This window comes from Vibrio sp. J2-3(2022) (assembly GCF_021725735.1).
GTDB classification, from domain to species: Bacteria; Pseudomonadota; Gammaproteobacteria; order Enterobacterales; family Vibrionaceae; genus Vibrio; species Vibrio diabolicus.
The window spans coordinates 56,626-114,296 of sequence record NZ_JAKKCK010000005.1 but is presented as its reverse complement, the minus strand read 5'-3'; the positions used below and the strand labels follow the sequence as shown (position 1 = coordinate 114,296).

Sequence of the window (57,671 nt, the reverse complement as noted above, 5' to 3'; positions counted from 1 at the left end):
CAAGCAATGTGCAGAAACGCCCATTTTGTGAATAACTTCAAAAAATGGATGTGCATTGGGGTCTAGCTTGCCAGTGAAGAAGTCCTCTATATACGGCCCACCAAACTGCCCAGGAGGCAAACTGATGTTGTGTACCACTAGCAGAGAGATGTCGTTTATATCAGAGCGGGCATCAAAAAATGGTGACGGAACATGCTTTGCCTGTGTCAGCCAGCCATTCTCGATAATTGGGCGCATATCAACCTCTCTACTTTGCAAATTAACTGCTGAAATTATTGACACCGGAGAGTATCATTCGTTGCCATCTCCCTTTCAAGACAAGATTTGCGATGAAGAACACACACAACATTCAAGAACGCCTAGAATACCTTAAACAACAACTCCCTTTAGAGATCACTCGCTCTGTCGCTGATACCTTAAAAGAAGATCTAGGTGGCAATGTCGACGCAGATAACGACATTACTGCATCTTTGATCCCTGCCGAGGCGGTTAATACTGCAACGATTATTACTCGTGAGCATGGTGTATTCTGTGGTCAAGCATGGGCAGATGAAGTTTTTAAGCAGCTCGGTGGCGAGGTCAGCATTGAATGGCACGTAAAGGACGGCGATAAAGTCGAACCTAACCAAACCCTTTGCACGCTGACAGGCCCCGCTCGTGACTTGTTGACTGGTGAGCGTAACGCAATGAACTTCATCCAAACGCTGTCTGGCTGCGCAACAGTTACCGCAGAGTACGCTGAAAAAATCGCGCATACTGAGTGTCGTCTACTAGACACACGCAAAACCATTCCTGGCCTGCGTAGCGCACTAAAATACGCCGTGACATGTGGTGGTGGCTTTAATCATCGAATCGGCGTGTTCGATGCTTACCTCATTAAAGAAAACCATATTATTGCTTGTGGTGGCATCACCCAAGCCATCCAAAAAGCGAAAGAGCTTAACCCAGGCAAACCGGTAGAAGTAGAAACGGAAAGCTTAGAAGAGTTAAAACAAGCGATAAACGCCGGTGCCGACATCATCATGCTAGATAACTTCACAAAAGAAATGATGCGTGAAGCCGTCGCGATTAACGCAGGTCGTGCCGCTTTAGAAAACTCCGGCAACATTACGCTAGAGACCATCGCAGAATACGCAGAAACCGGTGTCGATTACATTTCGGTAGGCGCGTTGACTAAGCATCTAAAAGCGATGGATCTTTCGATGCGCTTCAAATAATAAAAGCAATAAATTTCAAATTACTTCAACTAACTCAGTGAGTTGTGAGTAACTCATCATTAAAAAGGGCCTATTGGCCCTTTCTTTTATCCACTAAAAAAATAGTGCTACTCGCAAAACTCTGCATACGATATGCAACTTTTCACCAAAGAGTTTTATCTCACTCGAGAGCCCATCTCTTCCCCATTTTCAACCCACTTTAACTCTCCATAATCTTTCGCTAATGCAAGAGCATTATTAATTTTTAGGAAAGGGTTAAAAATGAAAAACAGTAAACAAAAAAAACAACAGGGTTTTACTCTGATTGAATTAATGATTGTAGTGGCGGTAATTGGTGTGTTGGCAGCAATTGCAATGCCACAATACCAAAAATATGTTGCAAAGTCTGAGGTTGCATCAGTCTTAGCCACATTAACCGGCGCAAAAACCAATGTCGAAGCGTACACTGTAGAAAATGGAAAATTTCCAGATGGCTCAGTTTCAGATGCAACCCCCGCGGGTCTTGGGGTACCAAACATGCCATTGGGTAGCGTAGAGTTTACAAGTGCAGACGCTGACGGTGGAGAAATTAAATTTACTTTTACAACGGTCGCAAGCGGTGCTAGCTCTCTAGTAGCAGAACAAAATCTAACATTAACGCGAACAAAAGCATCTGGAGAATGGACCTGTAAATCAACTGATTTAGGAAACGAGCTTTTACCTAAAACCTGTAAAAAATGATAACAAACCTCTCAACCATTCTTCGCCAAAAAGGGTTACTGACCTTATCCCAAGAAGAATCGTTACTTGAGCAAGTCAAAGCTTCTGGCATTTCGATGCCAGAAGCTTTACTCAGTTCTGGATTTTTTACATCAAGTGAACTGGTAGAGCACTTAAGTTCTCTCTTTGGTTTAAATCAGCCCGAGTTATCTCAGTACGAGTATGCTTCGCTTTGTCAACAGCTCGGTCTACGTGAATTAATCACTCGACATAACGCACTCCCACTCCAGCGTACGTCTTCAACGTTATTACTCGCCGTTGTCGACCCCACCAACCAACAAGCAGAAGATGATTTCCGCTTTGCCACTGGGTTACAGATTGAACTGGTGCTGGCGGATTTTCGTCAACTCAGCGCGGCAATTCGACGCTTATATGGTCGTTCATTGAGTCATGAGAAGTCTGGATTAAAAGAGATCAACCAAGAAGAGTTAGCCAATCTGGTTGACGTGGGCGCAGATGAAATCGACAACATTGAAGACTTGAGCCAAGATGAGTCTCCTGTTAGCCGTTACATAAACCAAATTCTGTTGGACGCTGTGCGCAAAGGCGCATCCGATATCCACTTTGAACCTTATGAAAAGATGTACCGCGTTCGCCTACGCTGTGATGGCATCTTAATTGAAACACAGCAGCCACCAAGCCACTTAAGTCGCCGCTTATCCGCTCGTATCAAAATCCTCTCTAAGCTTGATATTGCAGAGCGACGTTTACCACAAGATGGGCGTATTAAGCTCAAGTTGAATCAAGACACCGCGATTGATATGCGTGTATCCACGCTACCGACTCTATTCGGAGAGAAAATTGTATTACGACTGCTCGACAGCAGCTCTGCGTCACTGGATATCGACAAGCTTGGTTATAGCGAACAACAAAAACAATTGTACTTGGATGCGCTGCGTCGCCCACAAGGCATGATTCTGATGACAGGCCCTACCGGGAGCGGAAAAACCGTTTCTCTGTACACTGGGCTGAGTATTCTCAATAAGCCAGAAATCAACATTTCCACAGCAGAAGATCCGGTAGAAATTAACTTATCGGGCATTAACCAAGTACAAGTACAACCCAAGATCGGCTTTGGCTTCGCAGAGGCATTGCGCTCTTTTCTTCGTCAAGACCCCGATGTGGTAATGGTCGGTGAGATTCGTGATTTAGATACCGCCGAAATCGCCATCAAAGCATCGCAAACTGGTCACTTAGTACTTTCAACCTTGCATACCAACTCTGCGGCTGAAACGGTGATTCGTTTATCAAACATGGGCGTAGAAAGCTTTAACTTGGCCTCATCTCTTAGTTTGATTATTGCCCAGCGCTTGGCCCGTAAACTGTGCTCGCACTGTAAACAATCACAAGAGCTTACCGTTCAGCTACAACATCTCGGAATTCAAACAAGCGACAACATTTTTAAAGCCAATCCCGATGGATGCAATGAGTGTACCCATGGTTATTCCGGCCGAACGGGGATTTATGAAGTGATGCGCTTTGATGAATTTCTTTCCGAAGCGCTTATTAAAGGCGCCTCGGTACATGAACTAGAAAAACTCGCCATCGCAAATGGTATGAGCACGTTACAAATGTCGGGCATAGAAAAACTCAAACAAGGGATCACAAGTTTTAGTGAACTACAGCGCGTACTTTATTTTTAATCCTTTAATCAGCAGTCACCTCTATGAAAAGCACTACACCACAACTTAAAAACTTCCGCTGGAAAGGCATCAACAGTTCAGGCAAAAAGACGTCTGGACAAACCCTCGCGATGACAGAAATTGAAGTACGCGAGCGTCTAGACGCACAGCACATCAAGATCAAGAAGTTAAAGAAAAGCAGTATCTCGTTTCTCACTAAACTCAGCCATCGCGTGAAAGGCAGAGACATCACGGTGTTTACCCGTCAGATTTCGACGATGTTGATAACTGGTGTCCCCTTAGTTCAGGCTTTAAAATTGGTCTCAGAAAACCATAAAAAAGCAGAGATGAAATCCATTTTGATGAGCGTAACACGCGCCGTTGAGGCAGGTACACCCATGTCAAAAGCCATGCGCACTGCAAGTGAACACTTTGACCCACTCTATACCGACCTTATCGCAACAGGTGAGCAATCCGGTAACTTAGCGGAAGTGTTCGAGCGCTTAGCCACCTACCGAGAAAAAAATGAGCAGCTTCGTGCGAAAGTGATCAAAGCCCTGATTTACCCAGCCATGGTAGTGCTAGTAGCGTTAGGCGTCTCGTTTATCATGCTCACCAAAGTCATTCCCGAGTTTGAAAAAATGTTTGTTGGTTTTGGTGCTGACTTACCTTGGTTTACCAGGCAAGTATTAGATCTTTCCGCCTGGACACAAAACTGGAGTCCGTTTATCGCACTAGGCTCCATTAGTTTATTCATCTCGGCGAGAATCCTCTCTAAGCGTTCAGATTCTTTTCGCTTAATGCTCAACCGCTCTGTGCTTAAATTTCCTGTTCTGGGCCCTGTATTATCAAAAGCTGCTATCGCCAAATTTAGTCGAACACTCGCCACAAGCTTTACAGCGGGTATTCCAATTCTAACCAGTTTAAAAACCACATCAAAAACCTCAGGAAACTTACACTATCAACTCGCCATAGAAGAAGTTTACCGTGATACCGCCGCAGGTATGCCAATGTATGTTGCCATGCGTAACTGTAATGTGTTCCCTGAATTAGTGTTACAAATGGTCATGATCGGTGAAGAGTCTGGTCGACTTGACGATATGCTCAATAAAGTTGCAACGATCTACGAGTTTGAAGTCGATAACACCGTCGACAACCTTAGTAAAATTCTAGAGCCGCTAATTATCGTTTTTTTAGGCATCGTTGTTGGCGGATTAGTGACAGCAATGTACTTGCCAATCTTTAACTTAATGAGTGTATTGGGCTAGAATGAGCTGTTAACTCCTTTAAAACAGCATCTTGCTGATTTCACTCATCGCTCAAGAGACAAATATGGAAGTATTCCAGTACTACCCTTGGCTATTCGTTGTGTTTGCCACCATCTTCGGTCTGATCGTGGGTAGCTTCCTCAATGTGGTTATTTATCGACTACCTAAAATCATGGAACTAGAATGGCGACGCGAATGTGCCGAGTCATTTCCTGAATACAAAATAGAACCTCCTAAAGAAGTGCTGACCTTGAGCGTCCCACGCTCCTCCTGTCAGAAGTGCGCAACGCCGATACGTATTCGAGACAACATCCCTGTGATTAGCTGGCTGCTTTTAAAAGGCAAATGCCACAACTGTCAGACAGCCATTAGCGCACGCTATCCACTGATTGAACTGCTCACTGCGTTCTGCTCAGGCTTTGTCGCTTACCACTTTGGTTTTAGTTACTTTACCGTTGCCCTACTCTTTTTCACTTTTATCTTAATCGCCGCAACATTTATCGATCTCGATACTATGTTGTTACCTGACCAATTAACATTACCATTAACTTGGGCTGGCATTGCCTTAGTATTAGTCGAAATAAGTCCTGTTACTCTACAAGATTCTGTCATTGGTGCTATTGCTGGTTACCTATGTCTCTGGTCCGTTTACTGGGGCTTTAAGTTACTTACCGGTAAAGAAGGAATGGGATATGGTGATTTTAAACTACTAGCAGCACTAGGGGCTTGGCTGGGCTGGCAGTCACTGCCGATGATCATTCTACTTTCTTCTGTGGTTGGCATCGTATTTGGCATCATTCAACTACGCTTGCAAAAACAGGGAATTGAAAAAGCTTTTCCTTTCGGTCCTTACTTAGCAATTGCTGGTTGGATAAGCTTAATTTGGGGCGACCAGATTTTAAACTGGTACTTTACTTCAGTTCTAGGAGTGTAAATGGCTTTGGTTATTGGTTTAACAGGTGGTATCGCTAGCGGTAAAACAACCGTCGCGAATCTGTTCAAACAACAATTTAAAATCGATATCGTCGATGCCGACATTGTAGCAAGAGAAGTTGTCGAGCCAGGCACTCCCGGCCTAAACGCGATTATTGAACATTTTGGTCACGATATCGTTCGTGAAGACCAAACTTTAGATCGCGCAAAGCTGAGAGAGAAAATCTTTTCAAACTCAGATGAAAAAGCATGGCTCAACGCACTGTTGCACCCGATAATTCGTGAAAAGATGATCGAAGATTTGCAGCAAGTCACCTCAGAGTATGCGTTACTTGTGGTGCCGTTGCTCGTAGAAAACAAGCTAGACAGTTTGTGTGATCGAGTTCTTGTCGTCGATGTAGAACCGAATACACAGATATCTCGCACGATGAAACGAGACAATGTGAGTGAAGAACAAGCTCGCGCTATCCTTGCCTCTCAAGCATCAAGAGAGCAAAGACTCGCGCTTGCAGACGATGTGGTTAAGAATAATCCAAGTGACCCAGATCTTTTGCTTCAAATCACAGATTTGCACGAAAAGTACCTAGCCATGTGTAAGAAAAATCTGCGAAAATAGGAACGAAACTCACAAAGGCTTATGTCGATGACCACGCACAAATTTGAACATCCGTTAAATGAGAAAACTCGTATTTATCTAAGAGTGGAGTCTCTGCTGCGTCAGGCTCACTTGGCCTCTGGGTTTAGCGAAAATCACCAGTACCAACTGTTTTTCCGTGCGTTATTCGATATGGTTGAAATCTTCGAACAGATCCAGCTGAAAAGTGAACTGGCCAAAGATTTAGAGAAACAACGATTGTCGTACCGCCATTGGCTAAATGTTGATGGCGTCGATCAAGACGCATTAAATACCCTACTACAAGAGATAGATGTCGTTCATAGCCAACTGATGGGTGCAGAGCGTTTTGGTCAAGCACTAAAAGAAGATCGCTTCTTAAGCTCTATCCGCCAACGCTTTAATCTACCGGGTGGTTCATGCTGTTTTGATTTGCCAGCGTTACATTACTGGCTTCACCTACCCATTGAACGCAAAAAGCATGATGCGCAGCAGTGGCAAGCAAGCTTAAGGCCCTTGTCTGATGCGCTTTCATTGTGGTTAAAGCTCACTAGAGAGACCGGACATTTTAAAGCTCAAATCGGTCGTGCGGGTTTCTTCCAAAGTGACGCTGATGAAGCTAATATTCTAAGACTTCACATCCCAATGGAATATGGCGTTTATCCTATGATTTCTGGCCATAAAAACCGCTTTGCGATCAAGTTTATGTCGTTTGAAAACGGTCAAGCGTGCACACAAGATATTGAGTTTGAACTTGCTGTGTGCAGCTAAGACGGTACTAAGCCTCACCCCCACAATCTAAAATTCAACGCTTTATTGCGCTTATATTGGATAAAATTTCGTAGCGGCAATAGCGCGTTGAATAAGCCATCTTGAATTCATTTAGGTATACTACCCTTTAACACCAATTAGTAATGGGACGCTCAACTATGTCTAAAATTACCATCGTTCAATGCCCACAATGTGGCGCCGACGTAGAATGGGGAGAACAAAGTCCTCATCGCCCTTTCTGCAGTAAACAATGCCAAATGATTGATTTTGGTGAATGGGCAGATGAAGAAAACACCATCCCAGGCGCCCCCGATATGTCCGACAGTGATGGCTGGTCTGAAGACCAGTATTAATTGAGGCACTAGGGTAAAGGAATATCCTAGGCTCCTTCTTGGGGAGTCTGAATCACGCTCTTTCGTCGCTGTCCAGAGTGACGAATTTTAACCGCGGAGCCCTGTAATCTTTGGTCATCATTTGCCGTCATTCCGAGGAGCCATAGCGACATCAGGAATCTACTCACAGCAAGGATGAAGCTAACAACTTAAACACTTGCATTTTCGACTAGTAGATTCTGAATCACGCTCCTTCGTCGCTGTTCAGAATGACGAATTTTAACCATTGCGGTCTGTAATCGGTATTCATTCATCCCTTTTCTACTCTGACTATTTTGTGATCTAGCAAAGCTATTTTTATTCGAGCAAGGCTGAGGCGCGGAGTGTACGTCAGTGCATGAGCATCGACAGTGCAGGTCGGGTGAAAAGAAACGAGCAAGCTAATTACAAAAATAAAAAAACGGAGTCCTAAAAGGACTCCGTTTAAGATGAGAACGCTAGTTATAGCATTACTTCTTAGCAAGTTTCTCTTTGATACGAGCAGACTTACCAGAACGCTCACGTAGGTAGTACAACTTGGCACGACGTACTGCACCACGGCGTTTAACTTCGATGCTATCAACGATTGGAGAGTGTGTTTGGAACGTACGCTCAACACCTTCACCGTTAGAGATTTTACGTACAGTGAAAGCAGAGTGTAGACCACGGTTACGGATTGCGATTACAACGCCTTCGAAAGCCTGTAGACGCTCACGGTCACCTTCTTTTACCTTAACTTGAACTACAACAGTGTCACCTGGTGCAAATTTAGGTAGGTCTGATTTCATTTGCTCTTCTTCAAGAGCTTTGATGATGTTACTCATTTTTTAAATTCCTAGAATAAACTGATACTAAATAAATTAGGTTACTTTGCGTTATGTTCACTAATGAACTCAGCAAGTAATTGTTCCTGTTCGTCAGTCAGAGCTAGGTTTTCCAGGAGCTCTGGTCTTCTAAGCCAAGTTCGGCCCAGCGACTGTTTTAGTCGCCATTGACGAATGTCCTTGTGATTGCCTGACATCAGTACCGCTGGCACTTCTTTGTCATCCAACACTTCAGGACGCGTATAGTGAGGGCAATCTAACAAGCCATTTGCAAAAGAGTCTTCTTCTGCTGACGCGAAATCCCCTAGTACACCCGGAACAAACCGAGAGACAGAGTCGATTAACGTCATGGCTGGTATCTCACCACCCGTCATCACAAAATCACCAATCGACCATTCTTCGTCAACTTCAGATTGAATGATGCGCTCATCTACCCCTTCATAACGACCACAAATCAGAAGCAAGTTCTCATTTGTTGCCAGTTCTTCTACTCCTTTCTGGTCGAGCTTGCGACCTTGAGGAGAAAGGTAGATGACTTTCGTCTTGCCCGGTGAGGCTGCTTTCGCGGTATGAATGGCATCGCGCAAAGGCTGAACCATCATTAACATACCAGGGCCACCACCGTAAGGTCGGTCATCGACAGTGCGATGTTTGTCATGAGTAAAATCTCTAGGATTCCAAGTCTCAATCGACAAAAGACCTTTTTTAACCGCTTGACCTGTTACTCCAAAATCAGTAACAGAACGGAACATTTCTGGAAAAAGGCTAATAACGCCAACCCACATGTTTATCTCGCTCTGTAATTTTGGAGATTAGAATCCAGGATCCCAGTCAACTTCGATCCGTTGAGCTTCGCGATCAACATTAATGATCACTTGCTCTTCAAGGAACGGGATTAATCGTTCCTTCTGCCCGAAAGCATCTTTAAGATTTGCTTTAACAACCAGAACATCGTTTGAGCCAGTTTCTAGCATGTCAGTAACGACACCTAGATCGTAACCTTTAGTGGTTACAACTTGCATCCCAAACAATTCGCGCCAGTAGAACTCATCTTCTGACAATTCAGGAAGTACCGCAGGGTCAATAGCAATTTCAAAGTTCGTCATTAGATGCGCGTCTTCACGAACATCCATGCCTTCCAGCTTAGCCACCATACCTTTGTTATGGCGCTTCCAGCTTTCTACTTTGTACTCAACCCACTTGCCCTTTTGGTTAATATACCAAGGGCTGTAATCGAAAATGCTTTCAGCATTGTCTGTGTAGGAAAAAACCTTAAGCCAACCTCGAATGCCGTAAGTAGCACCAAACTTGCCTACAACAATCTTTTCGTTGCTCATTGTTTCTTTACCTTTCATCGACATAAACTAGTTTCTACTTTTCAAGTAAAAAATTAAGCCGCTTTTTGAGCGTCTTTAACTAGCTTAGCAACGCGGTCAGATACAGACGCGCCTTGACCAACCCAGTGGTTAACGCGGTCTAGGTCTAGACGTAGACCTTCTTCTTGACCTTTAGCAGTTGGGTTGAAGAAACCAACTTTCTCGATGAAACGGCCAGTTGCAGCGTTGCGGCTGTCCGCTACTACGATTTGATAAAATGGACGCTTTTTAGCGCCGTGACGTGCCAAACGAATGGTTACCATGTCGTCCTCTTTGCTTTCTCAAAAATAAAATTAACCCCAAAAACCATTCAAGAAATTAAACAGTTTGGGGTCTCGTGCCAAAATAAAGCTCCGGAATTTTACTCTTCTCCCGGAGCAATGCAAGGAGTTTAGTTACTTTTTCACCAACATAAATTGAATTTAAAGTTTGTGACGTACCTAACACCCTGAATCTATGCGTGATCGATTAATTAACGACCAAATGGGTTGAAACCACCGCCTCCACCCATGCCGCCCATCATGCCTTGCATGTTGCGCATCATGCCTTTCATGCCACCTTTTTGCATCTTTTTCATCATCTTCTGCATTTGGGTGAACTGTTTTAGTAAGCGGTTTACGTCTTGAACCTGCACACCAGAACCAGCCGCAATACGCTTCTTGCGCGAGCCTTTGATAATCTCTGGGCGTTGACGTTCTTTCATTGTCATGGAGCTGATGATCGCTTCCATCTGTTTGAACATCTTGTCATCGACTTTGTCTTTCACATTGTCTGGTAGCTGAGACATGCCAGGAAGCTTATCCATCATGCCCATCATGCCGCCCATGTTTTGCATCTGGCCTAGCTGTTCACGGAAATCTTCAAGGTCGAAACCTTTCTTCTCTTTGAACTTCTTCGCCAGCTTTTCTGCTTTTTCTTGGTCAACGTTGCGTTGTAGGTCTTCAATTAAAGACAGAACGTCACCCATACCAAGAATACGTGAAGCAACACGATCTGGATGGAACGGTTCTAGCGCGTCAGTTTTTTCACCGACACCCAAGAATTTGATTGGTTTGCCCGTTACATGGCGTACTGACAGTGCCGCACCACCACGAGCATCACCATCAACTTTAGTTAGAACCACACCGGTAAGAGGTAGCGCATCGCCAAAGGCTTTTGCTGTATTTGCTGCGTCTTGACCCGTCATAGCGTCAACAACAAATAGCGTTTCTACTGGGTTGATAGCTGCGTGAAGATCTTTGATCTCCCCCATCATCTCTTCATCAATCGCCAAGCGACCTGCGGTATCGACAATCAATACGTCGTAGAATTTTTTCTTCGCATGGTCAATCGCTGCATTGGCGATATCAATAGGCTTCTGGTCTGGTGATGATGGGAAGAAGTCAACACCGATGTCTGATGCCAGCGTTTCAAGCTGCTTGATTGCCGCAGGGCGGTAAACGTCGGCAGACACAACCAAGACTTTCTTCTTGTCACGTTCTTTTAAAAGCTTAGATAGCTTACCTACCGATGTGGTTTTACCCGCACCTTGTAGACCCGCCATAAGAAGCACAGCAGGTGGTTGAGCGGCAAGGTTTAGCGCCTCATTCGACTCACCCATTACGGCTTCAAGTTCTGTTTGAACGATCTTGATAAATTCCTGACCTGGAGTCAGAGATTTAGAAACTTCTACACCTACCGCTTTTTCTTTAACGCGGTTAACAAATTCACGAACAACCGGAAGCGCAACGTCAGCTTCAAGTAAGGCCATTCGTACTTCACGTAGGGTCTCTTTAATGTTGTCTTCGGTCAGACGACCTTTGCCACTGATATTTTTCAGCGTTTTGGATAATCGATCCGTTAAATTCTCAAACATCTTTGTCTCTTCGCTAAAATGGCGATTAATTAGTGTGAGTATACATTAGCCAAGGTCTGAGTCATACCCGTACCGCTGCTCTATTCTTGTCTCTATTTCTATATGGTGCGGTAACTTATTAATTTCAATATCTCATCTCTCACGATTGATGTCGGATATAACGTAGCCCCAAAGTGTAATGCAAGGTATAATTTCCTCATTGTGCACAATAATATTTAGGATTCATGGATAGCTTAATAGCCATCGCGGCCGCCATACTTTATGTTTTGGCGATTGCGACCATCATACCCGGACTCTCACAGCAGTCAGGAATCAAAGCAAAAACAGTGTTTGCTAGTGCTGCCTGTGCGCTTGTTTTTCATGCGTGGATTTTGAGTGATCTGATTTTTGATGGTGCAGGTCAAAACCTTAGTATTCTCAACGTAGCCTCCTTGATCAGTTTTATTATTTCTCTGGTCATGAGCCTTGCTATGTTGAAAAATCGGTTGTGGTTTTTATTACCTGTCGTTTATAGCTTTGCTGCCATCAATTTATCTGCTGCCACATTTTTGCCAAGCACGTTTATCAAGCACCTAGAGAATGACCCTAAGCTACTCATTCACATTTCTTTTGCGCTGTTCTCATACGCAACTTTAACTATCGGTGCACTCTACGCACTTCAGCTGGCTTGGTTAGATCACAAACTGAAAACAAAAAAATCTTTGGCGATTAACCCAAACCTGCCGCCTTTATTAATGGTAGAGCGTCAGCTATTCAAAATCATTTTGATCGGTAACTTATTGTTAACTGGCACGCTCATTACTGGCTTTGTCTTTGTGCAGGATATGTTTGCTCAAGGTAAAGCGCATAAAGGCATTCTTTCTTTCATCGCTTGGATTGTGTACTCAATACTGCTTTGGGGTCATTATCAAAAAGGTTGGCGTGGTAGAAAAGTTACTTGGTTCGCTGTCGCAGGGGCAACGCTGTTAACTCTGGCGTATTTTGGCAGTCGCTTTGTGAAAGAAATCATCTTGAATTAAGGAGCTCTAGGGCTCCTATCCTTTATATTTTAGGCTAGATAAAATACAGTACGCCTTAACCCTTTGACTTAACGGACTTACTCAACCGTTATATAACCCAATACTTACAAGGAACAGCAACGTTTTGGACGACATCTCTACGGGTATCTTGTTTGCGCTACTCGCGTGTCTTATCGTCATATCAGGTTACTTTTCCGGCTCAGAAACAGGGATGATGTCTCTGAACCGTTATCGCTTAAAGCACTTAGCCAAAAATGGGCATAAAGGCGCTAAGCGAGTCGAAAGGCTATTAGACCGTCCAGATCGTTTGATTGGTCTTATTCTTATCGGCAACAACCTCGTTAATATTCTCGCGTCCGCCATCGCGACCATTATTGGTATGCGTTTGTATGGTGATTTAGGTGTCGCTATCGCAACCGGTGCACTGACTATGGTTGTATTGGTTTTTGCTGAAGTTACCCCAAAAACAATTGCAGCGCTGTACCCTGAACGCGTGTCTTACGCGAGCAGTATCCTACTGACCATATTGATGAAGTTACTATCGCCTTTGGTGATGCTCGTTAACTTTATTACGAATGGCTTTATTCGTTTACTTGGCGTAAAAGCCGATCACTCAGTAGAAGACCATCTTAGTTCCGATGAGCTGCGTACCGTAGTAAACGAAGCTGGCGGATTGATCCCTCGCCGACACCAAGACATGTTGGTATCTATTTTGGATCTTGAGCACGTCACTGTGAACGACATCATGGTGCCACGCAATGAGATTACCGGTATCGATATTAATGATGACTGGAAATCCATCGTTCGTCAGCTTACCCACTCACCACATGGACGCATTGTTTTTTATCGTGACCAAATTGATGAAGTGGTTGGCATGCTGCGCCTGCGTGAAGCTTACCGCCTGATGCTGGAAAAAAACGAGTTCAATAAAGAGACGCTATTACGTGCTGCGGATGAAGTCTATTACATCCCGGAAGGTACGCCACTGAACGTGCAAATGTTAAAGTTCCAACGCAACAAACAGCGTATTGGTCTGATTGTTGATGAGTATGGCGACATTATTGGATTGGTGACATTGGAAGATATTCTGGAAGAGATCATTGGCGAATTCACGACCTCGATTTCTCCAAGCCTTTCTGATGAAATCAGTCCTCAAGGTGACGGAAGCTTCCTCATTGAAGGCAGCACCAATATCCGAGATATTAACAAAGGCCTGAAATGGGATTTACCAACGGATGGCCCAAGAACGTTAAACGGTCTTATTTTGGAGCACCTGGAAGATATTCCAGAGAGCCATTTAAGCGTGAGAGTGGCTGGTCATCCAATGGAGCTTGTTGAGATTGAAGAAAACCGCATCAAGCTCGTTCGTGTTTATCCGAAGAAGAAAAAATCGACATCCAAATAACCAAAAGAAAAGCCTGGCTCATGTCAGGCTTTTTTACTTATTGGGGCAATATGCTTCTTAATGAGCACCTAGTCGATGCGCAACTCTTTTAACATCGACTCAGGCAAAGCAAGTTCATCATTTTTGTTCACCGAAACACCAGCATCCAAAATGTTCTTTGCGATCTGTTGTGCTTCTTTTAAAGAGTGCATTGCTGCCGTGCCGCATTGGTATTCGTTAAGTTCAGGGATCTTATTCTGGCTTTCTACCTTTAGTACGTCTTCCATGGCCGCAATCCAAGCATCCGCTACTTGCTGCTCTGATGGAGTGCCAATCAGACTCATGTAAAAGCCCGTGCGGCAACCCATAGGCGAAATATCGATGATCTCAACAGAATCGCTGTTAAGATGATTGCGCATAAAGCCTGCATAAAGGTGCTCTAGCGTATGAATACCTTTTTCAGAAAGGATGTCTTTGTTTGGCGCGGTAAAGCGTAAATCGAAGACAGTAATCGTGTCCCCTTTTGGGGTCTGCATGGTCTTCGCCACTCGCACTGCCGGTGCATTCATGCGAGTGTGGTCCACGGTAAAACTATCGAGTAAAGGCATTACATCTCTCCTGATTGTAACTCCAATACCTCTCGGTACTGGATAAATGTCATTCATCCCTACAGCACATAAACAGGCTGTAGGTTAAAAGAACCAGCTGCTGTTGTCTTCCAATTCCTGACGACATTGCTTCAGCTGCCAGCCATAAGTTTTTGCAGTTTGTTCAACACGTCGAGCGACTTTGAGCAAGCTGGGCTTTCGCTTATAAGTACCTCGCTTGTACCCACCTCGACCTTCATGATAAGCCAGATATTGACTGTATGGGTCCCATAACGAAATCCCTAGTTGGCGCCTCGTTTCGTGAGTATACCAACCGACAAACATCATTGAATCATCAAAGTTGGTACGAGAACCGCCCTGACCCGTCGCATCTTGGAAGTCTTCCCAAGCAGGATCTTGAGCTTGAGCGTAACCATACGCACTGCTGACTCGTCCCCAAGGGATAAATCCCAATATATAGTCTTTGGGTGGTTTCGCATCGTGCCGAAAGCTGCTTTCTTGTTTAATGATAGCCATAGCGACATGAATGGGAGTTCCCCACTTTTCTTCCATATCTTTGGCATCATCATACCAGCCGGATTTCTCTCGAAATATCTCACATAAATTATTCTGCTGCTTTGGCGGTGCCGTGGCGCAACCTGCAAGTAACATGCTTCCGAGTACCGATACTACTAACGGTTTAATGTTCAATCCCACCCAACCTTTACCTATTCACTACTGCTTCAGATAAGCAAAGTAATCTTCCAAAAAATCATCAAAAGATAGCGTGTCACTTTGTTCCGCTTGCTTTTGCTTTTCTACTGACGACGCCACTTCCGTTTCCATCGTATCTTGCGAGTAGTACTGATAACCGTGAGCTAGATTTTCCTCGCGGTACTTCATGCCAAGCGCACAGCCGACTTTACCTAACCCACCAAGCTCTTTCGTCAGCTCTAATAGTTGACCTGAAATCGTTAGTTCTGGGTTATCAACCCATGTCTCGAGTTTATTACACACATCTTGGTATGCACTGCCACCAGCAGCCATATCCATTTGCTGTGCTATCTGACGCAGCTCGACAAACACTCGATGCGCCCAATCTTGCAGAGATAGACGTTCACCTTGGCAACCAATTTGCAGCATTAGCCCTTTTTCACGACCAGAAACAATGACTTTGTTCCAGTTGTCGCGCCAACACTCTAATTCACAGTTGTCCATTGGATCCGAGTCTGACAAGGCCGCCCAAGTCAGGAAGAGATCAAGGAATCGTACTTGCTCTTCATCCAAACCCACTGCGCTGAATGGGTTAACGTCTAGAGAGCGAACTTCAATGTACTCAACCCCACCGCGTCGTAACGCATCTGAAGGCTTTTCTCCACTTTTCGACACGCGCTTCGGACGAATTGGAGCATATAGCTCGTTCTCAATTTGTAAAATATTGGAATTAAGCTGGCGGTATTCACCGTCCACTTTTACGCCTATTTTCGCAAACTCTTCTGATGGGTGACGAATCGCATCGCTCAAACCATCCAGATACTGATCAATGCTGTTAAAGCCAATTTTCAGCACACTTTGCGCACTATTGGTGTAGCCCAGATCGCTCAAACGCAAAGACGTTGATTTCGGTAAATACAAAGTGCCGCCAATTTTCTCGAATGGCAGATCGGTTTCACGACCTTGAATAAAAGAGCCGCATAACGCTGGCGATGCGCCGAAGAAATACGGAATCATCCAACCAAAACGGTAATAGTTACGGATCAGCGCAAAGTAGGCATCAGACTTAGCATCTTGGCGGGATTGTTCATCTTGCTCGCCGTATAGCGCATCCCAAAATGTCTCAGGGAACGAGAAGTTAAAATGCACACCTGAGATGATTTGCATCAGGCTGCCATAGCGGCGTTTTAGGCCTTCTCTGTACAGGGTTTTCATTTTTGCTGCATTCGAAGAGCCGTACTGAGCAAGCTGAATATCCTCTTCCGAGCCAACATAACATGGCATAGAAAGAGGCCACATCTTTTCTTCACCCATTTTTGTCTGGGTGAAGTGATGGATATCTTTCAGTTGTGCCATCAGTTCTGGAATTTCATGTGACACAGGCGTAATGAATTCTAGCAATGATTCAGAAAAATCTGTCGTGATCCATTGGTTTGTGAACGCTGAGCCTAACCCCTCTGGATGAGGTGTTGTTGCTAGATGTCCATCCTGACGATAGCGCAAAGTTTCTCGCTCAACACCGCGTCCAAACTGCTTAAATACTTCGGGGTTTGATGCAACTTTTTTTAGTCGCGCAGCAAAATCAGTCAAAATGAGGTTCGCTTATATTGGGAGCAGGACACTTATCACAAAGGACAAGCGTAAGCTAAGTTATTGATATTTAATGCATCTAGATAAATAACCCACGAAAAGTCGCTTATCTAGATGAATAGCGGAGAAACGTTTCTCCGCTATTAAATGTGTACTCTATCGAATGATTTCAAGCTCTTCTACGTCTTTCCCCAACTTTTCTAATTGAGGACGCAGTGATTTAGCATCACCAACGACGATAATTTGATAGTCATTTGGATCAAACCACTTTTGAGCCAGTGCATTCAAAGTCTGCTTATCGACTTTTTCTACGATAGCGTTTCTTTGCTGCAAGTAATCTTGATCGAGGTTGTACTTAAGAATATCACTGATAAGTTCCGCTTTTTGTGTTGGCGTTTCATATTTCAGTGCATCTTTTTGACCGACCGCTTGACGCATAAATTTCATCTCTTCATCAGTAATTCCTGACTGCGAGTATTCATTTAGCTCATTTTCCATCTCAATGATAGAAGCAACCGTTGCATCCGCTCGTACTTGCGCGGTGAAAACAACCGAGCCAGTTTCTGGATTTCCAGAGAAGTAGCCGTAAGCGCCGTATGTGTAACCCTTGTCTTCACGTAGGTTTTGGTTAATGCGGCTATTGAAGTTTCCAGCTAAGTTGAAGTTTGCCAGTTGGCTTAGGTAAAAATCGCCCGTTGCATCGTAAGGCATACCCTGACGAACCATCATGACCACACTTTGTGGTGCACCTGGTTTATCAACAAGATGGATCTTTTGCTCACCTAATGCAGCGATGCTTTGCGGTGCATACAATGGTGCAGCTTCATCCTGCCAGTTTTTCCAGAACGTCAGTTGCTGTTCAATTTCCTGTTGATCAATGTCACCAACAACGACGATTTGCGCACTTTGTGGCGTGTAATGCTTCGAGTAGAATTCACGGACATCATCCAACGTTAGTGCACTGACACCTGCTTGCGTGCCGTCTTTTGGTCGAGCAAAGACAGAGTCCCCATAGAGCACCTGGCGAGTCGCTTGTGATGCCATCCAACTTGGGTTTTGATGCTCATACACAAGACCTTCTAGCGCTTGCATCTTCACACGCTCGAAGTCTGCTTGCTTAAATGCAGGAGACAGCAACATCTCTTCGACAATTTTCAACGTCGGCTCTAAGTTCTTTTCTAAAGCAGAAACGCTGATGTTTGTTGTGTAGCCCGTTGCATTCACGGAGATGACACTACCTAGTTTATCGAGCTCAGCTTGAATCTCTTCGACACTACGTTTCGTTGTGCCTTCTTGCAACATCGCGGCAGTCAATTGGGCAAGACCTTCTTTGCCCTTTTCAACAAAACGTGTTCCCGCAGGTAAACTAAACTGCATCATGACCGTTGGTGTTTCATCGCTAACCGCGCCAAGCAACTCCGAGCCATTATTAAAATGAAGCTCGTACAACTCAGGCATCGTCGCTTTCACTGGCTCCCCTACAGGCGGTTGCACAGAGCGATCGAAGTTATCGGTCGCACGACGATACGCCAATTGATCATCAGTGATCTTCTCGTATTCTGGTAGCGTGCGCTTTGGCGTCACAAAGGTCGCTGGTTTTACGACAAGGTCAGTTTTTCCTTTTGGTACCACGCTTAAGGTCACTTTGTTCTTGCCTTGGATAAAATCCGTATACGCTTTTTCTACCGATGCAGGTGTCACTGCGCGGATCTGCTCAAGTTGTTGCTCAAGACGGTCTGGATCGCCGAAGAATGTCTCGTTGGATGCCAACTGCGTTACTTTGCCTTTAACACTTTCTAATGCAAAGATAGCATCCGCTTCCGCCTTACCCTTCAATTGTTCAAGGCGATCTTCTGTCACGCCTTTTTCAGCAAACTGATTGAGTGACTGTAAAAGCTCGTCGTACAGTTTTGATAGATCGCCTTTGTCCCCTGAATCACCCATTGCATAAACGTAAAAGTTACACGCCAGTTCTGCACAGTCATGGAATGAGCCCGCATCGACGGCTTTTTGAGTCTTGACTAAGTCTTGGTAGAGCACGCTGTTTGTACCGCCACCTAGCACTTCAGATAGCGTATCGAGAGACGCTTGGCTTTCTTCGCCGTTGTAAGTTGTTGGCCACGCGATCATCACCATCGGTTGTTGAATCCGATCTTCTAGCGTGATGTATTTGTCTTCTTGCAGCTTTGCAGGTTGTTTCGGCGCATTTTCAACCTCTGGCCCACGAGGAATCGAACCGAAGTACTTATTTACCCACTCAAGAGTTTGTTCAACGTCTAAGTCACCACCGATCGTGATAGTCGCATTGTTTGGGCCATACCAACGCAAGAAAAACGCTTTGAGGTCGTTCACATCAACACGGTCAAGATCTTCAACATAACCAATGGTTTGCCACGAATACGGATGACCTTCAGGATATAGCGCTTCAGACATGCGCTCCCAAATTAAGCCATAAGGACGATTATCGTAACGCTGAGCTCGCTCATTTTTTACAGTAGAACGCTGAATTTCAAATTTGCGTTGAGAAACCGCATCCAGCAAAAAGCCCATACGGTCAGACTCTAACCACAGCATTTTCTCTAGCTGGTTAGCCGGGACAGTTTCAAAGTAGTTAGTACGATCACGGTTTGTCGTACCATTTAACGTACCGCCAGCCTCTGTAATGATTCTGAAGTGCTCTTGGTCACCAACGTTCTCTGAACCTTGGAACATCATGTGCTCAAAGAAATGCGCAAAACCAGACTTACCCACTTCTTCACGAGCCGAACCAACATGGTAAGTCACATCCACATGGACCAATGGGTCAGAATCTTCAGGAGCTAAGATCACCGTTAAGCCATTATCGAGTTTATACTTTTGGTACGGAATCTTAACTTTGCCTTCTTCCGCTTTCGATGACTCGACGAAAGTTACCCCTTTCGGCAGTGATGAAACTGGCGTATTTGATGCACAGCCCGTGATCACCAAAAGTGAACACGCGCCAACCCAAAACATCTTCATGTACTTTCCTTAAAATAATCCGAGATAGATGGCCGCAAGTAAGCTATACCTAGCAGCCTTTCCTAAAAAAATTAAAATCACGCAAGGCAGAAACTTCATTCTCAGCCACCCTGCGGCTAAACACAGCGGGTCTCCAATCACAGGTAACCAGCTAAAAAACAATCCCCAATAGCCATACTTTGACAGCCACTTTAATGCGGTATGACCGTGCTTTTCTTCTTGCGCTTTGTTGGGAATCCACAAGCCAAGCCAATAATTTGTTAAGCCACCAAGCGTATTGCCGATAGTGGCGACCATAATAATTGACGAAACGGAATATTGATTTAATGAGAGAGTGGCAACTAAGCCCGCCTCAGAACCACCAGGTAACAAAGTGGCACTGAGAAAACCGGTCATGAAAAGCACCCATAATGCTGAATCTGAAAACCAAAGCGCTAAACTTTCAAAGCTCGTATTAAATGCTTCTAGCATGTCATATCAAGCAACACCTTGCCTCTGGTTCTTCCTGATTCAACTTGCTGGTGAGCAGCAATCACATCACTCATCGGATAAACCTGTTGAATTTCAGTCTTCAGTAAACCAACGCCAACCATGTACAACAAGGTATCTAATTGCGCTGGATCTGGCTCAACCAACATGCCGTTAGCCTCAAAGCCTAGGAGTTTGGCTTTTTCACAAATCAGCTCAGCCGTGATGGTTGGAACGGTTATGACTCTCGCACCGTCTTTCAGGCATTTAAGCGCATCTAACGCGGCATCTCCACCTACTAAATCAATCAAAACATCAACGTCTTCAACACGTTCTGACACTGGTGCAAATTGATAGTTCACTGCGTGAGCGCCAAGGGTAGCCAGGTAGTCTAAATTTCGTTCACTGCAGGTTGTAAAGACTTCCGCTTTAGTCGCGACCGCGATTTGTACCGCTAGGTGTCCAACGCCACCGGCTCCTGCGAGGATAAGTACGCGATCGTTTTCTGTCACATTGGCTTTGCTGAGTGCTTGTGCCGCAGTTTGGCCAGCCAACGGTAATGCTGCGGCAGCCTCTAAAGTAACTGAACTGGGAACATGACTTAACTCAGCTTCTGGAACACATACGTACTGACTGTACCCACCGCCTCGGACTGGGAAACCGATAAATCCAGCCACCTCATCACCATCATTAAAACGCGACGCCCCCTCTCCACTGGACACGACTTTTCCTGATATGTCGTAACCTGGTACCCAAGGTAAATTATCCTTGTTCTGCGCAGCTGCCCAACCGAGTCCGGCTCGAGTTTTAACATCAATAGGATTTACGCCTGAAAAAGCGACTTTTACTAAGACTTCACCAGGCTGTGGTGATGGTGTAGAAGCATGTTGAATCGCGAGTACGTTGGCATCACCAAATTCAGTGATAACGATCTGTTTGTGTTCCATAAACCATTCCCTGCAAGAAAACAAAAAGGGATGCGAAAGCATCCCTTTGACTATAAACCATTTTGTTAACCGAAGTTAATCGTGATTTTGTAAATTGGTTGATCATTCCATTTTCGGTAATGACTAGCCGACAAGTGCTAGCAAGATACCAGCGGCCACTGCTGAGCCCAATACACCTGCAACGTTTGGTCCCATCGCATGCATCAACAAGAAGTTTTGCGGGTTAGCTTGTAAGCCGACCTTGTTCACCACACGCGCGGCCATTGGTACCGCAGAAACGCCAGCCGCACCGATAAGTGGGTTGATGTCTTCTTTTGAGAACTTGTTCAGCAACTTAGCCATTAGCACACCAGCACCCGTACCAATACTAAACGCAACCGCACCAAGACCTAGAATGCCTAATGTTTCTAAGTTTAGGAATTGATCCGCTTGCAGCTTCGAGCCAACCCCTAAGCCCAAGAAGATCGTCACGATGTTGATCAGCTCATTTTGTGCGGTTTTCGATAGACGATCGACCACACCCGCTTCACGCATTAAGTTACCAAGACAGAACATACCGACAAGAGGCGTTGCTGAAGGTAGGAAAAGAATCGTCATGAGTAATACTGCCATCGGGAACAATACCTTTTCCCATTTACCCACGTGACGCAGTTGCGCCATTTGAATCTCACGTTCTTCCTTAGTGGTTAGCGCCTTCATGATTGGCGGCTGAATGATTGGCACTAAAGCCATGTAGCTATACGCGGCTACAGCAATCGCACCAAGCAAATCTGGTGATAACTTACTTGCTAAGAAAATCGCCGTTGGGCCATCCGCACCACCGATGATAGCGATAGACGATGCATCCGCCATGGAGAACTCCATGCCAGGTACATAGTTGAGCAAAATAGCGCCAAACAGTGTCGCAAAAATACCAAACTGAGCTGCCGCACCTAGCCACAACGTTTTTGGGTTTGCGATCAAAGCACCAAAGTCGGTCATCGCACCCACACCCATGAAGATCAACAACGGGAACACACCCGATTCAATCCCAATGTAGTAAACGTAGTAGAGCAAGCCGCCAGGCTCAGTAAAGCCAGCATTTGGAATATTCGCCAAGATAGCACCAAAACCAATCGGCAATAACAGTAAAGGTTCAAAGCCTTTTTTGATTGCCAAAAACAGCAAGGTACAACCAACCAGCATCATACAGATTTGGCCGAACTCGAAGTTAGCGATCCCTGTTTCTGCCCAAAGGGTTAACAATCCGTCCATGATACTCCCTTACGCCAGGCTCAATAGAGGCGCACCTACTGTGACAGCATCGCCTTCTTTAACGTTCAACTCTTGAACCACACCACCACGCGCCGCACGCACTTCTGTTTCCATCTTCATTGCTTCAAGAATCAGTAGTACATCGCCTTCAGCCACTTCAGCGCCAGGCTGAACATTCACTTTAAAGATGTTACCGGCAAGAGGAGCAGGCACCGCTTCAGCAGAAGCGCTAGAAGGTGCGCTAGGTGCCGTCGGTTTTGCGGGCGCCGCAGAAGGAGCGACAGAGGTTAGCTCGCCTTGAGGACCAACTTCCACCTCATACACCTGTCCGTCAACACGTACGCTATAAATTTCTACGCCGCCAGTTGCTGGTTGCGCCGCAGGTACGGCAGGCTTCGCGGCTTCTAGCGTTGGTGCAGGTTCAAATGCTTCTGGGTTTTCACGATTCTTAAGGAACTTGAGACCAACTTGAGGGAAAAGCGCATAAGTAAGTACATCATCAACACGCTCACTTGCTAGCTTAATACCTTCTGATTTCGCTTTCTCCATCAGATCAACAGTAAGCGTCTCCATTTCAGGCTCAAGCAAATCGGCAGGACGACAAGTAATAGGCTCTTTGCCATCAAGTACTTTAGCTTGCAGCTCTGCATTTAACTCGGCTGGCGCTTGACCGTATTCGCCTTTCAATAGACCAGCGGTTTCCTTAGTTATGCTCTTATAGCGCTCGCCAGTAAGCACGTTAATCACGGCTTGCGTCCCGACGATCTGCGAAGTTGGAGTCACCAATGGAATGAAACCAAGATCTTCGCGTACACGAGGGATCTCTTCTAATACTTCATCAATGCGATCCGCCGCGCCCTGTTCTTTCAACTGGCCTTCCATGTTGGTCAGCATACCGCCAGGCACTTGAGCAATCAGGATGCGAGAGTCTACACCTTTCAACTGACCTTCCCACTTCGCGTACTTCTTGCGTACTTCACGGAAATATGCGGCGATAGGTTCTAGTTGCTCGAGCTTCAAATTCGTATCTCGCTCGGTTCCTTCTAGCATCGCGACTACCGTTTCCGTCGGTGTGTGACCATAGGTACAACTCATTGAAGAAATCGCTGTATCGAGAATATCAATACCAGCTTCAACTGCTTTTACCGCTGTCGCAGTAGACAAGCCTGTCGTCGCGTGACAATGAAGTGCTAATGGCACATCACAAGACGCTTTGATACGCGTGATAAGCTCTTCCGCTTCATAAGGCTTGAGTAAGCCAGACATATCTTTAATACACAGTGAATGACAACCTAAATCCTCTAGGCGTTTTGCCAAGTCAACCCAAGTGTCTGCGTTATGCACAGGGCTTGTTGTGTAAGACAGCGTACCTTGAGCATGTGCGCCAACATCGACCGTTGCTTTAACAGCCTTCTGGAAGTTTCGCACGTCATTCATTGCATCAAAGATACGGAATACGTCCATACCGTTAGCATGTGCGCGTTCAACGAACTTCTCTACTACGTCGTCGGCATAATGGCGGTATCCTAAAAGGTTTTGACCACGCAGTAGCATTTGCATTGGCGTATTAGGCATCGCTTTTTTTAACTCACGTAAACGCTCCCAAGGATCTTCCCCTAAGAATCGAATACAAGAATCAAACGTTGCGCCACCCCAAGTCTCTAGAGACCAGTAACCAACCTTATCCAACTCAGCTGCGATAGGCAGCATATCCTCAATACGCATACGCGTAGCAAATAGTGATTGATGGGCATCACGAAGGACCACATCTGTAATAGCTAGTGGTTTAGACATGCTCTTAAACTCCTTTTTAATCCTGGTTCGGCTACTTCGCGAATGAGGCGCGATGTTTATGAATCGCAGCCGAGATCGCCGCCACTACTTGTGGACTAACAGCTGAAGAGGTTGATTGAATATTAGTATTTGTTTTTGGTGCTGCGATCGGCTCTGGTACTTCTTCTGGTACCAATTTCGACATTAGCCGAACGAGATAAACAAGAATAGTGAGGAAAATAAATACGACCGCCATCCCCGTTAGCATCAGGGTGGCCGCATCTACTAGCAGGCTTCCTATATTAGTCATGTTGCTTCCTTTCTTTGTCATCCTGACAACGTGCAGGACTTTAATAGCGTCAAATCCCGACCAATGGATTATCTCGATTGGTTAAATTTTGTCAATTTTGTTTAAGGAAGGTTTGTAATAATCCTGATAAATGATTATTTATTCACTACCCAGATCACAGTTCATGACAAAATAATTACTGCGAATCTGCTATCTCCTTACGAACAGAGTAAAGGAGGACATAAATAAAAACTGCGATTTGGATTTCAAAACCAAATCGAGATTTACACATAAAAACTAATAAAAACAAAAGGATGTCATTTTGTAACAATTAACAAACAAATAAAAAACAAAGAAGTTACATGTAAACAATTGAAGTGAAAGAAACGGAAATTAATATACAGGAGAGATAGTAAGGATGGATTCACAAACTACAGCTGAAACTTTATTCCAAATTGCTTAGATAAGCACATCTTCGCTTTTGGAAAAGAAGGACCTCGCCTCTAACAACTCTAGGCTATAGTTCCTGATGTCCAGATACAAAAAAGCCTCGCAATTGCGAGGCTTTTTTTGTAAGTGGCGCGTCCTGGAGGATTCGAACCTCCGACCGCCTGGTTCGTAGCCAGGTACTCTATCCAGCTGAGCTAAGGACGCGCAGTTTTCGATATCAACTTTCGTCAACATCAGGGCATTACCCTTCAATAAGTGGCGCGTCCTGGAGGATTCGAACCTCCGACCGCCTGGTTCGTAGCCAGGTACTCTATCCAGCTGAGCTAAGGACGCGCGATTTTCGATATCAACTTTCGTCAAAATCAGGGCAATACCCTTGAATAAGTGGCGCGTCCTGGAGGATTCGAACCTCCGACCGCCTGGTTCGTAGCCAGGTACTCTATCCAGCTGAGCTAAGGACGCGCAATAATCTTATTTTACTTTGTATAACCCGTTTATCAAACGAATTATTAAATAGTGGCGCGTCCTGGAGGATTCGAACCTCCGACCGCCTGGTTCGTAGCCAGGTACTCTATCCAGCTGAGCTAAGGACGCGCAGATCTTCTTGCTAGGAAGTTGTGAAGCAAATCACATTCATTTCTTACGAAACAAAAAAAAGGCCATCGGGCCAGTCAATGAATGGCGGTGAAGGAGGGATTCGAACCCTCGATACGGGATAAACCGTATACTCCCTTAGCAGGGGAGCGCCTTCAGCCTCTCGGCCACCTCACCGTTTTCATTGTTATATCTCAAAAGAGATATGGCGCGTCCTGGAGGATTCGAACCTCCGACCGCCTGGTTCGTAGCCAGGTACTCTATCCAGCTGAGCTAAGGACGCATTTTTTTGTTGATTTTTCAACATTGCAAGAATGGCGGTGAGGGAGGGATTCGAACCCTCGATACGGGATAAACCGTATACTCCCTTAGCAGGGGAGCGCCTTCAGCCTCTCGGCCACCTCACCGTCTTGCGGAGGCACATATTACGTTTTACCGAAAATATGTCAAACACTTTCTTTGAAAAAATCCACGAAACTGACTTAACCGTTGCTGATTTAATCAAAGTGACTATTAAACGAACTTTACCACTCTATTATGATGAAAAAAAGAGAGTCTTCTCTGAAAAAAAGACATTTATTTTCAAACGACTTCCTGGTGTTCGATTCAACAATATTGACGGATTCACAGCCACACTCAACACAATGGTTTCCGCAAATCTTCAAAAACATTAAAGACTAAAAAGGCCAACCCTTCGGTTAGCCTTTTTCATTCAAACTAAGCTCTGTAAACAGGAGCGACTTAGTAGTTACCTGAAGCAACGTTGCCATTGCCTTTTTCAGCTTGAATGCGCATGTAGATTTCTTCACGGTGAACTGAAACCTCTTTCGGAGCGTTAACGCCGATACGTACTTGGTTACCTTTCACACCTAGTACAGTTACAGTCACTTCATCACCAATCATCAGTGTTTCGCCTACGCGGCGAGTCAAAATTAGCATTCTTTGCTCCTTGAGTAATCTCTAAATTTTCTTGCTACAAAGCTATTATCCAACAAAAGTTATATTTTCGTAAACTACCTTGTTAGCGAAAATCAGCCTAAAAAGGCATGTTTTTGTTGAATGTTTAATGCTTCACTAGACGTAATGTAAGCATCATGCAGAATGTTTGCTGCTGTATCCACACATTCGGGTGCTAAAACTAGCATCATAGTGAGTGCATTCGTTGCGCTGAAATTGATCTCAATATCTCGCTTTGCCAACAAATCGCATGCGTGCTCTACCATTCCATTGGCCTCAAGCCCCACTGCGGTCAACAGGCTTACCACTTCACTATTACGGATTTTGTCGCTGAACACCAGATCGAACTTGGCACATGCATCTTGTTTTATCATGATACCTGCCCGTTCTGCTTCCTCGATCACATTCCAAATGTCTATACCCAGCATCTGACATTGTTTTGTAGCACTAGATAAATGTTCTTTATCGACTTCGATAATGGCAAGGTCACGTTGAATGGCTATACCAGAGACGGCTTGATTGCCTGACTCCCCCTTTACCAAACTGCCTTCATTAACATCAAATGTCGAAAGCACGCGTAGTGGCACATTATTCTTCCATGCAAATTGCACTGAAGGTAAATGTAATACTTTTGCGCCTCGGCTTGCCATCGCTTCCATTGAAGGAAAATCGATAACCGCCAATTTGCGCGCATTTTTCACTACACGTGGGTCACAAGTATAAATACCATCAACGTCGGTAAAGATTTGACACTCGTCAGCACGCAATGCGCCCGCCAGTGCCACAGCGCTCGTATCTGAGCCACCTCGACCTAATGTGGTGATATCCCCATTCTCATTCACACCTTGAAAGCCCGCAACAATCACGATTTGGTCTTGCTCAAGCAATCCCATAATTGTCGTGGTATCAATGTGTTTAATCGTTGCGTCATTGTGTTGATTATCCGTCACAATATTCGCCTGTGCTCCGGTAAGCGAGCGCGCAGCATGACCCATTTTATTCAAAGTCATGGCTAACAGTGCCATTGACACTTGCTCACCAGCAGAGAGCAAAACATCAAGTTCTCGAGCTGTAGGTACGCTATCTATCTGTTTAGCGAGATCCATCAGTCTGTTTGTTTCGCCTGACATTGCAGACACGACAACAACAACTTGATTGCCATCATTTTTCGCCTTAATGATGTGTTCAGCGACTTGGTGGATTCTTTCAATTGAACCCACAGAGGTTCCGCCAAACTTTTGCACGATAAGGGGCTTTTTCACCAGTCTTCACCTTCCCAAGACCGAAGTCTCTTTAGATCTTTAGAACTGCTTACCTCTTAAATATTTCCTTTGAGAAAAATTATATAAGCAGTAGTTACAACAAAAACCAAGCAGCTTAAATGACTCGGTTAACTTTTGGTCAATTAAACCACTTGGTTGCTAAAAAAAATTACGCTCAATCAAAGAAACTTGATTGAGCGTAATTTTATTAGTTAAGAGCTTATAAACGCTCTTCTAGCCAAGGCTGAACTGTTTTGATTGCCTCTGGTAGTGCTGAAACATCAGTACCACCGGCTTGAGCCATGTCTGGACGACCACCGCCCTTACCACCGACTTGCTCTGCAACCATTTTAACCAGATCACCTGCTTTTACTTTACCAGTGAGATCTTTAGTCACACCAGCAATCAAGCCAACCTTGTCACCCGTTACGTTTGCAAGCAGTACAACACCAGAACCCATTTGATTCTTGATGTCATCAACCATGGTACGCAGGTTCTTGCTATCAGCACCTTCAAGGGCCGCAACTAGAACTTTTGTGCCATTTACTTCAACCGCTTTGCCCATGATGTTAGCGCTTTCTGCGGCTGCCATCTTATCTTTTAGCTTCTGCACTTCTTTTTCTAGTGCTTTTGCTTTCTGTGCAGACTCTGCCAGTTTCTCTTCGTACTTCGCGTTTTGAGCTTCAATAGCGTCTAATGCCGCCTCGCCTGTTACCGCTTCAATACGACGAATACCGGCTGCAATACCGCTTTCTGATGTGATTTTGAATAGACCAATATCACCCGTGCTTGATGCGTGAATACCACCACAAAGCTCAGTAGAGAAATCGCCCATAGATAGCACGCGAACTTCGTCATCGTACTTCTCACCAAACAATGCCATTGCGCCTTTCTTCTTAGCAGACTCAATATCCATCACGTTGGTTTCAATCGTGTGGTTACGACGGATTTGCGCGTTAACTAGGCGCTCAACTTCTTTCAACTCTGCTGCGGTTACGGCTTCTAGATGCGAGAAGTCGAAACGTAGGTTGTCTGCCTTCACCAATGAGCCTTTCTGCGTTACGTGCTCACCAAGAACTTGGCGTAGTGCTGCGTGTAGCAAGTGCGTCGCTGAGTGGTTAAGAGAGATAGCTGCGCGACGCTCTGCGTCAACGATAGTTGCTACTTCGTCGCCTTTCGCTAGAACGCCTTCTGCCATTACACCGTGGTGTGCAATTGCGTTACCGAGTTTTTGAGTGTCTTCAACGCGGAATACACCAGACTCAGTACGGATTTCACCAGCGTCACCACACTGACCGCCTGACTCTGCGTAGAATGGTGTTTCACCAAGCACGATGATGGCTTTGTCGCCTGCAGATAGTGAGTCTACTTCGTTGCCTTCAACAAACATCGCAGCGACTGAGCTAGAACCTTTAGTACCTGTGTAACCACAGAACTCTGTTTGCGTATCAACTTTGATTGCTGCGTTATAATCTGTACCGAATTGACCAGCTTCACGCGCACGTTGACGCTGCTCTTCCATCGCTTTTTCGAAACCCTCTTCGTCGATCGCGAACTCACGCTCACGTGCAACGTCGTTAGTGAGGTCTGCTGGGAAGCCGTAAGTATCGTAAAGCTTGAATACCGTTTCGCCGTCTAGCACTTTGCCATCTAGGTTATCTAATGCTTCGTTAAGAATTACCATACCGCGCTCAAGTGTACGACCGAAGTTTTCTTCTTCGATACGCAGTACTTTTTCAACCACTGCTTGTTGACGCTTCAGCTCTTCGCCTGCTGTACCCATTACTTCTGCTAATACGCCAACAAGCTTATAGAAGAATGCACCTTGTGCACCTAGCTTGTTACCATGACGTACGGCACGACGAATGATACGACGTAGTACGTAACCACGACCTTCGTTTGAAGGCATAACACCATCAACAATCAAGAATGAACATGAACGGATGTGGTCAGCAATAACGCGTAGCGATTGGTTCGATAGATCTTCATAACCAATGACTTCAGCCGCTGCTTTGATAAGAGTTTGGAATACATCGATTTCGTAGTTTGAGTGAACGCCTTGCATAATTGCAGAGATACGCTCGATACCCATACCAGTATCTACCGATGGTTTTGGTAGCGGTTCCATAGTGCCGTCTGCGTGACGGTTGAACTGCATGAATACGTTGTTCCAGATCTCGATGAAACGGTCACCATCTTCTTCAGGCGTGCCAGGACGACCACCCCAGATGTGTTCACCGTGATCGTAGAAGATTTCAGTACATGGACCACAAGGACCAGTGTCGCCCATTTGCCAGAAGTTATCAGACTCGTAAGGCTTGCCACCTTCTTTGTCACCAATGCGCACGATACGATCAGCAGGCACGCCAACTTTTTTGTTCCAGATGTCGAATGCTTCGTCATCGGTTTCGTAAACGGTTACCAATAGACGATCCGCAGGCAGTTTAAGTACTTCGGTTAGGAATTCCCAAGCAAATGAAATCGCATCTTCTTTGAAATAGTCGCCAAAGCTGAAGTTGCCTAGCATTTCAAAGAATGTGTGGTGACGAGCGGTAAAGCCAACATTTTCCAGGTCGTTGTGTTTACCACCAGCACGTACACAACGTTGAGCCGTAGTCGCTCGAGTATAGGCTCGTTTTTCTAAGCCTAAGAAACAATCTTTAAATTGGTTCATACCTGCGTTTGTGAACAGCAGGGTTGGGTCGTTATGTGGAACTAACGATGAACTTTCTACGATTTGGTGTCCTTTGCTTTCAAAGAACTTGAGGAACGCGTTACGAACCTCGTCAGTGCTCATGTACATGCAGCTCTTCCTGAAAATAGTCGAGTTAGAATTTTGCCGTATTGTAGATCATGCAAACAGCTGAGACTAGTTTTCTTGAGGAAAAGAGGGAGTAGAAGAAAAAATTTGAAGCAAAACAAAAATCAGCGCAATTAGATCAACGCTAATCTTGGTCTTCAAAGGCAAGCGCATAGCTAATTTGGTCGAAACTGTAGCCTCGGTATTGTAGAAAACGGACTTGTTTCGCGTATTCTTTTTGGTCCTTGGCTTTGACACCTTTGAATTTCTTTTCTGCCGCCTGCTTAGCAAGTTCAAACCAGTCTTGCGGTTCTTCAGCCATGGCTTGCTCAATCACCGATTCCGCAACACGTTTCTGGTTTAACTCTTGGCGAATTCGACGCTCTCCATGTCCTTTGTATACATGCTGCCGAATTTGGCTCTTCGCATAACGTAAATCATCTAAATAGTTATGGTCTAAGCAAAAATTAATCGCGATTTCGATGTCTGATGCTTCATAGCCTTTCATCGACAGTTTTTGGTACAGCTCATACTGACCATGATCGCGACGGCTAAGCAGTTGGATAGCCGCCTCTTTGCTCGATAATGTTGGTGTCTGGCGCTTTTGGTACATGGTGATCCTAAAGGTATTTTTGCTGTACAGACTCTCAATGGCCTTTGTGATGATTCGATTTTTGATGTCAATAGATACAACAAAGCCCCGCATTGCAGGGCTTTATCACTTTTTAATCTGTGAAGGGATTAAAACTCTTCAGCTTGCTCAGGCGCCTCGCCTGCTTCAGGAGCTTCCGCAAGGGCTGGCGCTAACAACATTTCACGCAATTTAGTATCGATAGTTTTAGCCACTTCAGGATGCTCACGTAGGTAGTTGCACGCGTTCGCTTTACCTTGACCAATCTTATCGCCTTGGTAGCTGTACCAAGCACCAGCCTTTTCAACCAGCTTGTGCTTCACACCTAGATCTACCAGCTCACCTTCGCGGTTAAAGCCTTGACCGTACATGATTTGCGTATTGGCTTCTTTAAACGGTGCAGCAATCTTGTTCTTAACCACTTTGATGCGAGTTTCGTTACCAACGACTTCGTCACCTTCTTTGATTGCGCCAGTACGACGAATATCAAGACGAACAGAAGCGTAGAATTTAAGTGCGTTACCACCCGTGGTCGTTTCTGGGTTACCGAACATCACACCAATCTTCATACGGATTTGGTTGATGAAGATACACATACAGTTAGACTGTTTTAGGTTACCTGTTAGCTTACGCATCGCTTGAGAAAGCATACGTGCTTGAAGACCCATGTGGCTGTCGCCCATTTCGCCTTCAATTTCTGCTTTTGGTGTTAGCGCCGCAACTGAGTCAACAACCATTACGTCGATAGCGCCAGAGCGAGCTAGTGCATCACAAATCTCTAGTGCTTGCTCACCAGTGTCTGGCTGAGAAACCAAGAGCGCATCGATATCAACACCAAGTTTCTTCGCGTAGACAGGATCCAGAGCGTGCTCTGCATCGATAAACGCACAAGTTTTACCTTCACGTTGCGCAGCAGCGATAAGCTCAAGCGTTAGTGTTGTTTTACCTGAAGATTCTGGACCGTAGACTTCTACGATACGACCCATTGGCAGACCACCTGCACCCAAAGCGATATCAAGAGAAAGAGAGCCTGTTGAGATGGTTTCTACGTCCATTGCTCGGTTATCACCAAGGCGCATGATAGAGCCTTTACCGAATTGCTTTTCAATTTGACCTAGCGCAGCGGCGAGCGCTTTCTGTTTGTTCTCGTCCATTACTTTCTCCGATTTATTCATCTTCTTTGGGCGACGAATAGTAATTCATTTTTCTTAAGCAGCTAACCTGCTCAGCAATGAAAGTTATTATACTGTTGATTCATACAGTGTCTATACCTGTATAGAAAAAATTTAGTTCACTGCTTCTAAGGATTTGCTCTAGCCCTTATCAATTCTGGGCTAAGACGGTGTAAGAAATTCTAAATTAAATGTTGATGCAATCGAGTCAATGCATGCATCACCGCTTGTTGACGAACTTCCGCCCTGTCACCAGAAAAATGCATGGTCTCAACAAAGAGCCAATCGTGCTTATCCGCAAAAGCAAAGCAGACGGTTCCAACCGGCTTTTCATCAGTGCCTCCCCCCGGTCCAGCAACACCACTGATGGAAACCCCAATAGTGGCATTCGAGTGTTGAAGCGCACCTTGCACCATTTCAAGCACAACAGGCTCACTCACGGCACCATGTTCCTCTAAGGTTTCCACTCTCACACCCAGCATTTCCATTTTGGCTTCGTTGCTGTAAGTGACAAAAGCTCTATCTAACCAACCTGAGCTGCCTGCAATATCAGTAATAGCGGTCGCAACACCGCCACCCGTGCACGATTCTGCCGTCGTTAAAACATGACCATACTTTGCCAATAATGCGCCTAAATCTGCGCTCAATTTTGTTGTTTTTTCCATAGCCAAAATGCCCTTTGTCTCTTTTTACTTGATAGGGATTCACGTATCCTAAGCCGCTACGGAAATAAACAAAAGAACTTACCTGTGAAAGCTGAACAAAAACACACTCCGATGATGCAGCAATACCTCAAGCTAAAAGCTGAGAACCCTGAGATTTTGCTGTTCTACCGCATGGGCGATTTCTACGAACTCTTTTACGATGATGCAAAGCGAGCGTCCCAACTGCTTGATATTTCGCTAACTAAGCGCGGTTCGTCAGCTGGAGAGCCTATTCCTATGGCGGGAGTGCCATTTCACGCAGTAGAAGGCTATCTAGCAAAACTTGTTCAGCTTGGTGAATCAGTCGCAATCTGCGAACAAATTGGCGATCCAGCCACCAGCAAAGGTCCGGTAGAACGTAAAGTTGTGCGTATCGTGACACCAGGTACTGTGACGGATGAAGCACTGCTTTCTGAGCGTGTCGATAACTTAATCGCAGCCATTTACCATCACAACGGTAAGTTCGGTTATGCTACGCTGGATGTCACTTCTGGTCGCTTCCAACTGACAGAACCAGAAACCGAAGAAGCGATGACAGCCGAGCTTCAGCGTACCGCACCACGTGAGCTACTATTCCCAGAAGACTTTGAACCTGTACATTTAATGGCAAGCCGCAACGGTAACCGTCGTCGTCCAGTATGGGAGTTTGAGCTTGATACGGCTAAGCAACAACTCAATCAACAGTTTGGTACTAAAGATCTGGTTGGTTTTGGCGTAGAACATGCGTCCTTAGGGTTATGTGCTGCTGGTTGTTTGATCCAGTATGTGAAAGATACGCAACGCACTGCTTTGCCTCATATTCGCTCTTTAACGTTTGATCATCAGGACCAATCCGTCATCCTTGATGCCGCTACCCGACGCAACCTGGAAATTACTCAAAATCTAGCAGGTGGAACCGATAACACACTCGCTGCGGTACTCGACCATTGTGCGACGCCGATGGGCAGCCGAATGCTGAAGCGTTGGTTACATCAGCCTATGCGTTGCATTGAAACGTTAAACAATCGTCTTGATGCGATTGGTGAGATTAAAGAACAAGCGCTGTTTGCCGATCTTCAACCAACGTTAAAACAAATTGGTGATATTGAACGTATCTTAGCACGCCTTGCACTGCGCTCTGCTCGCCCTCGCGATATGGCTAGACTTCGCAATGCCATGCAGCAGCTACCAGAGCTAGAATCTGTAACCGCTTCTTTGACCCATCCATATCTAGCAAAACTGGCGCAATACGCAGCTCCGATTGACGAAGTATGTGATCTGTTAGAGCGTGCAATTAAAGAAAATCCGCCAGTTGTTATTCGTGATGGTGGTGTGATCGCTGAAGGCTATAATGCCGAGCTCGATGAATGGCGCAAATTAGCAGACGGTGCAACAGAATACCTTGAGCAGCTTGAGCGAGATGAGCGTGAACGACACGGCATCGATACGCTTAAAGTCGGCTACAACAACGTACATGGCTTCTTTATTCAAGTGAGCCGTGGCCAGAGCCATTTGGTTCCACCGCACTATGTACGTCGCCAAACACTAAAAAATGCCGAACGCTATATCATCCCAGAGCTCAAAGAGCACGAAGACAAAGTACTTAATTCGAAATCGAAAGCGCTGGCACTTGAAAAGCAGCTGTGGGAAGAACTGTTTGATCTATTGATGCCAAACTTGGAGAAGCTGCAGAATTTAGCTTCTGCTCTGTCTCAACTGGATGTACTACAAAACTTAGCAGAGCGTGCAGATTCGTTGGATTACTGCCGACCAACGCTTGTGAAAGACGCTGGCATTCACATTCAAGCGGGTCGTCACCCAGTCGTAGAGCAAGTAACAACAGAACCGTTCATTGCTAACCCAATAGAGCTTAACCCAGCTCGTAAGATGTTGATCATCACCGGTCCAAACATGGGTGGTAAATCCACCTACATGCGTCAAACTGCGCTGATTGCATTGATGGCACATATCGGCTCTTATGTACCTGCAGAATCTGCACAAATTGGTTCTTTAGATCGTATATTTACTCGTATTGGTGCGTCAGATGATCTTGCATCTGGTCGTTCAACCTTCATGGTAGAAATGACGGAAACCGCTAATATTCTGCACAATGCGACTAAAAACAGTTTAGTGCTAATGGATGAAATCGGTCGCGGTACCAGTACTTACGATGGCCTCTCTTTAGCTTGGGCAAGTGCGGAATGGCTCGCAACACAAATTGGTGCGATGACACTATTTGCAACTCACTACTTCGAATTGACAGAGTTGCCAAACCAACTGCCAAACTTAGCGAACGTTCACTTGGATGCCGTAGAGCATGGTGACAGCATTGCCTTTATGCACGCAGTTCAAGAAGGTGCGGCAAGTAAGTCTTACGGCCTAGCTGTTGCGGGCTTAGCAGGTGTACCAAAAACGGTTATCAAAAATGCGCGTAACAAGCTATCTCAGCTAGAGCAACTAGGGCAAAACAGTGACGCACCACGTCCAAGTGCAGTAGATGTGGCTAACCAATTGAGTCTAATTCCAGAACCTAGCGAGATCGAACAAGCCTTATCTGGTATTGATCCTGATGATTTGACTCCACGCCAAGCACTTGAAGAGTTGTATCGTTTGAAGAAGATGCTTTAAATCGATTCACTTAAGCGAGCACAAAAGAAAAAAAGGCTATGGATAACCATAGCCTTTTGCATATCTACTGAAGTACGGATTATTTAATCATCTTCGACGTTAAATAAGTTTTCCATATTCAAACCTTGCTTGATTAAAACCTCACGAAGACGACGTAAACCTTCTACTTGGATTTGACGTACACGCTCACGTGTCAAACCAATCTCTCGACCAACTTCTTCAAGCGTCGAAGGCTCATAGCCTAGAAGACCAAAACGTCGTGCAAGTACTTCTTTCTGTTTTGGATTCAACTCTTCTAACCAATGAATCAGCGATGATTTGATATCGTCATCTTGAGTCGAGACTTCTGGATCGGAGTTGTTTGCGTCGGGAATAATATCCAACAGCGCTTTTTCACCGTCACCACCGATTGGTGTGTCGACAGAACTGATACGCTCATTGAGACGTAGCATTTTGCTTACATCTTCGACTGGAATATCTAACTGAGCAGCAATTTCTTCTGCGGTAGGTTCGTGATCGAGCTTCTGAGAAAGTTCACGCGCAGTACGCAGATAAATGTTCAGCTCTTTCACTACATGAATAGGTAGACGGATCGTACGAGTTTGGTTCATCAACGCACGTTCGATCGTTTGTCGGATCCACCAGGTCGCATAAGTAGAGAAGCGGAAACCACGCTCTGGATCGAACTTCTCGACCGCACGGATCAAACCAAGGTTACCTTCTTCAATCAGATCGAGTAGTGCTAGGCCTCGATTACTGTATCGACGAGAGATCTTGACCACCAAACGTAGGTTACTTTCGATCATACGTTTACGTGCTGCTTCGTCGCCACGCAGGGCTCGTCGAGCATAAAGCACTTCTTCTTCGGCAGTAAGTAGAGGTGAGAAGCCAATTTCACCTAGATACAACTGAGTTGCGTCTAAGCTTTTACTGCTCGCGTCAAATTCTTCACGCGCAGCCGTTTTGCTTTCTGTGGATGATGATTTTTCGAGTTCGTTATCAATGGTCTTCACTGACGCATTGTCAAATGCAAACTCTTCAACTTTGGTTACTGTGTTGCTGATACTCATAACGCCTCCCCCTGGCGAGTTAGCAAGACATGACAACTCAATATGTCGCTAAATGATGTCGCAAGTTGTTTTTCAAAGTTTTAAGGCAAATAGCGTTTTGGATTCACCGATTTACCTTGATAGCGAATTTCAAAGTGTAGCTTGACTGATTTTGCACCTGAACTACCCATGGTGGCGATTTTCTGTCCGCTTTTTACACTTTGTCCTTCTGATACCAGCAGTTTGTCATTATGTGCATAGGCGCTTAAATAATTGTCGTTATGCTTTACTATAATTAAGTTGCCATAACCTCGTAGCGCATTGCCTGAATAAACAACGGTGCCGGCTGCGGTTGAAACGATAGGTTGACCACGCTGTCCTGCGATGTCGATACCTTTATTTCCCTGTTCTCCCGCCGAAAAGTTCTTGATTACTCTCCCTTTTGTTGGCCACAACCACTTAGAAACTTTATCACTCTTCGCCGTGGTAACTGGCGCTTTTTGCTTCACTTTTTGGTTATCTTTTGAACCAACATACTCCTTTGTTTTCGATTGTTCAACCTTCTTTGGAGGCTGTTTTTGTACGACTTTAGGCTTAGTCTCTGTAGGTTTTTGACTAGAGTTTTTACTTGAAGTTTTCGGTTTAGAGGCTGTTGATGTTTTCGTCACTGGGGCTGGTGGCGTCGTAACAACAGGAACCACAACGGGTTCAACTTTTTGGCCATATTTAGGGGCGACATATTTCGGAGCCCAAAGTTTTAGCCTCTGTCCAGGGTAGATGGTGTAAGGCTGAGTTAACTCATTGTAACGGACAAGATCATTTACATCTTTATCTGTGACATAAGCTATGAAGTAAAGTGTATCGCCTTTTTTTACCTCATAATAACTCCCTCTGTAACTTCCTCTTTCAAGGCTTGAATAGTCTTTCTTTAAGCTAGAGACAGGTGCAGGAGAATGCGCTGCACAACCAACTAGTCCTGCAGCAAACACAAAGCTAATACCAATATGACGTAATAACTTACTCACCTATCCCTAACCCTTAAGCTAAATCACCCGCAACCAGAGGTACAAATCGAACCATTTCCACAACAGTAGAGAGATATTCATCTCCCTTACGTTCAATTTTTAGTAACTGTTGCTCCTTATCTCCAACAGGAATCACCATCTTACCGCCATCTTTTAATTGTGCGAGAAGTGCTTGGGGGATCACTTCTGCGGCTGCGGTAACAATGATGGCATCGAAAGGACCACGAGCTTCCCAGCCTTGCCACCCATCAGCATGCTTGGTTGAAACATTGTAGATATCCAATTGTTTCAGACGGCGTTTTGCTTCCCATTGCAACGATTTAATTCGCTCAACGGAGTATACATGGTCAACAATTTGCGCCAGTACTGCGGTTTGATAACCGGAACCCGTTCCGATTTCCAGTACGTGACTCGTTGGCTCTAGTTCGAGTAACTCGGTCATACGAGCAACAATATAAGGTTGAGAAATAGTTTGTCCCTGACCAATCGGTAACGCATTGTTATCGTAGGCTTGGTGCATCATCGCTTGAGAGACAAAGCTTTCTCGTGGTAAGCGTTGGATAGCATCCAGAACTCTTTGGTCTTTGATGCCACTGGAGATAAGAAACGCTATCAACCTGTCAGCATGTGGGTTACTCATTACTTCTCTTCCTTTAACCAACTATCCATTGCACGCAGCGACTCATGAGCAGTGAGATCAACTTGCAGAGGCGTCATTGAAACTCGACCATGTTCAATCGCATAAAAGTCGGTGCCCTCCCCCGCATCTTGCTCTTTTCCTGGAGGCCCTAGCCAATAAATATCATGACCTCGCGGATCTTTCTGCTTAATCATATTCTCTGCGTGATGACGCGCACCTAAACGCGTGACTTCGATTTCGCCCAGGTTTTCTGCTGGTAAGTCAGGCACGTTTACGTTCAATAACCGATTCGTTGGAATCGGAGACGCTAAATGCTGTTGCACAATTTGACGTGCAATTTTTGCGGCAGATTCGAAATGACGCTTACCCACCAGCGAAAAAGCAACCGACTGAACACCAAGGAAATGCCCTTCCATTGCTGCAGCTACCGTTCCTGAGTAAAGAACGTCATCACCCAAATTTGCACCATGGTTGATGCCTGATAAAACAAGATCGGGCAAATCATCTTTCATCAGCTCATTCAGTGCGAAATGTACACAATCTGTAGGCGTTCCTTGCACTGAATAGATATTTGGGGCAATTTCAGTTATGCGTAATGGTTGCTCTAGTGTCAGTGAGTTCGAAGCACCTGAACGGTTTCGATCGGGTGCAACAATGGTCACTTCAGCGATATCTCGCAACTCATCAGCAAGTGCATGAATCCCTTGCGCATGTACGCCATCGTCGTTGCTGATTAAGACTCTTAGGGGCTTCGCGTTTAGTGAATCCTGTTCCATTAGTATTCTCTTTCTACTTCAACCTCATTAACTAACTCACGAACGATAGAGGTTGCAAAAGATCCCGCATCCAGTGAGAAAGTCAGCGTAATGTTGTTACCTTCAACCGTCCAAGCTAAATCTTTTGGCTTCAGAGCAATATCGCGACGGTCGTGGCGCATGCGATTACCACGAATCATCGCCATGAGATCAGGCTCTTCATCTAAGAACGGTTGTTCTAAAGTAAGCGCATCCGCTTGAGTTGGAAGCGCATTATCACCTGCTAGAGCCGCGGTAATTGTCACTTCGCCTGCAGCAAATTGTGCTTGTAGATCTGCGATATTGCTTGCATCAACCAACTGAGTGCCAGAACTTGTCTGTGCAATATCACCATCGATGAATTTATCAAACACACCATTTTCTAGACGAGCAGAAACGATACGGTTGAAGATCCACGAACGCGCCGCTGATAAATACATGCTGCGCTTATTTTGATTACGGGTACGAACGTTTTCGCGTCCCCATCGACGTGCTTCTTCAAGGTTGTTGCCATCATTGCCAAAACGCTGACTACCAAAGTAGTTTGGCACACCAACTTGTTTCACTTTTTCAAGGCGTTGCTCTACATCTTCAACGTCAGTCACTTCAGACAAAGTGACAACAAACTCGTTCCCTATTAAGTCTCCAGGACGCAGTTTTTTGTTGTGTCGATCAGTCGCTAAGATCTCAATACTCGGATATTGAGCTAGGAATGCCGAGAAGTCCGGCGTTTCCCCTTTCGGTAAATGGACACTCAACCACTGTTCCGTCACCGCATGGCGGTCTTTAAGGCCTGCCCAGCTAACGTCTTTCGACTTTACGCCACAAGCTTTCGCCAACTCATTCGCAACAAAACTGGTATTTTCTCCAGTTTTTCGAATACGCACCATTAGGTGCTCGCCTTCGCCCGTAAAGGCAAAACCTAAATCCTCACGAACCTGAAAATGTTCTGGTTGCGCTTTGATTTTTGCCGATGCAACAGGCTTACCCGTTAGATAAGCCAATGAAGATAAAATATCTGACATGATGTTTTTCCGCTGTTTACACAGCATTAAGGAGCAAGTTGGTTAATTATTGCTTGAACAGAAGCACCACGGCTTCCGTTGCAATGCCTTCTTTGCGTCCAGTAAAACCGAGACGCTCTGTCGTCGTCGCTTTTACGTTAATGTTACTAATATCGGTTTCTAGGTCTTCCGCAATCGCCGCACACATCGCGTCAATATGAGGTGCCATCTTAGGTGCTTGTGCCATGATGGTGACATCGGCATTACCAAGGCGGTAGCCTTGCTCTTTGACACGACGATAAACGTCTTTCAACAATTCGCGGCTATTAGCCCCTTTCCATTTATCGTCGGTATCCGGGAAGTGACGACCAATATCACCCGCAGCAATCGCGCCGAGTAGCGCATCAGTCAAAGCATGAAGAGCAACATCACCATCTGAGTGGGCTACTAAGCCCTGCTCGTAAGGGATAGCAACACCACCGATAATGACCGGGCCTTCACCACCAAATTTATGCACGTCAAAACCGTGACCAATTCGAATCATTTTTTATCCTTTCTTTTTTAGCCGCGCTCACGGCTCAGATAAAACTCGGCTAACGCGAGATCTTCTGGCTGAGTAATTTTTATGTTATTCGCATTACCCTGGACTAAAGCAGGCGTTTCGCCCAACCACTCTAAAGCCGATGCTTCATCCGTGATGGCTACGCCTTGTTCTAATGCGTCAGCCAGTGCTCGAGTCAGTTGTTGAGTTTTAAACATTTGTGGAGTTAATGCATGCCACAATGCTTCTCTCTCTACCGTATGACCGATATCTTGTGCTGCATTTGCTCGCTTCATTGTGTCTCTCACTGGAGATGCGAGGATGCCACCCGTTGGGTGAGCGCAGCAAACATCAATCAAACGGTCAATGTCGGATGTTAATACACATGGCCTTGCAGCGTCGTGGACCAATACCCACTCGCTTTCCAGATGTTCATTGACATAGTTTAGCCCTGAAAGTACGGAATCAGCGCGCTCTTTGCCACCCGCGACTTGAATTACATCGGGATGGTTCGCGATGGTTAACTCAGGGAAATAAGGGTCACCTTCGGTAATGGCGACAACCACTTTCGAAATTCGTGGGTGCGACAGCAACTTTTCTACAGTGTGTTCCAGCACCGCTTTTCCGTCGATCAATAAATATTGCTTAGGGCGGTCAGCCTTCATTCGACTACCGACACCGGCAGCAGGAACAATTGCGACATGCGATGAGTTCACATCCAACATTTTAATGATTTTCCTCACCTATAATGCGGTAGAAAGTCTCGCCATCTTTAACTAAACCAAGCTCATGACGCGCACGTTCTTCAATCGCATCAAGACCTTGCCTTAAGTCATCAATCTCAGCAAACATTTCATTATTGCGAGCTTGTAGCTTGCTGTTCACTTGTTGCTGAACTTCAATTTCATCTTTTACTGTGTAGTAGTCAGACACTCCGTTTTTACCAAACCATAGAGTGTATTGAAGCAAGCCAAACAGTAGCGTAAGGGCTATAACAAAGATTCGCATATCGCTGCTAACATTCTGTACCGGAAGGAATTAGATAAGGTGACATATATAGCATAAATGCGAGGTTGCCTCTAGGGGAGAAAGGGAGACTCACACGCTCCTTACAAGAAATAGGCAGCAAAATGAAACAAAGACATATGAAGCGATTCTTAGCACTCACCAAAGTAAGACCAAGAAATACAAGCCTATAGATACAAAAAACACCCCGCAAAATCAGGGGATTTTCAAAGCTTCAATCTAAGCGGTTAATCCAATGAAGAACTAAGCTTGAACTTCTTTAAGACCGCTTCTTTGAAACATGGAGGAGCGTGCTCATCTAGAGCTTCCTCGATGCAGATAAATGGGTTGCTTTCTTTAGGTATGACAAGCAACACGGCCAGAACGGCTCATCGCTCTTAAATAAAAAACGCCCCACCGAAGTGGAGCGTTTCTAGAAAGCTATTTAGCTAAACTTATTCAATTAAGAATTAAGCTTGACCTTTAACTTCTTTAAGACCGTTGAAAGGAGCGCGCTCACCTAGAGCTTCCTCGATACGGATTAGTTGGTTGTACTTAGCAACACGGTCAGAACGGCTCATAGAACCAGTTTTGATTTGACCTGCAGCAGTACCTACCGCTAGGTCAGCGATAGTTGCATCTTCAGTTTCGCCAGAACGGTGAGAGATTACTGCTGTGTAACCTGCGTCTTTAGCCATCTTGATTGCAGCTAGAGTCTCAGTTAGAGAACCGATTTGGTTGAACTTGATAAGGATAGAGTTAGCTACGCCTTTCTCGATACCTTCAGCAAGGATCTTAGTGTTAGTAACGAATAGGTCGTCACCTACTAGTTGAAGTTTGTCACCTAGTAGTTCAGTTTGGTGCTTGAAGCCATCCCAGTCAGACTCGTCTAGACCGTCTTCGATAGAAACGATTGGGAATTGGTTAGCTAGCTCAGCTAGGTAGTGGTTGAACTCTTCAGAAGTGAAAGTTTTACCTTCGCCTTTCATGTTGTAGATGCCAGCTTCTTTGTCGAAGAACTCAGATGCTGCACAGTCCATAGCTAGAGTAACGTCTTTACCTAGTTCGTAACCAGCAGCTGCAACAGCTTCTGCGATAACTTCTAGAGCTTCAGCGTTAGATTTAAGGTTAGGAGCGAAACCACCTTCGTCACCAACTGCAGTGCTGTAGCCTTTAGACTTAAGAACTTTAGCTAGGTTGTGGAATACTTCAGCACCGATACGTAGACCTTCTTTAAGAGTCTTAGCGCCAACTGGTTGGATCATGAACTCTTGGATGTCAACGTTGTTGTCTGCGTGCTCACCACCGTTGATGATGTTCATCATTGGTAGAGGCATAGAGAACTGACCAGCTGTACCGTTTAGTTCAGCGATGTGCTCGTATAGAGGCATGCCTTTCGCTGCAGCAGCAGCTTTAGCGTTTGCTAGAGAAACAGCTAGGATAGCGTTAGCACCGAATTTAGATTTGTTTTCAGTGCCGTCTAGTTCGATCATTACTGCGTCGATTGCAGCTTGGTCTTTAGCGTCTTTGCCAACTAGAGCTTCAGCGATTGGGCCGTTTACAGCTTCAACTGCTTTAAGAACACCTTTACCTAGGAAACGTGCTTTGTCACCGTCACGTAGCTCAAGAGCTTCGCGAGAACCAGTAGATGCGCCAGATGGAGCTGCCGCCATACCTACGAAACCGCCTTCTAGGTGTACTTCAGCTTCTACAGTTGGGTTACCACGTGAGTCGATGATTTCACGACCTAGAACTTTAACGATCTTAGACATTAATGTTTCCTCTCGTTTCAAATATAAATGTCAATTTTAAAGGGCAGCAGCACAACCTTCGCCGCCGCCCGTATCCTTTTACTTCTCGAATTCGCCGCGTGCGTTTTGGCCCGCAGCCTTAACGAAACCTGCAAACAATGGGTGGCCATCGCGAGGAGTCGATGTGAATTCTGGGTGGAACTGAGCCGCTACAAACCATGGGTGATCTGGGTTCTCAATCATTTCCACTAACTTCTTGTCCGCTGATAGGCCAGAAACTTTCAGACCTGCTTTTTCGATTTGCGGACGAAGCACATTATTCACTTCGTAACGGTGACGGTGACGTTCATGGATCGTCGCGCTACCGTAAAGTTCACGAGCTTTCGTACCTTTCTCTAGGTGACATAGCTGTGAACCAAGACGCATCGTACCACCTAGGTCAGACTTTTCAGTGCGCTCTTCTACGTTACCTGACTCGTCTACCCACTCTGTGATCAAACCTACCACAGGGTACTTAGTCTCTTTGTTAAATTCTGTTGAATGTGCACCTTCCATACCCGCAACGTTACGCGCGTATTCAATTAGTGCAACTTGCATACCCAAACAAATACCTAGGTAAGGCACATTGTTTTCACGTGCGTATTGAGCTGCACGGATCTTGCCTTCAATACCACGATCGCCGAAGCCACCTGGTACTAGGATCGCGTCTAAGCCTTCTAGCAGCTCAACACCTTTTGTTTCGATATCTTGTGAGTCTACATACTTAATTGTGACACTTAGACGGTTTTTCAAGCCAGCGTGTTTAAGTGCTTCGTTCACAGACTTGTATGCATCTGGCAATTCAGTGTATTTACCAACCATACCGATGGTTACTTCACCAGTAGGATTTGCTTCTTCGTAAATAACCTGTTCCCACTCAGAAAGGTCAGCTTCAGGAGCTGTGATGCCAAAGCGAGCACACACAAGATCATCTAGACCTTGAGACTTGATCAATTGAGGAATCTTGTAGATAGAATCTACGTCCTTCATTGAAATTACTGCTTTTTCTGGAACATTACAGAATAGTGCGATTTTCTTACGTTCATTCGCTGGAATAACGCGGTCGCTACGGCAAACTAGGATATCTGGCTGAATACCGATAGATAGAAGTTCTTTTACAGAGTGTTGAGTCGGCTTAGTTTTCACTTCGCCCGCTGCCGCTAGGTAAGGAACAAGTGTTAGGTGCATGAACATTGCGCGCTCACGGCCTAGTTCAACGGCTAGCTGACGAATCGCTTCCATAAATGGTAGTGATTCGATATCACCAACGGTACCGCCAACTTCAACGATAGCCACATCATGGCCTTCAGAGCCAGCAATGACACGGTCTTTGATCGCGTTAGTGATGTGAGGGATAACTTGAATAGTTGCGCCTAGGTAGTCACCACGACGTTCTTTACGAAGTACATCGGCATAAACACGACCTGCAGTGAAGTTGTTACGCTTGGTCATCTTGGTACGGATGAAACGCTCGTAGTGACCAAGGTCAAGGTCAGTCTCTGCGCCATCTTCTGTAACGAACACTTCACCGTGCTGAGTAGGGCTCATTGTGCCCGGGTCAACGTTGATGTAAGGGTCAAGCTTCATCATAGTCACTTTAAGACCACGAGCTTCTAGAATAGCCGCAAGAGATGCTGCTGCAATACCTTTACCTAGAGAGGATACAACCCCGCCAGTAACAAAAATGTAATTTGTCGTCATGTTTAACCTGAAATTGGTTGAATGAGGGAAATGGAGTGCTTCTGGACGGGAGATAAATATACCAGAAGCTCCTTACCGCCACAACGTGAAATCTATCACACCGTAATTTTTTATTTTTTGCTTCAAATCAAAGTGAGCAAAGACAAACCAAAGTCCGTTTTCGTGTTAAGAGGCAAACTGGCCTCATATTGTATATTCCGCTTATTTCCCCCTATCTCGACTCTTCTCGCTTTACTTCATCCCAGAAATCGTCGAGCTCTGATAAAGAACAATCTGTAAGCGCTTTGCCTGACTGCTGGACCTTTACTTCAACTTGCTTAAAACGTCTCGCAAACTTTAAGTTTGCTTTACCTAGTGCGACTTCTGGATTTTTATCAAGATGGCGTGCCAAATTGACGGTCGCAAATAGCAAATCACCAAGTTCCAACTCCACTTTTTCTTCATCAGGCTGGACTTGTAGCGCTTCTTCCATGACTTCATCAATTTCTTCTCGCACCTTATCGACGACCGGGCCAAGAGAGTCCCAGTCAAATCCATATTTCGCACATTTTTTCTGTATCTTTGTAGCACGAGAAAGTGCTGGCAAAGAGTTTGGTATTGAGTCTAGGATACTTTCTTCCGCTTTGCCCACCTGCGCTTTTTCTTTTGCTTTTTCGGCTTCCCAGTTGGCGTTGATTTCCTCGTCCGATTCAAACTCAACATCTGAAAAAACATGCGGATGGCGACGAGTCAGTTTTTCATTCACAGTTTCGACAACATCCGAAAATTCGAACAGCTCTTGCTCTTTCGCTAGCTGACTGTAAAAAATCACCTGAAACAACAAATCACCCAACTCTTCTTGTAAGTTCGGCCAATCACGGTTTTGAATCGCGTCCACCACTTCGTAAGTTTCTTCGATGGTGTGCGGAACGATGGTGTCAAAGGTTTGTTTTAAGTCCCAAGGGCAACCGTTTTCTGGGTCACGCAACTTCGCCATGATTTGTTCTAACTGTTCAATTGGATGACTCATTTTTTGTTCCTTTAAACCTTTCTACTAAAGAAAAAGGTGAGCAGCCAAAACCACTCACCTTAAGTTATTTCATTGGTCGGTTTTTACTAAACAGTTGGCTCTTTTAGCAAGGCAGCAAACTTATGAGACTCCTGAGCATGGTTCACCATGTGATGGAGCGAATAAGTGCAGCTAACGCAGATAAAAAGCCAAATGTGACGCAAAAATTAGCCGAGGCGTTTCACCGTCATGACATCCTTAATCTGCTCAACGCGCTTCGAAACACGAGAAAGCACGTCAATATTAGTGACTTCTAGATCAAAGTCCATGATGGCGAGTTGACGTCTGTAATCGACTCGGTTCTTCATACTGGTCACTTTGATCTTTTCGTTGGCGAACAGTGTCGTAATGTCTTTGAGTAGACCACCTCGCTCCATCGCTTCAACACGGACGGTGAGGATGTATGACCCGACGAAGCCGCTGCCCCAGACAGTATCGATGATACGCTCTGGCGCGTGATGGCGCAGTTCTTCTAACTGCTCACAGTCACTGCGGTGTACTGAAATCCCGCGACCTTGCGTGATGTAACCACAGATATCATCACCTGGAATCGGCTGACAGCAACGCGCTAGGTGCGTCATTAGATTATCGACACCTTCTACCACGACGGCGTCTTTTTTCGGTCGGCTTTGCGCTGGTGATTTGTGCTCTGCTTCTTGCAGTTTTTCCAGTGCTTGCTGGTCTTCTTCTTCTGCCGTTGGCTTGTTAACGAGCGCATTAATATGGTTAATGATTTGGTTGATACGCAAATCACCGCTACCAACACCAACGTAAAGCTCATCTGGTGTTTTGACGTTAAACCGTTTGAGAGCGTAATGCTCAGCATCTTTTAACGTTGCGCCAATTTTTGCTAACTCATGTTCAAGAATTTCACGACCCGCTTCGAGGTTCTTCTCACGGCTTTGCTTTCGGAACCAGGCGTTAATTTTGGCACGCGCGCGGCCAGAATGAACGAAGCCTAATGATGGGTTTAACCAGTCTCGCGATGGGTTAGGCTCTTTCTGAGTGATAATCTCAACCTGATCACCCATATGTAGTTTATGAGTAAACGGTACTATGCGGCCTCCGACTTTGGCGCCAATACAACGGTGTCCCACTTCGGAGTGAATATGGTAGGCAAAATCTAGCGGCGTTGCCCCCATAGGTAAATCGACAACATCGCCACGAGGCGTAAACGCATAGACGCGGTCATCAAAGACTTGGCTACGTAGCTCATCAAGCATTTCGCCAGAATCTGACATTTCTTCTTGCCAATCCAGTAGCTTACGCAGCCACGTGATCTTCTCATCATAACCGCTTCGGCTGCTTGCCCCTTCTTTATATTTCCAGTGCGCTGCAACACCCAGCTCCGACTCTTCATGCATTTGCTTGGTACGAATCTGGATTTCGATGGTTTTGCCTTCTGGCCCTAGAATTACGGTGTGGATCGATTGATAACCGTTTGGTTTAGGGTTAGCAACGTAGTCATCAAACTCGCTCGGTAGGTGCTTGTATTTGGTGTGAACTACGCCCAAAGCCGCGTAACAGTCTTGCAGTTTGTCTGCGATGATACGTACTGCTCGAACATCAAACAGCTCATCGAATGCCAAACTCTTCTTCTGCATTTTTCGCCAAATGCTGTAGATGTGCTTAGGTCGACCACTCACTTCGGCGTTAATACCTGACACTTCCATTTCGTGCGTGAGGTCTTCAACAAAGTCTTTGATGTACTGTTCACGAACGATGCGTCGCTCAGAAAGCTGCTTGGCAATTTGTTTGTAAGTTTCCGGTTGTTGGTAGCGGAAAGCGTAATCTTCAATTTCCCATTTAAGCTGACCGATGCCTAATCGGTTTGCTAGCGGCGCATAGATGTTGGCACACTCTTTTGCCGCCGCACGTCGCACCTCATCAGGCGCTTTTTTAACTTCAATAAGATTACAAATTCGTTCCGCGAGCTTGATAACCACGCAGCGGAAGTCATCCACCATGGCAAGCAGCATGCGGCGTACGTTATCTACCTGAGATGACGCCGCACTGCCTTCCATGTTGACATTGAGTTGGCCAATAGCCGCCATCTCTTCAACGCCATCAATTAATTTTATGATTTCTTTGCTGTATTTCTCTTCCAGAATTTCTCTGTTAAAAGCACCACTTGAAACCAAAGGAAACAGTTGTGCAGCCACTAAGGTGGCCTGATCCATAGACAAGGTGATCAAAATTTCGATCATTTCTCGTCCACGCCACAACAACAGTTCCGCTTGCTCGTTATCGGCTAATACCGTCTGGCAATCTCGATATACTTCGATTAAGCGTGAGGCTGTGTTTTTCTCTTGTCCCAGGCTAGCCACCCAGTTTTCGAGTTCAAACTGTTCATCTTGGTTTAAATGCGCGCTTCTTACCGCAACCATCTCATCATCCTAATTATTATATTCGTGTGGTTTGACTAACACCGTCCAGGTTAGTTCTTTTACCTGCGCGTAAACGCTGGCTTTATGACCACCCACCACAAATAAGGGGCCAAAATCCTAAAGTTAGGACTTTTCAAACAATGCCATCGATTCTAGATGACTGGTATGAGGGAACATGTCCAGCATACCTAATTTAGTTAATTTATAGCCTTGCTCCATCAAGCTTTGGCTGTCCCTAGCAAGGGTAGCAGGATTACAAGAAACATAAACTACACGCTGTGCGCCAAGCTCAGAAACTTGATCGATGATCCCACTCGCCCCCGCGCGTGCTGGGTCTAACAGCACTTTATCAAACCGTTCAGCCGCCCAGACCTGCCCTTCAAAATCTTGCTCAAGGTTAGCGTGATAAAATTGAGCATTATTGATTTGGTTCAAGGATGCATTATTTGTGGCTTTTTCGACCATCTCTGCAACACCCTCGACACCAACCACGTGCTTAGCTAACTTCGCAATCGGTAAACTGAAGTTGCCTACGCCGCAGAACAAATCTAACACTCTGTCACTCTTTTGCGGGTCTAACCACTCAACCGCTTGCTTGACCATTTGTTGATTTACGGCTTGGTTCACTTGAATGAAATTATTTGGCGCAAAAGGAATTTTCACGCCAACCTCTTGATAAAAAGGCATATCACCTTCAACAAGGTTTAGCTGATCTGTTGCTGGCATTAAGTACAGCGATGCATTACGACGTTTTGCCAGCTCCATTAGAGATTGAGTTTCACTCGCTGTCAGAGCACTCAAGTGACGCAACGTAATACACGGCCCATTATCACCAAGTACCAGCTCTACATGGCCCAATTGCTCCGGCTTTTTAAACGCATTTAGTGCTGAATAAACCTCTGGAAGCAGAACGTTCAGTTCCGGCGCCAGCACTGGGCAGTCAGTCACTTGCGCGATTTGCTTACTCTGCTTTTTACGGAAACCAAAATGTAGCTGACGTGTTTTTTTATCGACAAATAAGCTCACTCGCGCACGACGACGATAGGCCAGTGAATCCCCTAATAATGGCGCATCAAGCTCGATATCATTGCCTGAAAATTTTCGCATCAGCTGACGCAGTGTTTGCTGTTTGTACGTCAATTGTTGGTCATAATCTAGATGTTGCAAATCACAGCCGCCACACTCGTGGTAATGCGGACAAAATGGCTCCACGCGAGTGTCACTCGGCTTGAGAATCTTAATCAGTTTACCGCGAGCAAATTTACTTTTTTCTTCCACTAATTGTGTGACGACTTCTTCTCCCGGCAATGCGCCATCAATAAACAGCGGTTTTTTCTTTAGGTAAGCAATACCTGCGCCGTGGTGATCTAAACGCTCCACTTGCACCGCTTGATGACGAGTATTGAGTTGGGTTTTCTTTTTCGGTTGAAAGATGCGTGCCATGCTCTATGCCTGATTTATGTCTAATTGCTCTTCGGCTTCACTATTCTTGATTGCAGCCGTTGTGTGATTCGAGTGACTTGATTATGCTTACCGTTTATTAGGTGACGTCACTTCTTTGCTCAACGCCTTATCGTGCGCTTGAGAAATAATGCGTTATTTTCCCATATCCAGACTCCGATGTAATTAGATAACATGACCAGATATGGCTTACGAGCACGTGTAATTACACTGACTCTCGCTCCCACTCTCATCATTGGTTTATTACTGAGCGGTTTTTTCTCATTTAATCGCTACCAAGACCTTGAGAAACAAGTTATCACCACTGGTAACAGCATCATTGAGCCGTTAGCAATTGCCAGTGAAACTCATCTACTATCAGAAAGCCGAGAGGCGGTACGTCGCTTGATAAGCTACGCCCATCGCAAAAACTCTAAACTGGTTCGTAGTATCGCGGTGTTTGATGAACATCATGAGCTCTTCGTGACATCTAACTTTCACCCTAATTTCGAAGCCTTGATGTTCCCCAAAGATAAACCGATCCCGCAACTGGGCAATTCGGAAATCTACGAAAACTCACTGATATTGCGCGTACCTATTTTGTCCGAGGGTCACTATTTAGCTGAGCTGTCGAACGAAAGCCAAGGAACCAAAGCAATTGGTTATATTGCCGTTGAGTTAGATCTCTCCTCTTTAAGGCTGCAACAGTATCAAGAAGTTTTCTCTGCTTTTTTAGTTCTTATACTCGGTCTTGGCTTGGCAAGTGTGTTTGCTTCACGTCTGATGCACGATGTTACCCAGCCTATCACCCACATGAAGAATGTCGTTGACCGCATCCGCCGTGGTCACCTAGACGTGCGTATCGAAGGTAAAATGCATGGTGAGTTAGACCAACTGAAAAACGGTATTAACGCCATGGCGGTATCTCTATCGGAATATCACGTGGAGATGCAGCACAGTATAGACCAAGCTACATCAGACTTGCGTGAAACGCTTGAGCAGCTAGAGATTCAGAACGTTGAGTTAGATATCGCGAAGAAACGTGCGCAAGAAGCGGCCAGGGTTAAATCTGAGTTCTTGGCGAACATGTCGCACGAACTGCGTACTCCGCTCAATGGGGTTATTGGCTTTACTCGTCAAATGCTTAAAACGCAGCTTTCTAACAGCCAAACTGATTACCTACAGACGATTGAGAAATCGGCGAACAATCTACTGAACATCATCAATGACATTCTCGACTTCTCGAAACTTGAGGCGGGTAAGCTGGCGCTGGAAAACATTCCGTTTGATTTCCGAGAAAGTTTAGAAGAAGTGATTAACCTACAAGCCACAAGTGCACATGAGAAAGGGTTAGAAATCACCCTAAAAGTGGACCCTAAAATTCCACCGGGTTTAGTTGGGGACCCACTACGTATCCAGCAAATTTTGACGAACTTAGTCGGTAACTCAATCAAGTTTACCGAGCGAGGCAACATTGATGTTAGCGTTGAAATGCGCTCTCAATCAGGGGACTCCGTCGAACTGCAATTCATGGTGCGTGATACCGGCATTGGTATTTCTGAACGTCAGCAAGCGCAATTATTCCAAGCATTTAGCCAAGCGGATGCCAGCATTTCACGTCGCTACGGCGGCACTGGGTTAGGTTTGGTTATCACGCAGAAATTGGTAAGCCAGATGGGTGGCGAGATCAGCTTAACCAGCCGCCTACACCAAGGTTCGACGTTCTGGTTTACGGTGCGCTTGCACTCAACCGAAATGCCGATGAGCGAACTGATTGAAGTGGAACTTCTGACTGGCAAACAGTTGCTATTGATTGAACCAAACATGCAAGCCGCATCCGTAACCCAACAGATTCTAAGTCAAGAAGGTATCTTAGTAACCTACCGCTCTTCGCTACCGAAAAACGAAGAACAATATGACTATGTATTACTGAATTTAGCGGCAAATCAAACGCATGATGCAGACGTCATTACACCTTGGATAGAACAAGCGAAACGCATGGCTCCGAGTGTGATCCTAGGGACGCCGAGTACCGAACTGGCACTTGCCGACCAAATTATGACAGAGCATCACGTCCAATGCCTGACGAAGCCGTTGTCTCGCCGTAAACTGCTACAAAGCCTAATTAGCGAACATGTCGAATCACCACCAACATTGAGTGCTCCAATTACGTCAAGCGAAGGGGAGCGTTTACCTCTGACGGTGTTAGCGGTGGATGATAACCCAGCGAACTTGAAGCTGATTTCCGCTCTGCTCCGCGAACGAGTAGAAACCGTCACCGCCTGTAGCAATGGCCAGCAAGCGGTGAACCTGGCGACGGAGAAAAAGTACGACTTAATCTTCATGGATATCCAAATGCCGCAAATGGATGGTGTGACCGCTTGTCAGCACATTAAAGAGTTGGAGTTAAACAAAGATACGCCAGTGATTGCGGTAACGGCGCATGCCATGGCGGGAGAAAGAGACCGCTTGCTCTCGGCTGGAATGGATGATTACTTAACCAAACCTATTGAAGAGCATGTGCTACAACAGGTTTTGGTTCACTGGAACCCAAATGCTTGTACTGAGAGCATTGGCAAAGTCGCCCCTTCATACGTTGATGAGCCTGAAGGGAGCGCACCACAATCCGTTTCTTCGCCTCAGCAGGATGTGATTATTGATTGGCAAGCTGCCTTAAAACAGAGCGCGAATAAAGAGGATCTAGCCAAAGACATGCTGCGCATGTTGATTGAGTTCATCCCTGAAGTAGAAGCAGTCGTTGACCAAGCTCTGGAGCAAGAAGATATCTCCCGTGATGACCTAATTCATGTCATCCATAAGCTGCACGGCAGTAGCTCATATTGCGGAGTGCCTAGGCTGAAATCACTCTGTGCGACGCTTGAGCAAGCACTGCGCTCAGGGATCAGTCTTGAGGAGGTTGAGCCTGAAATGTTCGAGCTGCAAGATGAAATGATTAAAGTCACAACGACTGCAAAATTATACCTTGAACAGTAATCTGCTCGAGAGACAAGAAAGCCAGAGCATCTGCTCTGGCTTTTTAGTATTTTGTTTAAGACTTACAAGCTAGGATTCAAAAATGACCGTCGCCACAGCGTAATGACGCTCATCGGAAATGGACAGGTGAATGTGGTTAACGCCCATCGCATCCGCTATTTGCTTTGCTGTGCCCGTCAATGCGAGCACTGGCTTTCCAAGCGCATCGTTAGAGATGGAAAAATCGTGAAACGTGACCCCTTTTGCGATCCCTGTCCCCAATGCTTTTGAGGCCGCTTCTTTGACCGCAAAGCGCTTAGCAAGATAACGGCCTTGCAGCTTAAGCTGTGAAAATTTAGCCATTTCTTCTTCTGAAAGAATACGCTGAGCAAAAGGCTCACCACTACGAGCTAACGCTTTTTCAATACGCTCAATTTCTGCAATGTCGGTCCCTAACCCTATAATCGCCATCTAGATAGCCCTATTACTGGCGTGCCTCAATCATCAGTGCTTTCATGTCCGCAACCGCTTTATTCAAACCATCAAATACCGCGCGACCAATGATTGAGTGACCAATGTTGAGTTCGTAAATTTCTGGTAATGCAGCAATTGGCGCGACATTGTGATAAGTCAGGCCATGCCCGGCATTAACAATAATACCTAGGTCATGAGCATAACTCGCACCAGCGGCAATCTTCTTCAGTTCAGCTTGTTGTTCGTCTTCTGTCGTCGCATCAGCATAATGACCCGTGTGTAGCTCAATAAACGGAGCACCACACTTTTTCGCAGCTTCAATCTGTTGACGGTCAGCATCAATAAAGAGTGAAACTTTAATGCCTGCATCTGTCAGCTTTTTCGTCGCAGCTTTAATTTTTTCAAGCTGCCCCACAACGTCCAAGCCACCTTCCGTCGTCAGTTCTTCACGTTTTTCAGGCACTAAGCACACAAACTCTGGTTGAGTTTGCAGCGCAATCTCAACCATTTCGTCTGTCACTGCCATCTCTAGATTCATACGCGTTTGAATGGTTTCACGCAGAATACGTACATCACGATCCAAAATATGGCGACGGTCTTCACGTAAGTGAATTGTGATACCATCCGCGCCTGCACGCTCAGCAATTTCTGCAGCGTGAACAGGATCCGGGTATTTTGTACCACGTGCATTGCGTAGAGTGGCAATATGGTCGATATTGACGCCTAAATAAATTGAGCTCATTTTCCGTTACTCCGTGCTCTGGGGGTCTGAATGAAAAATTCACGACTTTTTAAAGGTTTGCCGCCAAGATACGGCTTTAAGGCTATACGTGTAAAGCGTTTTGCCGCTTTTAGCTGCTCTTTAGTGACGAACCGCCGCTCACTGATAGCAATCAGCTCATTCCCTAAAAACGTAAGGTTATCGCGCCTAACCGAAGCTATGAAGCCTTTTTGTTCCCGGTAACGATACGTCATCTCTGGGTCGACGGGCTCGCCAGTACCTGCACAGTGCAAGAAATCCACGCCATACCCCATAGAAGAGAGCAATGCTAACTCAAAACGACGCAGTGCTGGCTCAGGGTTCTCGTTGTGTGCCAACTCTGTTAACGCATGCAAATAATCATGAAATAGCGCTGGCATCGGCACTTCAGCCATCAAGATACGGCCAATCAGTTCATTGACGTACATGGCAGAGTAGAGATTAATGCCCGTTAGCGGTAAGCCTAGGCTTATCGGCTCAGCTTGACGCAAAGTCTTCATCGAACCTTTCCCCGACCATTTAAGTAACAGCGGAGTAAAAGGTTGCAATGCGCCTTTTAAGTTCGAACGCTTACTGCGCGCGCCTTTGGCCATTAAAGTCATTCGGCCATATTCCTCACTAAATACATCAAGGATTAAGCTCGATTCACTGTAAGGGCGGCGATGTAAAACAAAACAGCGCTGTAAACCTTCGGAAGACAGATTACTCATCTAAGTCATTGTGCCTAAAAAGTGTGAAATAAAAAATAAGGAGCCGAGCGGCTCCTTATTTTAATCGATACTAATTTTTCATCGATGTTGGAGCGAAGCATCTTCGCAGCCAAGATTATAAGTCGTCGATATAGCCCAACGAGCGCAGTGCTCGTTCATCGTCTGCCCAGCCAGATTTCACTTTTACCCAGGTTTCTAGGTAAACCTTACGACCGAACAACTCTTCCATATCTAAACGCGCTTCACGACCAATGGTTTTGATCTTCTCGCCACCTTTACCAATCACCATTTTCTTCTGGCCATTACGCTCCACAAGAATCAAGGCATTGATATGGAAACCGTCGGTTTCTGGGTTGTAATCAAAACGTTCAATCTCGACCGTTACCGAGTATGGCAATTCTTCACCCGTGAAACGCATTAACTTTTCACGCACAATTTCAGATGCCATAAAACGCTGGGAGCGATCAGTCACGTATTCTTCTGGGAAGTGGTGCGTTGCTTTAGGTAAGTGATTACGAACGTGCTTACGCAGTACATCAATGTTCTTCCCTTGCTTCGCAGAAATTGGCACAACGTCCACGAAGTCCATCTTCTTAGACATCTCAGCCATGTGTAGCATAACTTCGTTACGATCTTGCACGTTGTCGACTTTATTGACACAAAGCACAACTGGGAAGTTCGATTTTTGAAGCTTAGTTAGCACCATCTCATCGTCTTTGGTCCAATGCGTACCATCGACTAAGAAGAACACTAGGTTTACATCACTTAGAGATGAGTTAGCCGCACGGTTCATCAGGCGGTTAATCGCACGCTTTTCTTCGATGTGAAGTCCTGGCGTGTCAACGTAAATCGCTTGGTAATCGCCGTCTGTGTCCACACCCATAATGCGGTGGCGTGTTGTTTGCGGCTTACGTGAGGTGATCGAAATCTTCTGACCCAAGATTTTGTTCAGAAGTGTCGACTTACCTACGTTTGGGCGACCAACTATGGCAATGAAGCCACAATGCTGGTTTTCTGGCGAGCTTGGCTCACCTTGTGATGCGAAAAACGCATCGATATCAAATTCGTTATCAGCCATTTGTTAATTGCTCAAGTGCTGTTTCAGCGGCCGCTTGTTCTGCCTTGCGGCGGCTGGTGCCTTTCCCGATTACAGGCTTGTCCACACCTGCTACTTCACACTCAACCGTAAACTCTTGGTTGTGCGCTTCACCTTTAATATTAGTCACTGTGTACACAGGCAGCGGTTTTCTTCTGCCTTGTAGGAACTCTTGTAGGCGAGTTTTCGGATCTTTTTGTGAGACGCCAGGTTTAATGGCTTCAAGGCGTGAGTTGTACCAACTCAGTACAATGCCTCGCACGACTTCAAGATCGCTGTCTAGGTAAATTGCGCCAATAATGGCTTCAACCGCATCGGCTAAAATAGAGTCTCGGCGGAAACCGCCACTCTTCAATTCACCTGGACCTAATTTTAAATAATCTCCTAGATCGAATTCACGACCCAGTTCCGCCAATGTATGTCCACGAACCAAAGTAGCACGCATACGGCTCATGTCACCCTCGTTCACTTTCGGGAAACGATGGTACAGATCATCAGCGATGACAAAACTTAAAATTGAATCGCCCAGAAACTCAAGACGTTCATTATGCTTACTGTTGGCGCTGCGGTGAGTCAGCGCCAAGTTGATAAGCCCGGCATCTTGAAACTGGTAGCCGAGCTTTCTCTCTAGTTTATCAATTGGAGAATTCATACTCTCTCGATATAAAATGGTTAGTGAATACCACCGATGCGGTTAAAACGCACACCAGTTGGAATCCATGAAGGTAGAACGCTATCTGCGCCACGATCAAACTCGAAGCTGATCCAAATGGCGACAGCTTTGCCGACTAAGTTTGCTTCAGGAACGAAGCCCCAGTAACGGCTGTCAGCACTGTTGTCACGGTTATCACCCATCACAAAGTACTGACCTTGTGGTACAACCCACTCTGTCGTGCCGCTACGTGGGAAGTATTGCTCCACACGGTTACGAACAAGAGGGTTAACCAAAATATTGTGCTCCACGTTACCCAATTTTTCATCCAGTTGGATCATTGGAATACCGTTCGAGCTAAACTGACTTTCTTCAACATTGCTCAGTTTAACTGGTTTACACGCCGATTCACCTTGGCTTTGCACGCAAAGCTGCTTATCACTTGAATAACGCACTATATCACCAGGCAAACCAACAACACGCTTAATGTAATCCACACTTGGTTGTGGCGGGTATTTGAATACCACGATATCACCACGCTCAGGTTTACCTGTTTCAACTAACTGCGTGCGCCATACCGGATCTTTCAAGCCATAGGCGTATTTTTCTACCAAGATAAAGTCACCCACCAACAAAGTCGGCATCATTGAGCCTGATGGGATTTGAAATGGTTCGTAGATAAAAGAACGTAATACTAAAACGAACGCAATCACAGGAAAAATTGAGACGCTATTTTCAACCCACCAAGGCTGACGCTCAACTTTTTGCAAG

52 protein-coding genes and 7 tRNA genes (2 of these 59 only partly in view) are annotated in these 57,671 nt (G+C 45.5%); 12 read left to right on the top strand and 47 right to left on the bottom strand.

What is annotated here, in order from left to right; genetic code table 11:
* Positions 1-237: the start of a 1,6-anhydro-N-acetylmuramyl-L-alanine amidase AmpD gene (gene ampD, locus L3V27_RS17810; protein ID WP_046875077.1), read on the bottom strand. It extends 315 nt beyond the left edge of the window; 237 of the gene's 552 nt are visible here — the first part of the coding sequence; it begins with the start codon at positions 235-237; the stop codon falls past the left edge of the window.
* Between the two features lie 92 nt (positions 238-329).
* Between ampD and nadC the strand changes: the two genes are divergently transcribed.
* The 8 genes from nadC (at position 330) to yacG (ending at position 7,536) form a co-directional block, all read left to right on the top strand.
* On the top strand, positions 330-1,217 hold the full coding sequence (gene nadC / locus L3V27_RS17805) for a carboxylating nicotinate-nucleotide diphosphorylase (protein WP_237312431.1): 888 nt from the start codon (positions 330-332) through the stop codon (positions 1,215-1,217).
* A gap of 261 nt (positions 1,218-1,478) precedes the next feature.
* Positions 1,479-1,937 carry a pilin gene (locus L3V27_RS17800; protein ID WP_237312430.1) on the top strand — a complete coding sequence of 153 codons (459 nt, stop codon included), beginning with the start codon at positions 1,479-1,481 and terminating at the stop codon, positions 1,935-1,937.
* Entirely contained in the window at positions 1,934-3,619 is a 1,686-nt protein-coding gene (gene pilB, locus L3V27_RS17795; protein ID WP_237312428.1) for a type IV-A pilus assembly ATPase PilB, read from the top strand. The genes L3V27_RS17800 and pilB overlap by 4 nt, the downstream gene beginning before the upstream one ends.
* 23 nt (positions 3,620-3,642) lie before the next feature.
* Entirely contained in the window at positions 3,643-4,866 is a 1,224-nt protein-coding gene (locus tag L3V27_RS17790; protein WP_017635918.1) for a type II secretion system F family protein, read from the top strand.
* 64 nt (positions 4,867-4,930) lie between these two features.
* Positions 4,931-5,800 carry an A24 family peptidase gene (locus L3V27_RS17785; RefSeq protein ID WP_237312426.1) on the top strand — a complete coding sequence of 290 codons (870 nt, stop codon included), beginning with the start codon at positions 4,931-4,933 and terminating at the stop codon, positions 5,798-5,800.
* On the top strand, positions 5,801-6,415 hold the full coding sequence (coaE, locus tag L3V27_RS17780; RefSeq protein ID WP_047008979.1) for a dephospho-CoA kinase: 615 nt from the start codon (positions 5,801-5,803) through the stop codon (positions 6,413-6,415). It abuts the gene before it with no gap.
* 27 nt (positions 6,416-6,442) lie between these two features.
* The gene (zapD, locus tag L3V27_RS17775) at positions 6,443-7,183 is read left to right on the top strand and encodes a cell division protein ZapD (protein ID WP_005396691.1); all 741 of its coding nucleotides are present in this window, start codon (positions 6,443-6,445) and stop codon (positions 7,181-7,183) included.
* Positions 7,184-7,341: 158 nt separating this feature from the next.
* Positions 7,342-7,536, top strand: coding sequence for a DNA gyrase inhibitor YacG (gene yacG, locus L3V27_RS17770; protein WP_005396692.1), 195 nt, complete (start codon positions 7,342-7,344; stop codon positions 7,534-7,536).
* Between the two features lie 488 nt (positions 7,537-8,024).
* Here yacG and rplS read toward each other — a convergent pair whose 3' ends face one another.
* The 5 genes from rplS to ffh form a co-directional block, all read right to left on the bottom strand.
* Positions 8,025-8,378, bottom strand: a complete 354-nt coding sequence (gene rplS, locus L3V27_RS17765) for a 50S ribosomal protein L19 (protein WP_005379971.1) — start codon at positions 8,376-8,378, stop codon at positions 8,025-8,027.
* A gap of 41 nt (positions 8,379-8,419) precedes the next feature.
* On the bottom strand, positions 8,420-9,163 hold the full coding sequence (gene trmD, locus L3V27_RS17760; protein ID WP_005425529.1) for a tRNA (guanosine(37)-N1)-methyltransferase TrmD: 744 nt from the start codon (positions 9,161-9,163) through the stop codon (positions 8,420-8,422).
* A 27-nt stretch (positions 9,164-9,190) separates the two neighbouring features.
* Positions 9,191-9,739, bottom strand: a complete 549-nt coding sequence (gene rimM, locus L3V27_RS17755) for a ribosome maturation factor RimM (RefSeq protein WP_005379964.1) — start codon at positions 9,737-9,739, stop codon at positions 9,191-9,193.
* A 29-nt stretch (positions 9,740-9,768) separates the two neighbouring features.
* The gene (rpsP, locus tag L3V27_RS17750; RefSeq protein ID WP_005379962.1) at positions 9,769-10,017 is read right to left on the bottom strand and encodes a 30S ribosomal protein S16; all 249 of its coding nucleotides are present in this window, start codon (positions 10,015-10,017) and stop codon (positions 9,769-9,771) included.
* Positions 10,018-10,226: 209 nt separating this feature from the next.
* Positions 10,227-11,609: a signal recognition particle protein gene (ffh, locus tag L3V27_RS17745; RefSeq protein WP_005385423.1), complete on the bottom strand. Its 1,383-nt coding sequence runs from the start codon at positions 11,607-11,609 to the stop codon at positions 10,227-10,229.
* 224 nt (positions 11,610-11,833) lie between these two features.
* On the opposite strand from ffh, the gene L3V27_RS17740 reads away from it, so the two are divergent.
* Positions 11,834-12,628 carry an inner membrane protein YpjD gene (locus L3V27_RS17740; protein WP_047008980.1) on the top strand — a complete coding sequence of 265 codons (795 nt, stop codon included), beginning with the start codon at positions 11,834-11,836 and terminating at the stop codon, positions 12,626-12,628.
* Positions 12,629-12,752: 124 nt separating this feature from the next.
* A complete protein-coding gene (locus tag L3V27_RS17735) occupies positions 12,753-14,033 on the top strand; it encodes a CNNM domain-containing protein (protein WP_237312424.1) in 1,281 nt (426 codons plus the stop codon).
* Between the two features lie 68 nt (positions 14,034-14,101).
* On the opposite strand, the gene luxS is transcribed toward L3V27_RS17735, so the two are convergent.
* From luxS to pncC, 22 genes are all read right to left on the bottom strand, one after another.
* Positions 14,102-14,620 carry an S-ribosylhomocysteine lyase gene (gene luxS / locus L3V27_RS17730; RefSeq protein ID WP_053809196.1) on the bottom strand — a complete coding sequence of 173 codons (519 nt, stop codon included), beginning with the start codon at positions 14,618-14,620 and terminating at the stop codon, positions 14,102-14,104.
* A gap of 84 nt (positions 14,621-14,704) precedes the next feature.
* A complete protein-coding gene (locus L3V27_RS17725; RefSeq protein ID WP_258688782.1) occupies positions 14,705-15,310 on the bottom strand; it encodes a hypothetical protein in 606 nt (201 codons plus the stop codon).
* A gap of 24 nt (positions 15,311-15,334) precedes the next feature.
* Positions 15,335-16,903 carry a glutamate--cysteine ligase gene (gene gshA, locus L3V27_RS17720; RefSeq protein ID WP_237312423.1) on the bottom strand — a complete coding sequence of 523 codons (1,569 nt, stop codon included), beginning with the start codon at positions 16,901-16,903 and terminating at the stop codon, positions 15,335-15,337.
* 156 nt (positions 16,904-17,059) lie between these two features.
* On the bottom strand, positions 17,060-19,903 hold the full coding sequence (locus L3V27_RS17715) for a pitrilysin family protein (protein WP_150919419.1): 2,844 nt from the start codon (positions 19,901-19,903) through the stop codon (positions 17,060-17,062).
* Between the two features lie 9 nt (positions 19,904-19,912).
* Entirely contained in the window at positions 19,913-20,374 is a 462-nt protein-coding gene (locus L3V27_RS17710) for a YqaA family protein (RefSeq protein WP_005396704.1), read from the bottom strand.
* The gene (locus tag L3V27_RS17705) at positions 20,368-21,318 is read right to left on the bottom strand and encodes an NADP-dependent oxidoreductase (protein ID WP_237312421.1); all 951 of its coding nucleotides are present in this window, start codon (positions 21,316-21,318) and stop codon (positions 20,368-20,370) included. Before L3V27_RS17705 ends, L3V27_RS17710 begins: the two co-directional genes overlap by 7 nt.
* Before the next feature lie 123 nt (positions 21,319-21,441).
* Complete coding sequence (locus L3V27_RS17700) at positions 21,442-22,572, bottom strand: sodium ion-translocating decarboxylase subunit beta (RefSeq protein WP_005396706.1); 1,131 nt, start codon at positions 22,570-22,572, stop codon at positions 21,442-21,444.
* Between the two features lie 9 nt (positions 22,573-22,581).
* On the bottom strand, positions 22,582-24,366 hold the full coding sequence (gene oadA / locus L3V27_RS17695; protein WP_237312419.1) for a sodium-extruding oxaloacetate decarboxylase subunit alpha: 1,785 nt from the start codon (positions 24,364-24,366) through the stop codon (positions 22,582-22,584).
* 31 nt (positions 24,367-24,397) lie between these two features.
* A complete protein-coding gene (locus L3V27_RS17690) occupies positions 24,398-24,655 on the bottom strand; it encodes an oxaloacetate decarboxylase subunit gamma (protein ID WP_005379932.1) in 258 nt (85 codons plus the stop codon).
* Between the two features lie 556 nt (positions 24,656-25,211).
* A tRNA-Arg gene (locus tag L3V27_RS17685) sits at positions 25,212-25,288 on the bottom strand.
* Between the two features lie 52 nt (positions 25,289-25,340).
* A tRNA-Arg gene (locus L3V27_RS17680) sits at positions 25,341-25,417 on the bottom strand.
* Between the two features lie 52 nt (positions 25,418-25,469).
* A tRNA-Arg gene (locus L3V27_RS17675) sits at positions 25,470-25,546 on the bottom strand.
* 55 nt (positions 25,547-25,601) lie between these two features.
* A tRNA-Arg gene (locus L3V27_RS17670) sits at positions 25,602-25,678 on the bottom strand.
* An 85-nt stretch (positions 25,679-25,763) separates the two neighbouring features.
* Positions 25,764-25,855: transfer RNA gene (locus tag L3V27_RS17665), tRNA-Ser, on the bottom strand.
* A gap of 29 nt (positions 25,856-25,884) precedes the next feature.
* Positions 25,885-25,961: transfer RNA gene (locus L3V27_RS17660), tRNA-Arg, on the bottom strand.
* A 32-nt stretch (positions 25,962-25,993) separates the two neighbouring features.
* Positions 25,994-26,085, bottom strand: a tRNA-Ser gene (locus tag L3V27_RS17655).
* Between the two features lie 334 nt (positions 26,086-26,419).
* The gene (csrA, locus tag L3V27_RS17650) at positions 26,420-26,617 is read right to left on the bottom strand and encodes a carbon storage regulator CsrA (RefSeq protein ID WP_004415691.1); all 198 of its coding nucleotides are present in this window, start codon (positions 26,615-26,617) and stop codon (positions 26,420-26,422) included.
* Between the two features lie 92 nt (positions 26,618-26,709).
* Positions 26,710-27,897 carry an aspartate kinase gene (locus tag L3V27_RS17645; protein WP_005393869.1) on the bottom strand — a complete coding sequence of 396 codons (1,188 nt, stop codon included), beginning with the start codon at positions 27,895-27,897 and terminating at the stop codon, positions 26,710-26,712.
* A gap of 220 nt (positions 27,898-28,117) precedes the next feature.
* Entirely contained in the window at positions 28,118-30,700 is a 2,583-nt protein-coding gene (gene alaS, locus L3V27_RS17640) for an alanine--tRNA ligase (RefSeq protein ID WP_109169448.1), read from the bottom strand.
* A gap of 142 nt (positions 30,701-30,842) precedes the next feature.
* Complete coding sequence (gene recX, locus L3V27_RS17635; protein ID WP_005393871.1) at positions 30,843-31,310, bottom strand: recombination regulator RecX; 468 nt, start codon at positions 31,308-31,310, stop codon at positions 30,843-30,845.
* A 128-nt stretch (positions 31,311-31,438) separates the two neighbouring features.
* Positions 31,439-32,482: a recombinase RecA gene (gene recA, locus L3V27_RS17630; RefSeq protein ID WP_005393872.1), complete on the bottom strand. Its 1,044-nt coding sequence runs from the start codon at positions 32,480-32,482 to the stop codon at positions 31,439-31,441.
* A 200-nt stretch (positions 32,483-32,682) separates the two neighbouring features.
* Positions 32,683-33,165, bottom strand: a complete 483-nt coding sequence (gene pncC, locus L3V27_RS17625) for a nicotinamide-nucleotide amidase (RefSeq protein WP_104974807.1) — start codon at positions 33,163-33,165, stop codon at positions 32,683-32,685.
* An 84-nt stretch (positions 33,166-33,249) separates the two neighbouring features.
* Between pncC and mutS the strand changes: the two genes are divergently transcribed.
* Entirely contained in the window at positions 33,250-35,811 is a 2,562-nt protein-coding gene (gene mutS / locus L3V27_RS17620; RefSeq protein ID WP_006743294.1) for a DNA mismatch repair protein MutS, read from the top strand.
* Between the two features lie 83 nt (positions 35,812-35,894).
* Here mutS and rpoS read toward each other — a convergent pair whose 3' ends face one another.
* The 13 genes from rpoS to rlmD form a co-directional block, all read right to left on the bottom strand.
* Positions 35,895-36,881, bottom strand: a complete 987-nt coding sequence (gene rpoS / locus L3V27_RS17615; RefSeq protein WP_005393877.1) for an RNA polymerase sigma factor RpoS — start codon at positions 36,879-36,881, stop codon at positions 35,895-35,897.
* A gap of 80 nt (positions 36,882-36,961) precedes the next feature.
* Positions 36,962-37,885, bottom strand: a complete 924-nt coding sequence (locus L3V27_RS17610) for a peptidoglycan DD-metalloendopeptidase family protein (RefSeq protein ID WP_006743295.1) — start codon at positions 37,883-37,885, stop codon at positions 36,962-36,964.
* A gap of 13 nt (positions 37,886-37,898) precedes the next feature.
* Positions 37,899-38,525, bottom strand: a complete 627-nt coding sequence (locus L3V27_RS17605) for a protein-L-isoaspartate(D-aspartate) O-methyltransferase (RefSeq protein ID WP_046875091.1) — start codon at positions 38,523-38,525, stop codon at positions 37,899-37,901.
* Positions 38,525-39,301 (bottom strand): 5'/3'-nucleotidase SurE, encoded by a 777-nt coding sequence (surE, locus tag L3V27_RS17600; RefSeq protein WP_237312417.1) that lies wholly within the window; start codon positions 39,299-39,301, stop codon positions 38,525-38,527. Before surE ends, L3V27_RS17605 begins: the two co-directional genes overlap by 1 nt.
* Positions 39,301-40,344, bottom strand: a complete 1,044-nt coding sequence (gene truD, locus L3V27_RS17595) for a tRNA pseudouridine(13) synthase TruD (protein WP_237312415.1) — start codon at positions 40,342-40,344, stop codon at positions 39,301-39,303. The genes surE and truD overlap by 1 nt, the downstream gene beginning before the upstream one ends.
* Positions 40,345-40,390: 46 nt before the next feature.
* The gene (gene ispF, locus L3V27_RS17590; protein ID WP_005393886.1) at positions 40,391-40,867 is read right to left on the bottom strand and encodes a 2-C-methyl-D-erythritol 2,4-cyclodiphosphate synthase; all 477 of its coding nucleotides are present in this window, start codon (positions 40,865-40,867) and stop codon (positions 40,391-40,393) included.
* A gap of 17 nt (positions 40,868-40,884) precedes the next feature.
* Positions 40,885-41,589: a 2-C-methyl-D-erythritol 4-phosphate cytidylyltransferase gene (ispD, locus tag L3V27_RS17585; RefSeq protein WP_065646112.1), complete on the bottom strand. Its 705-nt coding sequence runs from the start codon at positions 41,587-41,589 to the stop codon at positions 40,885-40,887.
* A gap of 1 nt (position 41,590) precedes the next feature.
* Positions 41,591-41,872: a cell division protein FtsB gene (ftsB, locus tag L3V27_RS17580; protein ID WP_005380907.1), complete on the bottom strand. Its 282-nt coding sequence runs from the start codon at positions 41,870-41,872 to the stop codon at positions 41,591-41,593.
* 467 nt (positions 41,873-42,339) lie between these two features.
* Positions 42,340-43,641 (bottom strand): phosphopyruvate hydratase, encoded by a 1,302-nt coding sequence (gene eno / locus L3V27_RS17575; RefSeq protein WP_005383785.1) that lies wholly within the window; start codon positions 43,639-43,641, stop codon positions 42,340-42,342.
* A gap of 78 nt (positions 43,642-43,719) precedes the next feature.
* Positions 43,720-45,360 carry a CTP synthase gene (locus L3V27_RS17570; protein WP_237312414.1) on the bottom strand — a complete coding sequence of 547 codons (1,641 nt, stop codon included), beginning with the start codon at positions 45,358-45,360 and terminating at the stop codon, positions 43,720-43,722.
* A 211-nt stretch (positions 45,361-45,571) separates the two neighbouring features.
* Complete coding sequence (gene mazG / locus L3V27_RS17565; protein ID WP_237312412.1) at positions 45,572-46,369, bottom strand: nucleoside triphosphate pyrophosphohydrolase; 798 nt, start codon at positions 46,367-46,369, stop codon at positions 45,572-45,574.
* Between the two features lie 206 nt (positions 46,370-46,575).
* Positions 46,576-48,795: a GTP diphosphokinase gene (gene relA, locus L3V27_RS17560; RefSeq protein ID WP_237312410.1), complete on the bottom strand. Its 2,220-nt coding sequence runs from the start codon at positions 48,793-48,795 to the stop codon at positions 46,576-46,578.
* A 123-nt stretch (positions 48,796-48,918) separates the two neighbouring features.
* Positions 48,919-50,238 (bottom strand): 23S rRNA (uracil(1939)-C(5))-methyltransferase RlmD, encoded by a 1,320-nt coding sequence (rlmD, locus tag L3V27_RS17555; protein ID WP_237312408.1) that lies wholly within the window; start codon positions 50,236-50,238, stop codon positions 48,919-48,921.
* A 192-nt stretch (positions 50,239-50,430) separates the two neighbouring features.
* Between rlmD and barA the strand changes: the two genes are divergently transcribed.
* On the top strand, positions 50,431-53,229 hold the full coding sequence (barA, locus tag L3V27_RS17550; RefSeq protein WP_237312406.1) for a two-component sensor histidine kinase BarA: 2,799 nt from the start codon (positions 50,431-50,433) through the stop codon (positions 53,227-53,229).
* Positions 53,230-53,298: 69 nt separating this feature from the next.
* Here the strand turns inward: barA and acpS are convergent, their stop codons facing one another.
* The 6 genes from acpS to lepB all read right to left on the bottom strand — a co-directional run.
* On the bottom strand, positions 53,299-53,679 hold the full coding sequence (gene acpS / locus L3V27_RS17545; protein WP_012841407.1) for a holo-ACP synthase: 381 nt from the start codon (positions 53,677-53,679) through the stop codon (positions 53,299-53,301).
* 13 nt (positions 53,680-53,692) lie between these two features.
* Positions 53,693-54,424, bottom strand: coding sequence for a pyridoxine 5'-phosphate synthase (gene pdxJ, locus L3V27_RS17540; RefSeq protein ID WP_006743311.1), 732 nt, complete (start codon positions 54,422-54,424; stop codon positions 53,693-53,695).
* Positions 54,421-55,152 (bottom strand): DNA repair protein RecO, encoded by a 732-nt coding sequence (gene recO / locus L3V27_RS17535; RefSeq protein ID WP_006743310.1) that lies wholly within the window; start codon positions 55,150-55,152, stop codon positions 54,421-54,423. The genes pdxJ and recO overlap by 4 nt, the downstream gene beginning before the upstream one ends.
* Positions 55,153-55,267: 115 nt before the next feature.
* Positions 55,268-56,230, bottom strand: a complete 963-nt coding sequence (gene era, locus L3V27_RS17530; protein ID WP_006743309.1) for a GTPase Era — start codon at positions 56,228-56,230, stop codon at positions 55,268-55,270.
* Positions 56,223-56,900, bottom strand: a complete 678-nt coding sequence (gene rnc / locus L3V27_RS17525; RefSeq protein WP_005393907.1) for a ribonuclease III — start codon at positions 56,898-56,900, stop codon at positions 56,223-56,225. The genes era and rnc overlap by 8 nt, the downstream gene beginning before the upstream one ends.
* 20 nt (positions 56,901-56,920) lie before the next feature.
* Positions 56,921-57,671 carry the 3' portion of a signal peptidase I gene (gene lepB / locus L3V27_RS17520; RefSeq protein ID WP_005380933.1) on the bottom strand. The gene runs 149 nt beyond the window's last position, so the window shows 751 of its 900 coding nt (coding positions 150-900); its start codon lies off the right edge, out of view — the gene reads right to left on this strand; its stop codon occupies positions 56,921-56,923.

Coding starts and splice junctions, on each gene's coding strand:
- rplS (WP_005379971.1), bottom strand. CDS start 8,378: ATGAGTAACATCATCAAAGCTCTTGAAGAAGAGCAAATGAAATCAGAC.
- recX (WP_005393871.1), bottom strand. CDS start 31,310: ATGTACCAAAAGCGCCAGACACCAACATTATCGAGCAAAGAGGCGGCT.
- L3V27_RS17605 (WP_046875091.1), bottom strand. CDS start 38,525: ATGAGTAACCCACATGCTGACAGGTTGATAGCGTTTCTTATCTCCAGT.
- L3V27_RS17790 (WP_017635918.1), top strand. CDS start 3,643: ATGAAAAGCACTACACCACAACTTAAAAACTTCCGCTGGAAAGGCATC.
- truD (WP_237312415.1), bottom strand. CDS start 40,344: ATGTCAGATATTTTATCTTCATTGGCTTATCTAACGGGTAAGCCTGTT.
- csrA (WP_004415691.1), bottom strand. CDS start 26,617: ATGCTAATTTTGACTCGCCGCGTAGGCGAAACACTGATGATTGGTGAT.
- relA (WP_237312410.1), bottom strand. CDS start 48,795: ATGGTTGCGGTAAGAAGCGCGCATTTAAACCAAGATGAACAGTTTGAA.
- nadC (WP_237312431.1), top strand. CDS start 330: ATGAAGAACACACACAACATTCAAGAACGCCTAGAATACCTTAAACAA.
- yacG (WP_005396692.1), top strand. CDS start 7,342: ATGTCTAAAATTACCATCGTTCAATGCCCACAATGTGGCGCCGACGTA.
- rimM (WP_005379964.1), bottom strand. CDS start 9,739: ATGTCGATGAAAGGTAAAGAAACAATGAGCAACGAAAAGATTGTTGTA.
- coaE (WP_047008979.1), top strand. CDS start 5,801: ATGGCTTTGGTTATTGGTTTAACAGGTGGTATCGCTAGCGGTAAAACA.
- barA (WP_237312406.1), top strand. CDS start 50,431: ATGACCAGATATGGCTTACGAGCACGTGTAATTACACTGACTCTCGCT.
- rpoS (WP_005393877.1), bottom strand. CDS start 36,881: ATGAGTATCAGCAACACAGTAACCAAAGTTGAAGAGTTTGCATTTGAC.
- L3V27_RS17700 (WP_005396706.1), bottom strand. CDS start 22,572: ATGGACGGATTGTTAACCCTTTGGGCAGAAACAGGGATCGCTAACTTC.
- oadA (WP_237312419.1), bottom strand. CDS start 24,366: ATGTCTAAACCACTAGCTATTACAGATGTGGTCCTTCGTGATGCCCAT.
- L3V27_RS17785 (WP_237312426.1), top strand. CDS start 4,931: ATGGAAGTATTCCAGTACTACCCTTGGCTATTCGTTGTGTTTGCCACC.
- trmD (WP_005425529.1), bottom strand. CDS start 9,163: ATGTGGGTTGGCGTTATTAGCCTTTTTCCAGAAATGTTCCGTTCTGTT.
- luxS (WP_053809196.1), bottom strand. CDS start 14,620: ATGCCTTTACTCGATAGTTTTACCGTGGACCACACTCGCATGAATGCA.
- ffh (WP_005385423.1), bottom strand. CDS start 11,609: ATGTTTGAGAATTTAACGGATCGATTATCCAAAACGCTGAAAAATATC.
- L3V27_RS17800 (WP_237312430.1), top strand. CDS start 1,479: ATGAAAAACAGTAAACAAAAAAAACAACAGGGTTTTACTCTGATTGAA.
- L3V27_RS17715 (WP_150919419.1), bottom strand. CDS start 19,903: ATGAAGATGTTTTGGGTTGGCGCGTGTTCACTTTTGGTGATCACGGGC.
- eno (WP_005383785.1), bottom strand. CDS start 43,641: ATGTCTAAGATCGTTAAAGTTCTAGGTCGTGAAATCATCGACTCACGT.
- pilB (WP_237312428.1), top strand. CDS start 1,934: ATGATAACAAACCTCTCAACCATTCTTCGCCAAAAAGGGTTACTGACC.
- L3V27_RS17740 (WP_047008980.1), top strand. CDS start 11,834: ATGGATAGCTTAATAGCCATCGCGGCCGCCATACTTTATGTTTTGGCG.
- era (WP_006743309.1), bottom strand. CDS start 56,230: ATGGCTGATAACGAATTTGATATCGATGCGTTTTTCGCATCACAAGGT.
- ftsB (WP_005380907.1), bottom strand. CDS start 41,872: ATGCGAATCTTTGTTATAGCCCTTACGCTACTGTTTGGCTTGCTTCAA.
- L3V27_RS17570 (WP_237312414.1), bottom strand. CDS start 45,360: ATGACGACAAATTACATTTTTGTTACTGGCGGGGTTGTATCCTCTCTA.
- alaS (WP_109169448.1), bottom strand. CDS start 30,700: ATGTACATGAGCACTGACGAGGTTCGTAACGCGTTCCTCAAGTTCTTT.
- ispD (WP_065646112.1), bottom strand. CDS start 41,589: ATGTTGGATGTGAACTCATCGCATGTCGCAATTGTTCCTGCTGCCGGT.
- rpsP (WP_005379962.1), bottom strand. CDS start 10,017: ATGGTAACCATTCGTTTGGCACGTCACGGCGCTAAAAAGCGTCCATTT.
- surE (WP_237312417.1), bottom strand. CDS start 39,301: ATGGAACAGGATTCACTAAACGCGAAGCCCCTAAGAGTCTTAATCAGC.
- recO (WP_006743310.1), bottom strand. CDS start 55,152: ATGAGTAATCTGTCTTCCGAAGGTTTACAGCGCTGTTTTGTTTTACAT.
- L3V27_RS17705 (WP_237312421.1), bottom strand. CDS start 21,318: ATGGAACACAAACAGATCGTTATCACTGAATTTGGTGATGCCAACGTA.
- mazG (WP_237312412.1), bottom strand. CDS start 46,369: ATGAGTCATCCAATTGAACAGTTAGAACAAATCATGGCGAAGTTGCGT.
- ispF (WP_005393886.1), bottom strand. CDS start 40,867: ATGATTCGAATTGGTCACGGTTTTGACGTGCATAAATTTGGTGGTGAA.
- acpS (WP_012841407.1), bottom strand. CDS start 53,679: ATGGCGATTATAGGGTTAGGGACCGACATTGCAGAAATTGAGCGTATT.
- L3V27_RS17710 (WP_005396704.1), bottom strand. CDS start 20,374: ATGCTAGAAGCATTTAATACGAGCTTTGAAAGTTTAGCGCTTTGGTTT.
- rlmD (WP_237312408.1), bottom strand. CDS start 50,238: ATGGCACGCATCTTTCAACCGAAAAAGAAAACCCAACTCAATACTCGT.
- pdxJ (WP_006743311.1), bottom strand. CDS start 54,424: ATGAGCTCAATTTATTTAGGCGTCAATATCGACCATATTGCCACTCTA.
- rnc (WP_005393907.1), bottom strand. CDS start 56,900: ATGAATTCTCCAATTGATAAACTAGAGAGAAAGCTCGGCTACCAGTTT.
- pncC (WP_104974807.1), bottom strand. CDS start 33,165: ATGGAAAAAACAACAAAATTGAGCGCAGATTTAGGCGCATTATTGGCA.
- recA (WP_005393872.1), bottom strand. CDS start 32,482: ATGGACGAGAACAAACAGAAAGCGCTCGCCGCTGCGCTAGGTCAAATT.
- L3V27_RS17690 (WP_005379932.1), bottom strand. CDS start 24,655: ATGACTAATATAGGAAGCCTGCTAGTAGATGCGGCCACCCTGATGCTA.
- zapD (WP_005396691.1), top strand. CDS start 6,443: ATGACCACGCACAAATTTGAACATCCGTTAAATGAGAAAACTCGTATT.